This window comes from Psychrobacter sp. M9-54-1, from assembly GCF_016613355.1.
Lineage (GTDB): Bacteria > Pseudomonadota > Gammaproteobacteria > Pseudomonadales > Moraxellaceae > Psychrobacter > Psychrobacter faecalis.
On the sequence record NZ_JADGFW010000019.1, the window covers coordinates 57,672 to 115,342 of the forward strand.

Here is a 57,671-nt window from a genome sequence, read left to right on the forward strand (position 1 = left end):
TTTTAGCGATGGGCAGACGCAGGATTTGTATGGCGGTGAAAAAGTAACTACTAATAATCGCATGGAGCTGATGGGTGCGATACAAGCATTGACCCATAGTCCGCATGCGCAAACCCTTGAGATTTGGACAGACTCAAGCTATGTTAAAAAAGGCATCACCGAATGGATTGAAGGCTGGAAAAAACGCGGCTGGAAAACGGCCAGCAAAAAACCGGTGGCCAATCAAGACCTTTGGCAGCAATTAGACGCGCTTTGCCAGCAGCGCGATGTTGCTTGGCACTGGGTGAAAGGTCACGCGGGACACGCGGGCAATGAAAAAGCGGATGAGCTAGCAAATTTGGGCGTAACGTCTAGCAGTGAAGATTTGAAAACGGCTAGCTTGCAAGATGCGGCTAAAAAAAAAGATCTTCTAATGGCTGATAAAAAACAAAATCCAAGCGATGATTGGTTAAAATTTGACCCATTAGGCTTTGATATGATGGATGATGAGCTTGATGAGTCGCTATTAGATGGTCAAAATCTTACTGACGATATGGTAAATACAATAACAAATACAATGGCAAACACAGATATGTTAGTAGAAGAGAATCACAGTCCCTATAATGCTAGCGAACCCATGAGACACACCGATATGCCAGATATAAATACCAATATGGATACTGAAGTAGAAACTAAAACGGAAGCTCGCATAGACACGGACACACCGACATTCGATGGTGACACTAGCCGAGCCAATCCGCATTTTATACCCCTGCTACCCAAACCTATCCACCGCCATGAATCTGACCGCCAGCTCATTATGGATACGGAGACCACCGGTCTTGATCCCATGAAGGGCGACCGCATTATTGAGGTCGGTATCGTAGAGTTAGTCGGGCGTAAATTTACCGGCGAGAAACTGCACGTCTACATCAATCCGCAGCGCGGAATGGATGAGGAGGTGATTCGTATTCACGGAATCTCTGAAGCGTTTTTAACCGATAAACCGACCTTTGATCAAGTGGCTCAAGCGCTTTATGACTTTATGGACGGTGCCGAAATCATCGCTCATAACGCTACCTTTGATATGAACTTCTTAAATATGGAGTTTGCCAAAGTTGGCATGCACGACTTTGCCGAGCGCGTACGAGTGACCGACTCTTTGATGATGGCAAAACAGCAATATCCGGGGCAAAAAAACACCCTAGATGCTCTGGTTCGTCGCTTAAATGTCGGTAAACAAGACCGTACTTTCCACGGCGCGTTACTTGACTCGGAGATTTTGGCGGAAGTTTATCTGGCGATGACCGGCGGGCAAGTCACGCTAGCGATTGAGGAAGATACCCAAGCCGATGGCGGACATACTGCCCATGCAAACTTTGCCGATTTGGCGGCTTTATTGCTCGAGTCAAGCAGTAATGACAGCGCCAATCAAGGCTGGTATGCGTCGCTTGCGGACGATTATCCTGCGCTTAAAGATAAAATGTAATCCGTGAAGCATAAGTCATTAAAACGGTTTTTTATATGAACATAACGCCTTATACTGACCGTTAAGTAAGTAAATCTTGATTGTTATGCCGATAAGCGTTAAAACCTTATTTATAGACATTTTCAAATGCTCATCTAAACCTTTGCTATTTTCATCAGTACGTCATGGAAAAAAACAACTATGAATCCTTCTACACAAATGAAATTAACCGCCCCGACCTTGAGTGTGACTGATTTTAACCTACCATCGCTGCATTTATTGCACGATGAAATTAAGGTCATTTTAAAAGATACTGAAATTCATTTGGGCGAATTTAATGATGATGATAGCCAAGCGCCTTTATTGTTAGACTCTATTATTGTTCTAAAACAGCTGTCTTGTATTTTTCAGCTGATATCTTCGGTCGGGGCAGAAGTGCTCAATAACGCCATCGTCAATGGCTTGCAAAAACTTTATGACAGCCGTGATAATAATGATAATGCTTTGATTATGGATTTATCAGAAGCCATTATGACGCTTGATCGTTATATTGAGTTTATTTTGCTGACCGAATCGGTAGAGCCGACTTTACTCCTGCCTATCATCAATAGACTCAACGCTCATGGGCAAGCAGCACCGATCGATGCCGATTATTTTGCCGCGTTTGGTCATAGCAGCGTCATTATCGCTAATCCTGAAAACAACTTTCAACCGCTTAACGAGCTCAATCTTGATAGCGAATTATTAACTTATGCTTATCGTAGTGGACTTGGCGTTGCCTTATTAAATCAAGACGGTAAGGTAAGTGAGGATGAGCAGCAAAAGCTCGATGCGATGTCGGCAGCGTGCGCCTTGATAGCAGCAAATACCAACAGCCTGTTTTGGCAAGCAGCCACCGCTGCCGTTACGGATATTGCCAGCATTTTGCCGCTAAGCTTAAGCCAAAAACACACGCTTATTTATTTAGAGCAGCAGTTTCAAAGCTATCTGCCAGTAATGGACACGCGCTTTGCGCACTTGGTCAGCTTTGCTTGCCAGCGCGATACCAAAGAGGCACAAACGCTGCGTGAACTATATGCCGCCAATCAATTGGAAGACTCACAGCGCAAACAAATGGCGCAGTTCCTATTTGGACCCAATCGTGCTTTAACCGATACCTTAAACACCATTATTCAAGCGCAAATCAACACCATCAAAGAAAATGTCGATAGCTACGCACGCGGTGATTCTATCAACCCTGTTGATATGCAAACCTCGCAAATCACCGAGCAACTGACTGAGCTGCGTTCAGCTTTTCAGTTATTGGGTCTGGCAAATGCTGCAAACAGTCTCAATGCTGCCGCAGAAGCGGTGAAAAAATGGCGCGCGCCTACGCCAGAAGATTTTGACCATTTATTACTCGCTTTGATGCACGCAGAAAACGCCACTATCGCCATGGCAGAGATGCATACCCCTGGGGCAATCTATTTACCTTTGAATAATCCGCATATATCATTGCATCAGCTGAATACTGCCTATGATACCCTGATACAAGAAAGTCGTACGGCGATTGCCAGCGCCGAACAAGCCATCACCGATTATTTGGCTGAGCCTGAGCGCGATGTATTAAATATTCAAAATATTCCTGAAATGCTGCGCCAAGTGTCAGGTGCAGTGCGCTTTTTACAGCTGCCAACGCCCGCCAGTATGCTTAGCCAATTGGCAAGTTATTTGCAGCAGCGTATCGGCAACGGCGCCCGCTTAGATGATGGTACTTTGGCTTATATTGCTGATGTCATTATGGCCGTTGACCATCATTTAGATGGCTTTGAAAACAATCGCCCAGTCAGTAAGCAAGCGTTAGATGTTGGGCAACAAAGCTTAAGCCAACTGCTTGCGGCATAATTTTAGCGTACTAAATAAGTAGATTAGATAGCTTACTTATTTAGTTATCATCTAACTGCTTATTTTAAACAGACTCCTACCCAAACGGATAAGAGTCTGTCTTTGATTGTTTGGAAACTGAACCTATGAGCCACGCCTTTATACTTCGTGACGAGACGATTTTATGTCGTCAAACGCCTCATGGCTGGTGGCCTATGCAGGTTGAGTTACCACAGTCTGATATCGATAACCCAGCGTTAAACACTCATGACACTCATAGCACGCAGCGAGCCTATCAAGTTGGCCGAGTGACACTATTTGAAAGCCTAGCGCCGACTCATTGGCTACCTAATGATGATAGCCGTCAAAACAAAAACAGCTTGACTGCTTTTGAAAGCGAAACTGCTAATACATTTACTACTAATGCTTTTACGTCAAAAGCTACCTTAGCAATGACTTATGATTATGCGATAGCAAATCATGTTACGTTGCCTAAAATTTTAGAAAATGCTGAGTTAGAAAGTCGCGGTTTAACAAGCAATAATAAAGAAAAAAATACTTTAGGTAATGACGAGTGTGCTTTTATTGCGTATCGCCTGCTTATTACACAGCTGCCATTTGCCTTATCTGACCAACTTAGCCAAGCCATACAGTTGTTACGCTGGCAAGCAGACACGCAGTTTTGTAGTCGCTGCGCAGCTCCTGTTGTCCATGCCAACCACGGTGAGCGCGCGATGGTCTGTCCTGTTTGCCGCTTACGCCAATATCCACGCGTGCAGCCGTGTATCATCACCGCTATTACCCGACCCAATCCGCAAACGGGTACCATGCAAATTTTATTGGCGCACCATCATCGTTATGGGCAACAAAAAACTCCTCAACAAGCGCTACAATATGGTTTGATTGCCGGTTTTGTAGAGGTCGGTGAAAGTTTAGAGCATGCGGTGGTACGCGAAGTGGCAGAAGAGGTAAATATTAGTCTCAAAGACATTCGCTATGTCAGCAGTCAACCTTGGCCATTTCCGTCCAATTTGATGCTCGGCTTTCGGGCGGCGTATGCGGGTGGAGATATCGTCATACAAGAAGACGAGCTGTCACATGCCGATTTTTTTGACCTGACAAATTTACCAAAAATACCGTTTAAAGGTAGTATTGCCTATGCACTGATTGCACAAATTGCTCATGAACAAGGCATCTCGCTCTAATCGATATTTAATTTGTAAGACCAAGATGTCTTTTATTAAATATCAATGCTCTTGATAAATAACGCTATTACCCTATTTGTTCATATTAGCACTTAGTACTAATATAAAGGTTTTACATTAAATGCAAAGCACTACCAGTAACAACAGCAATCTTATCCGTCTCGCCAATTTGCCTATCTTGTTCGATAGCTTGGACCTAGAGCGCTTGCCTACCGCAACCCAAGCAAAGATTGCGCGTATTGATGCCTGCCTACCGCAAACCCAATGCGGGCTTTGTGACCATGCCGATGGCTGCTTGCCATATGCGGTGGCAATTGTTATTGATAATGAGCCTTATAATAAATGTGTGCCCGGCGGTCAGCCGGTGACCGATGCGATTGCGCGAATTATCAATCAAGATAGCAGCGATACACAACCACTTAACGCTGAGCCGTCAAAATGGCCGATAGATGCCAGCTCGCAGCGTCCAGTAGAAGTGCGCGCGGTGATTCGAGAAGATGATTGTATTGGCTGTACCAAGTGTATCCCCGCCTGCCCTGTTGACGCCATCGTCGGGACTGGCAAGCATATGCATACTATTTTTACGGACTTATGCACGGGCTGTGAGCTATGTATCGCGCCCTGCCCAGTTGATTGCATAGACTTAGTCACCGTTGAGCGTACCCAATCGACAGCTGAACGCACGCTTGAACAAGAGGATTTGCGCCAACGTTATCATACGCATTTAAAACGCGTTAGTAAGCAGCTAGCGGATAGCAGCAATAGCAAGCCGGTGGTCAGCATGGTAGAAGCCAAGCTAAATAATGCCGCCAGTCAATCGTTAAATATCAGCGAAGAAGAAGCAAAAAATACCATTGCCGCAGCTAAACTACGCAGTAAAATCAAGAAGTTAGAAAAGCAGCTGAGCGTACGGCCTAATGAGAGCAAACAGACGGAGCTTGAAGCATTACAAACTGAGCTTGCCCAACTTTAATAACCCATCTCTAATTTTGAATAACCAATGAATAAAATAATGAATAAAACAGTGCTAACAATGCCATGAGTAAAACCGTTAAACATAAAACTGCCGATACGCCGCCATCGAGGCGCATGCCCAATCGTGATGTGCGGCCGTTTTTTGAGAAACTGGCGGCGACGATTGATGAGCCAGTGACTGAGCTCAATTATAACAGCAACTTTGAGCTGCTTATCGCTGTTATCTTATCGGCGCAGGCGACCGATGTCAGCGTCAATATCGCCACCAACCAGCTTTATCCGGTTGCCAATACGCCTGAGTCTATTTTGGCATTAGGCGAAGAAGGACTGAAAGCGTATATTAAGAATATCGGTTTATATAACGCCAAAGCCAAAAACGTTATTAAAACTTGCCGTGACTTGATTGAGAAGTTTGATAGCACCGTTCCTGATAACCGTAAAGATTTAGAATCTCTAGCAGGTGTCGGGCGTAAGACGGCAAACGTGGTGTTAAATACCGCCTTTGGACAGCCGACGATGGCGGTCGATACCCATATTTTTCGCGTCGGCAATCGTACAGGACTTGCCACAGGTAAAAACGTCTTAATCGTTGAGAAAAAACTGCTCGAACGTATTCCCGATGACTTTATCGTAGATGCGCATCATTATTTGATTTTGCATGGGCGCTATACTTGTCAAGCTCGCACGCCAAAATGCGACGCGTGTCCTGTTTATGAAGAATGTATGTTTAAAGATAAAGCCAAGTTTTTAGAGCTAAAAATTGAAGTCACCGTTTAAAACCATCATTTTAAACATCATGGTCTATATGACGCTTTTCATATCCACTGAAAATCGCTCATAAAAAACGAGCCTACAGATAGCAAGCTACTTAATGGCTATAGGCGCATTGTTGAGGTTTACTTATCGTATAACAAGCGCAGCTCACTAGAGTTTTATTACGTTTCGAGTTAGAATAAGCCTATTTTTAGCCTGAGGCGCCAGATTAATCATCTCTTATATCATCAGGCAATAAACCCGTTACAGGTAAATGCTTAGTATTAATTATCATTTATGCTAACGCATGGAAACTGGCTAAGTTGAACCATATTTTTAAAACCTATTTAGTAAATACCTTTTTTACAAACGAATTTAGCAGCACCCATTTATCAAAAATTTAACGCCGAGCAATTGATTTGTTTGGTCAATATTAATTAAAGCAGCGCTCAGACGTTATGCTTTTTCCTATCTTTATTGATTCAATTAAGCGATCCCATTATGCGCGAATACAACTTATTTACCTCAGAATCTGTGAGCGAAGGTCACCCTGATAAAATGGCTGACCAAATATCAGATGCTATTCTTGATGCCATTTTACGTGAAGATTTACATGCGCGGGTGGCGTGCGAAACCTTGGTTAAAACTGGCGCGGTGATACTGGCAGGGGAAGTAACCACGACTGCCAATATCGACGTTGAGCGTATCGTCCGTGATACGGTAAATGGCATCGGCTATCATCACTCAGACTTGGGTTTTGATGGTGAGACTTGTGCCGTTATTAATATGCTCGGTAAGCAGTCGCCAGAAATCGCTCAAGGGGTCGATCGTAGCAGCCCTGAAGAACAAGGGGCTGGCGACCAAGGTTTGATGTTTGGTTATGCCAGCAATGAGACTGAAGTATTGATGCCCGCGCCTATCGAATATGCGCATCGCTTGATGGAGCGTCAATCTGAGCTGCGCCGCGCTGGTGAATTGCCTTGGTTACGTCCCGATGCCAAAGCGCAAGTGACACTCAAATACGACGGTAATAAACCGATTGCCATTGATGCCGTGGTGTTATCAACGCAGCATGATCCAAGCATCTCACAAACCGATTTGCAAGAAGCGATCATGGAATCGATTATCAAACAAGTACTGCCAGCGGACTTATTGCATGCTGGTACGCGCTATCATATCAACCCAACGGGCAAATTTGTCATTGGTGGACCTGTCGGCGATGCTGGTTTGACTGGTCGTAAAATCATCGTCGATACTTACGGCGGTATGGCGCGTCATGGTGGCGGTGCCTTTAGTGGCAAAGATCCTTCAAAAGTCGATCGCAGTGCAGCATACGCGGTGCGATACGTGGCCAAAAATATTGTCGCCGCCGGTATTGCTGATCGCTGTGAAGTACAAGTCAGCTATGCGATTGGCGTTGCTGAACCGACTTCGATTTCAATTAACACCTTTGGTACTAACAAAATCAGCAACGATGAAATCATTAGCTTGATTCGTACCCATTTTGACCTACGTCCTTATGGTATTACGCGTATGTTGAACTTATTGCAGCCGATGTACCAGCAAACAGCAACCTTTGGTCACTTCGGTCGCCAAGGTTCTGAAACTGCCTTTACGTGGGAAAAAACGGACAAAGCAGAAACTTTAAAAGCCGATGCAGGTTTATAAGACTGTTTCCATTTTTTAGATGTATTCGGTCTTTATACTTATCAATTTTAAAGACCGCTATGATATATTCAAATTTACTTACCATTCTTAGGAGTCGCTGATGTCTCAAGACAATATGCCAGACAATGCTCAAAATGACGCGCTAAACGACGCTTTAAATAATAGCCAAAATGACGAAATTGATACCGCTCTTGAAATCACTCCTGAAATGCAAGCGTTCTATCAACGTGCTGACGAAATCATTGGCGTCGCCAATAGTCAACTGGGCCCTAACGCGCACTCAGGTCAAGTTGGCGCGTCATTGCTGTATGCAGCAGCGCGTTATAGTGCGTCAGTTGCCTCGATTGGCTTTGTAAAAGGCGATGATTTTGCTAAAGAAAAAGACGATATCGTTGAGTTTTATACCAAACAATATCGCCAAATGTTAAGCGACAACTTGACTGATTACGCACAAAACTTTGATAAATATGTGCAGCTTAATAAAGAGGATAAACCTGCGCAGTAAGTTTATAAAAGCTCTAAGTTTATAAAAGCTCAGTCAAGAAACGTATAAGAATTAATATCAAAAGCCCAAGCCTTCGTAGCTTGGGTTTTTTGTTACTCTAATAATATGCTTATTAAATATCAGCGACGAATTAAAAAACGAATAGCACATTTGCTTTTTGTTTGAAACTGGCGTTTAATGCAAAAATAAATGATAAAAACGATATAAGGATATTTATTATGCGCGCGCTCTCTACTTTCAAACTTACAGTCACCATAAGCTTTATGCTAGCTTTAGCAGGTTGTAACAATATTAGTTCTAACTCAAACCCGATGCCTGATAGCACGCCCATTCAGCCGCCCGCCTCTAACACCAGTCAACCCCCAAAAGGCCTTGTAGCACAGTGTCCAACCTTTGACCCTGCAAAAACCATGTGTACAGCGCAATACGATCCGGTCTGCGTAAAAACGCAAGTCGGCTCAGTGATAAGCTATCGTACGGCGGGCAATGCTTGCTCAGCTTGTAGCACTCCTGAAGCCGTCAGCTATGTCAAAGGTGAATGTTCATAGTGACAGTGTAGCTGTAAAATTGTCGTTGTGAAAATTACCAGTTTAAAACCTATAAATGATTAAATGTCCATAAAAAATCCTAAGACAACGATGTATCTTAGGATTTTAAATGACAATTATTATATTGTGTTTTTAAGTAAAACCAACGGCAGCTAACTACATGATTGGTTTAATAAAAATGATTTTAAAGCCGATATTTTTAGAACCGCTAATAGTAGGTTCTCTTTAAATCAATCAGTGCGACTGGGATGAATTTTGCGTAGCCTCTGTGATAGCGGCAAGCAAGAAAAATTTATACCAGTTGCACGTGCTAACTCACGTATCTATTGATTTCAAACCGACTATACGCAGCTTAATTAATCACCTTTAACAATTTTAGGCGGACCTTTTAATAAGTCCTCATCGACAAACTCACTGGCCGAATTATGGTCAGCTGACTCATCGGTAATATAACGCTGCTGATTGCGATATAAGATAAGTCGGTCGCGGCTCATACCGCGCAGTAACGCATACATCATCACAAAGATGACCAACGCAAAAGGTAGACCTGCCACAATAGCCGCCGCTTGCAGGGCATCTAAACCGCCCGCTGCCAATAATATGGCGGCAATCAAACCTTGCATCAGCGCCCAAAACAAACGCTGGATTTTGGGTGGATTGGTATCACCGCCCGCCGTCAGCATATCGATGACAAAACTGGCTGAGTCTGATGAGGTCACAAACCAAAGGACAATCATCACCACAATTAATAAGGTAATCGGTTTGGTCAATGGATAATATTCAACCAGCTTAAAGATGGCACTACCGTAATCGACTTGCACTGCCGCGACCAATCCTGGGCTAACTACCTCAGGATTCATGCCTGCGAGCAGCTCCATCTGTATCGCCACACCGCCAAAAGTCGTAAACCAAAAAAACAAAATCGTCATCGGAATCAGCAGCACGCCAAATACAAACTCACGAATGGTACGTCCACGGCTGATACGCGCAATAAAAACACCGACAAATGGCGACCAGCTGACCCACCATGCCCAATAAAATATCGTCCAAGCTTTTTGCCAATCGGTATTACTATAGGCTTCGCTCCACGTCGACAACGTGACGATGTTTGCCAAGTAGTTGCCTACGTTTTCTATAAAACTGTCAAAGATATATAGCGTCGGGCCCAAAATTACCATAAACGCCAATAAAATACCGGTCAGCCCCATATTAATATCACTAAGACGTTTGATACCTTTATCAAGACCGAGCATCAGTGAACCACAAGCTAATGAGGTCACAAAAGCAATGATGATAAACTGTATCGTTAAAGTAGAGGGAATACCGAACAAGCCTTCAAGACCTGCGTTAATTTGCATAACGCCAAGACCTAAAGAGGTCACGACCCCAAACATGGTGCCAAACACGGCTAAGACATCGACCGTATGCCCCCATTTACCATAAATCCTTTGTCCAAGAATAGGATAAAGGGTTGAGCGTATCGATAACGGCAAACCACGGCGAAAGTGAAAGTACGCAAGCGACAGCGCAACAATGGTATAAATCGCCCATGCATGCAGCCCCCAATGTAAAAACGACAGATTCATCGCTTGTTTTGCCGACTCAAGGGTTTCTGCTTCCCCAAGCGGCGGTGCCATAAAATGATATAAAGGCTCAGCCGTTCCCCAATACACCAGTCCAATACCGATGCCCGCCGAAAAAAGCATCGCAATCCATGAAAATAAGCTATATTGCGGTCGCTCCGTCTGTTTGCCTAGACGTATATCACCGTAGCGACTGGCAGTCAGATAAATACAGAATACCAACGCCATATTAAACAAGATGATAAACAACCAACGGAATTTTTCGGCGATAAAAGCCTGTAAGAAGCTAAAAAGTGTTGCTGCCGTTTCAGAAAATAACGAACCAAAGATAATAAAACCGACGATTAAGACACTTGAGGTAATAAACACCGGTTTATTTACCTTTGGAAAGGGTCCAAGTTTACTTACTTTTACTTCGTTCATTGGCTAAAACCTTAAATTTAAGAAAGGCTACCTTAACAAAGTGCGCCCTAATTATCAATTTACTACAAGATAAGGGCGACTAGACTCTTTTATTAGTAATACGACTCGCAGTCTAATTAGTTATTTAAATGGCTATCGAGGTAGTAATTGCAGCAGCCTACCTTCATCGCCATCTTCTAATAACCACACCTGCCCATCGACAGTTAAGACACTACGAATTCGTTCACCCATATCATAGCGATAGCGTTCTGCAGCGCCGTTATTGTCATCAAGCGTGACCACGATAAGCGCTTTTGAGGATAAACCACTGATAAGCGCATTACCTTGCCACGCTGGAAAATCATTATATTTACCAGTCTGATAAATGCTCATCGACGACGGTGATATTACAGGCGTCCACGATATTTTTGGTGCAGCAAAATCAGGGCGCGTATCATGATCAGGGATATCCGTCCCGGAATAATTGCGTCCGTTCGAGACCACGGGCCAGCCGTAATTATTGCCTTTTTCTATCAGATTAAATTCGTCACCACCGCGCGGCCCCATTTCATGCGCCCACAACCTACCTTTATCATCGAATGCCATACCAAGTACGTTACGATGACCAATCGTCCAAAATTGGGCGGCAATGTCGCTACCATTTTGTGCAAATGGATTATCGGCTGGCACTGAACCATCGCCATGTAATCTGATAATTTTTCCCAGATTCACACTCATATCTTGGGCTGGTGTTTTTTCTTGACGCTCACCTGAGCTGATATATAAATACTGCCCGTCAGGTGAAAAAAGCAAGCGATGGCTATAATGCCTTTGTCCTTTTAGTTTCGGGGTTTGCTCCCAGATGGGCGTTATGGCTTGCCAGCGTGGCGCGTCAGTATCTAAGCCCGTTAATGTGGCTTTGATAACTTTTGCCCCAAATTTATTACTGTCGCTTCCTGTGCCCGCCTCGACATAGCTGATATAGATATTATTAGAAGTAGCAAAATCTGGTGCAAGAATGATATCGCCAAGTCCGCCCTGCCCGCCATACGCTACTTTTGGCACACCATTAACGCTTGTCTTTACACCTGTTGCCGTATCAACAATCAAAAGCTCGCCTGCTTTTTGGGTTATGAGCAGTTTGAGTGGCTGATTATGAATGCGAGGTAATGCGGTCATTGCCCAAGGTTCATCGAAGCTAGCGACCGTCTTGGTTGTAAAAGTAGGTTTTTCAGTATTGGCTAGAGACTCATTGACAGAGGCTTGCCCTTCTTTATACTCGGTCAAATCGTTATTGGTATTGACGGTGGCAGGATTGGAACATGCAGAAGCACTAAACAGCAGTGATGTCATGACTAATGATAATAGTAATGGCGTATTTGTCGATTTTTTATTGTTCATCATCCTGATGTCATCTCCCTTAAATTTTTCATATTCTTATATTGAGCTATCATTATTTATACCACAATCAAAGCGCGCAAACGGTAAATAATATGGGCGCACAAAAAAAACCCCTTACCTACCTATATAAGATATAGAGAAGTAAAGGGTTTTTAGGTTTATACCATTCAGCAAATGATATTTAACCAATGTACGTTAAAACGAACGCTTATTTTAGCTCATTCTAAGCTTATCAAAGGTTAACTCATCATCAGCGCCGACGTCGATTTTGATGATATCTCCTGGAACAAAGTCACCAGCCAGCAGTTTGAGTGACAATGGGTTCTCGATTTCTTGCTGGATAGCACGTTTGAGTGGACGCGCACCATACACAGGATCATAACCCACTGCGACCAGTTTATTCATCGCATCTGCCGACAGCTCGATATCCATCTCACGCTCTTGAATACGCTGACGTAAGCGATCCAATTGAATATCAGCAATACCTGCCATCTGCGACATGCCAAGCGGATGGAAGACCACAATCTCATCAATACGGTTGACGAATTCTGGGCGGAAATGCTGCCCGACCGATTCCATAACTTCCGCTTTGATATCCTCGTAGCTCTCACCGACCATTTCTTGGATTTTATGCGAACCCAAGTTACTGGTCATAATAATAACGGTATTTTTAAAGTCGACCACGCGGCCTTGCGAATCGGTCAAGCGACCATCGTCTAGCACTTGTAGCAAGATATTAAACACATCAGGATGCGCTTTTTCGACCTCATCAAACAATATCACGCTATAAGGCTTACGGCGTACCGCTTCGGTCAACGTACCACCCTCTTCATAACCGACATAACCTGGAGGCGCGCCCACCAAACGGCTAACGCTGTGTTTCTCCATGTACTCACTCATGTCGATACGAACAATTGCATCCTCACTATCAAACAAGAAGTTCGCCAGTGATTTGGTCAACTCCGTTTTACCAACACCCGTTGGCCCAAGGAACAAGAACGAACCTGAAGGACGATTCGGGTCGGACAAACCAGCTCGGCTACGACGCACCGCATTGGCGACAGCTTCGACAGCTTCATCTTGACCGATGACGCGCTCGTGGAGTTTTTCTTCCATCGCCAGCATTTTGTCACGCTCGCCTTGCATCATCTTGCTGACTGGAATACCAGTCGCCGCTGCCACGACCTCGGCGATTTCGTTATCCGTGACTTTATTACGTAGCAGTTTTACACCGCTATCTTCACCGCTTTGCTCTTTTTGCTCTGCCAAATCAGACTCGTGAATACGGCGCTCAAGTTGCGGAATGGTTTCATACTGCAGCTTACTCATGGTCTCGTAGTCGCCTTCACGACTGGCTTTATCATAAGCAATACGCGCTTTATCCAGCTCGTCTTTTAGCTGCTGACTGCCTTTAACGAGCGCTTTTTCTGCCTGCCAAATCTCATTAAGATCCGCGTATTCTTTTTCTAACTCTTCAATTTGGCTATCAAGTACTTTACGCTCTGCTTGCGCGCCCGCGTCTTCTTCGTTTTTGAGTACTTCACGCTGCATTTTTAACTGAATTAAACGGCTATCAAGCTTTCCGAGTGCTTCAGGTTTGCTGTCCATCTCCATACGTAGGCGACTTGCCGCTTCATCGATCAAATCAATTGCCTTATCTGGCAATTTGCGATCGGTAATATAACGATGGCTCATGCGCGCTGCCGCAATAATCGCGCTGTCTTGGATATCGACACCGTGATGCAACTCATAACGCTCTTTTAGACCACGCAAAATCGCAATGGTGTCTTCAACCGTTGGCTCATCGACCAATACTTTTTGGAATCGACGCTCAAGGGCGGCATCTTTTTCGATAAATTGACGATACTCGTCCAAGGTCGTCGCACCGACACAGTGCAGCTCACCGCGAGCAAGCGCAGGTTTTAGCATATTACCGGCATCCATCGCGCCTTCTGACTTACCAGCGCCGACCATGGTGTGTAGCTCATCAATAAATAAGATGACATTACCTTCTTGCTTGGCTAAATCACTCAGAACCGCTTTGAGACGCTCTTCAAACTCACCGCGGAATTTTGCCCCCGCAATAAGCGCGCCTAAGTCTAACGACAACACTTCTTTACGGCGTAGTCCTTCTGGCACATCGCCATTGATAATTTTTTGCGCCAAGCCTTCAACGATGGCGGTTTTACCAACACCTGGTTCACCGATGAGCACAGGGTTGTTTTTGGTACGACGCGATAGCACCTGAATGGTACGGCGAATCTCTTCGTCACGACCAATCACCGGATCAAGCTTACCAAGCTCCGCTTGCTCAGTTAGATTAATGGTATATTTATTCAGCGCATCACGCTGATCTTCGGCGTTTTGATTATTCACCGTCTCATCACCTCGCAGTTGCTCAATGACCGCTTTTAGCTTACTTGCCGTCACCCCAGCATTTTCAAATATTTTTTTGGTGTCGCCTTGCTCAGCAAGTGCCAACATTACCCATTCAGTGGCAATAAAATCATCACCCTCTTTTTGCGCTTGGCGATCGGCCAAGTTCAAAATCTTCACCGAATTTGGGTTTAGATTAACGTCACCAGTTGGCTCGCTAATTGTCGCCTGATTGTCGAGCGCTTTTGCCACGCCATTTTTTAATGCTGGAATAGACGCGCCGGCTTGCTGACAGATAGATAAGTTAGACTCATCTTGTAGCAATACGGCCAGCAAATGCACAGGGTCAATCCCAGTGTGGTCGCGACCTAGCGCCAAACTTTGGGCTTCTTGAATCGCTGATTGCAATTTTTGGGTAAATTTCTCGAATCTCATAGTGTGTCCTTTAATAATTAATAGTCGTTTGTATCTGCTAGTCGCTGCGGCTTTTTATAAGTATTAAGGTGCCGCAAGCTTTTCGTTGTTATCTATATAAGGTTTGTTGAGTAATATTTCAATGTCATTTTAACTATTGTCAATAGTATTTATTGACTTTTTGGTATCGACCTATACAGCATATATGAGCAAAAATAAAATCTGCAAAAAAAATAAAACCTTATTCATAACAATGATATAACGTTAAAGTATTAATAGGCACATTTATAAGAGATTTCAAGAGAGATTAATAAAGAAAAATTAGGAAGTCTTGAGGCTGTACGGACACAGAGAAATATATTTTAGCGGACGACTAAAACAGTTAAATGCGGGAGATTAACAAACTATTTATTCTACGATTTCGATCGGTGTGCCAATCTTTACCGCAGCAATGATTTCATCCATCTCATCATCGGTCACGGCTATACAGCCTTCCGTCCAATCACGTTGCTGGTTCAGTAGACCCAATGCACCAAAACCGTTTTTTTGCCCATGAATCATGATATCACCGCCAGCACTGACACCTCGCGATTTGGCTCGGGCTTTATCGGTAGTATTTGGATAACTTATGTGGATAGAGCGGTAATATCCAGATTTTTCATTTTTATAATCGAGTGTATAGCTGCCAACAGGGGTACGCTGGTCGCCTTGTTGTTGCTTATGTCCAATAGGATTACCACCGAGCGCAATGTGATAAGACTTAATCACTTTATCATCACTTAGTAGCTGCAGGGTACGAGCAGATTTATCGACAAAGACTTTATCAATCACAATACTTGTAGGCAAGGCTTGCTTGTTCTCTGAATTACTCTCAGCAGCAATGACACTCGTGCTAGTAATGATAGCGAGGCTAATACCCATGACAATAAATAACCAAGGTGAATATTTACTATTTATATTGAAAAAAGACATAGCTTTTGGTTCTTAAAGGTAAGCGTTCATTGATAAAATCATCTTTGATAAGATAGCAAAAGACTATGCCAAGTTTATGAAATTATACAACTAAAGCTAAGTGTTTAATAAGAACTACTGAATAATACGTCCTTAAAACCTACACCATACGAATCGCGCCATCGAGGCGAATCACTTCGCCATTTAAGTAGGCATTATCAATAATGTGCGTGACCAATTTAGCAAACTCACTAGGGTTGCCCAAACGCTTAGGATAAGGGACACCGGCCTCTAACTGCTCGCGCGCTTTTTCAGGGATAGTCTCCATCATCGGCGTGGCAAACACACCAGGAGCAATCGTCATGACGCGAATACCGTGACGTGCCAGCTCACGCGCTAGCGGTAAAGTCAGGCCAACGACGCCCGCTTTCGATGATGAATAGCTTGCTTGCCCTACTTGCCCATCAAAAGCAGCGATAGAGGCAGTATTGATAATGATGCCATTATCAGCATTCTTCTCTGCGTCGCTTTCTGTATTATTGCCGTTCGCAGCGCGCTTAGCAATACTGGCCGCGACCAAACGTGCCACGTTAAAAGAGCCAACAAGATTGATATTAACCCCGCGGCTAAAAGCATCAAGATCCGCTGGATTGTTTTCACGATCAAGCAACTTTTGTACCACAGCAACACCTGCACAGTTAATAGAACCTTGCAGACCGCCAAACTCTTTTTCAGCCAACTCAACGGCCGCTTGCACCTCATCGCCACTGGTCACATCACAACGTGCAAAGCGTACATTATCACCCAGCTCATTAACCAAAGCTTGCCCAGTTGACTCGTTCAAATCAGCAATGACGACCTTGCCGCCTTGACTCACGATAGCGCGAACCACTGACTCACCTAAACCTGATGCACCGCCTGTAACCAAAAAGCTGTGTTGTTCAATTTGCATAATTATTCCTTTAATCGAGGTTTTTACTGGTATTTTTTAAGCTAACCATAATGAATTCACTGTAAAATAGATACAGTGCGACTGGGATGAATTTTTCGTAGCCTCTGCGGTAGTAGCAAGCAAGGAAAATTTATACCAGTCGCACATAACTATTAGCGTAACGATGTTATCTTGAATGGACTATACTTTATTTTCTTAAACGGCTATCGATGTTTTCAGTACTTTATGCCGCAGACAAACTGCGCAGCAAGAAACGCTGGATTTTACCGCTTGGCGTTTTTGGTAGCTCCGACACAAATTCAACCTCACGCGGGTAAGCATGAGTTGAAAGACGTCTGCGGACCAAGTCTTGAATCTCTTTAGCAATCTCATCCGTCCCTTTAATACCTTCTTTTAACACCACATAAGACTTAATCGTATGACCGCGCACCTCATCTGGCACGCCAACGGCGGCGGATTCTGCCACTGCCTCATGCTCAAGCACGGTATTCTCCACATCTGTCGGCCCTACGCGGTAGCCTGCCGTAATGATAATGTCATCATCACGCCCCGAAAACCAATAGCTGCCATCGCTATGACGCTCGACCACATCGCCAGTCAAATAGTAATCATCCACAAAGGCGTCTTTTTCATTCCAGCTATAACCGCAGAAATAAAACGCAGGCGATTGGCTAACCACTACGGCAAGCTGTCCTTGTTCACCATCAGGCAATACTTGCATGTCATCATCCAATACGACGAGTGTGTGACCCGGTAGCGCCATGCCCATCGAACCAGTAGGACATTCATGTGCTAATGCATGGTGCGAACAGCAGGTCATGCCCGTCTCTGTTTGGCCGTATTGGTCCTTTACTTGGCAGTTTAAATACGTCTCGACCCAGTTTACGACTTCAGTATTTAAAGTTTCGCCTGCTGAATTGGCACAGCGCAGTGATAAACGGGCGCTAGCATCGTCATGTGATTTCTCAAACACACCGCTAGATTTCATCATCCGAAACGCCGTTGGCGAAGAAGCTAAATTGGTAATTTTATGGCGAACCATAAAGTCGCGGGTATTGGCAGCATCAAAGCCCGCCTCGTTAAAGTAAGTCGTGACGCCCATCAGTAAAGGCCCCGTAATCGCGTAATATAATCCATATGCCCAGCCGGGATCGGCCATATTCCAGTAGTTATCATCGGCGCGCAAGTCAATCGCATAGCGCATATACAGATAAAAAGCAGATAACGCTGATAACGGCACACTGACGCCCTTTGATTTACCGACCGTACCTGAGGTAAACATTTGCAAAAACGGCGCATCTTCATTGAGAAAAACAGCCTCTAGCGTTTGCGGCTGGGTCGCCATCATCTGAGCATAATTATCATCAGCCCATTTGCTTTCATTATCAGCTTGCGCATTATTCTTACTGCCAACCATGACCATTTTGGTTTGCTCGGCTAAGTCTTCAAATTTACTACGATTTTCAATATTGGTAAAAACCACTTTGGTATTGGCTTTATCCATGCGGTATTTAATCGAATCATAGCCAAAAGCGGTAAATAGCGGTTGATAGACTGCGCCAATCCGCCAAGTCGCTAGTACAATGATGAGTAGCTCAGGGGTACGCGGTAGCATGGTCGCTACTTGGTCGCCAACTTGTACGCCGTAGGATGTTAATAAATTGGCCACTTGCGCACTGGCTTTATCAAGCTCAGCAAAAGTCATGCGCGTCACATTACCAGCCGTATCTTCATGCACTAAGGCTAGATTATCGCCGCGCCCGTCACGCACATGACGACCACAGCAGGCCATATAAGCATTTAAACGGTCATCTAAATGCTCGCCATAGATTTCTGCCAATAACGCATTCATATCAAAATTATGATAGTAATCGTTGTAGCTCGTTGGTGTGTAGGTAGTATCTTTAGTAGAGTTTGCGGACGAATGATTGGAAGAGGTGGTGTTCATAAGCTAATCCTTTAGCAATAGAGAGTCGCTGACGATAGACGATATCAGCACTTTATTAGAAGTCAAACAGTCCTATCCTAGTCACTATTTGCTCTTATGGTTTGCGCATATAAAAATGCGTATACTCTATTAGTAACGCATTTTTATATTTATATCAATACATAACGTATCATTTTCATAAATTAATACGAGTTTTGCTAAAAAAAATTTATTGGATAGCATTTAAAAAGCCTAGCAGCGCTTTCTCTTCGCAGCTTTGATATTGTTTGGTACGGCCACGGCGCGCTTGTTTATAACACTCAAAAAACTGCCCTGCTAAAAAGCGCTCGATAATAACCGGATTGATATAAGACGCTCGGCAAACAGCAGGCGTATTGCCAAGCTCTTCTGCGACTTCTTTGACCATATCAACGACCAGCTGCTGGCGCTCATTGCTATTAGGCTCACTGGCTAATATTTCTCTGCCATTCGAGCTCTGCAGCTCATCGTATAAATAACTGGCCGCAAGGACGCTTGCCATCCAAGTACGAAAGTCCTTGGCGCTATATAAATTGCTGCTGTATGTCTTGCCCTCACTATGATGACCGCCAGTATGCGACCGTATATAGTCATTGATGTCGCTACTATCGACGACTTGCTTCTCACCATTATCATCCAAATATTTAAAAATCTGATAACCCGGCAGCTCAGAGCAGGCTTGTACAATCTCAATTAAACGCTCGTCTTGCAGTTCAATATGATGCTCTTTAGCGCTTTTACCCACAAAATCAAACGCCAAGCCATTATCCGTTTCGCTGACGTGCTTGCTGCGTAACGTACTAAGGCCATAGCTTTTATTGAGCTTGGCATAGCGGCTATTACCGATACGAATTAAAGTGGTTTCCAGCAATTTAACCACGGCGGCAAGTACATTGGCGCGTGATAGTGGCGCTGCTTCCAAGTCTTTTTCGACTTGCGCTCGCAGGTTTGGCAACGTTTCAGCAAAGCCTATCATCGCTGCAAACTTAGCATTGTCTCGCACGCGATTCCATTCGGGATGATATAGGTACTGCTTGCGCGCTTTGTCATCGCGGCCTGTCGATTGCAGATGCCCTTTATCATCTTGGCATATCCAAACCTCTGACCACATCGGCGGTATCACCAGCGCATCAAAACGCTGGCGTAACGCTTTGTCTTTCACCGTTTTGCCGGTGGCGTCTTTATAAGTAAAGCCGCGACCCCAACGCCTACGCGTAAACCCTGGCTCATCGTCGCTGACGTAGCGTAAGTTGGCCAAGCGCGCCAAATGTTCATAATCATGGCGCACATCTTGCGTGGTCGTTTGGTCATCTAGCTTTGCCATAAAAAATACTCAATTAATCAAATAGTCGTTTTAGGATAATGAATTGCGGCTATTTTTGCTGTTTGTTTGCCACAAGCAAAGTGTAATCGATGTGTAAAACACCGCTTTGAAAGGTTCTAAACAATGAGATTTTAAGCCATAATTCGCTGAACACCACAACTTAAGTCAAATAAATATAATGACAAATACTTCGATAAAAATAGCCCCGTTATTTATAGCCCCATTGTCTAAAGCGGATTACGACGCTTGGTTGAAATTGTGGCAAAATTATTTAACCTTTTATGAAACTCGTCTGCCGCCAAGTACCACAGAAAAGACATGGCGAACCTACTTGAAAGCGATGTGCCGATTTATGGCTTTGGTGCGTAGCAGGACGACAAGTTAGTAGGTATCACGCATGTGGTACTACATCCCAATACTTGGAATACGACAGAATGTTGTTACTTAGAAGATTTATACGTTAGTGATGCGGTTCGCGGGCAAGGCGTTGGACGCGCACTGATTGAACAGGTGTATGAATTTGCCAATAACAAAAACTGCAACCGTGTTTATTGGACGACGCAAGAAGACAATGCGACGGCACGCAATCTCTATGATGTAATCGCTACTCAAACGGACATGGTGCAATATCGCAAAGACTTATAACTTTGATTGGCTCTATGTTGTCAGTCTACTATCTTTAAATTTATTCAGAATAATACGCACAAAAAAACGCCAAGCATTAAGCACTTGGCGTTTTTTTACGACACAAATCCAAACTAAAAATGATTATTTACCATAAGTACATAAATAAGCACTTTCAACGTCTACTTTTACTTGAAACTTCTGGTTGGCTTCAACGGTAAATTGCTCGCCCGCATTAAAGGTTTGCCACTCATCACTTTCTGGCAGTTTTACCGTCAATGCTCCACTGACTACGCTCATGGTTTCAAATTCGCTAGTACCAAACTCATACTCGCCAATTTCCATCACGCCAACAGTAGCTGGCAGGGTTGCCGTTTGAAAGGCGATAGAAGTTACTTTATTATCAAAATAATTATTAACGCTTGGCATAATTTTCCTTAAGTCGTTTCGTTTAAAGTCTGATTAGTGATTAAAAAGTTTGATTGGGGATTAAATAGCAGCAATAGCCTCTCTATAACAGCATAGCAATTTAATAAAGAACACTCGGCTCTGTTGTTCGTAAACTCTCAAAGTCGCTCGTTTATCTTTATTAAATCGCCTTTATAATAGGCTATTGCTGTTCCTTTTATGTATAGCAGTCGATAGTATTTATGGACTAAATTTACAGCCCAGCTTTTAAGCTTGCTACGATAAATTGATCGAGGTCACCATCGAGTACCGCGCCAGTGTTAAAGGTTTCGACTCCAGTACGCAAGTCTTTGATACGCGAGTCATCGAGTACATAAGAGCGGATTTGACTGCCCCAACCGACATCAGATTTATTATCCTCGACCGCTTGCTGGCTCTCCATACGTTTTTGCATCTCAAGCTCATACAACTTGGCGCGGAGCATTTTCATCGCCGTCGCTCTGTTTCCATGTTGGCTACGCTCGTTCTGACACGTGACCACCACGCCACTTGGCTCGTGAGTAATACGCACCGCAGAATCGGTGGTGTTCACGTGCTGACCACCCGCGCCTGATGAGCGGTAAGTATCGATACGCAAATCGGCTGGATTGATATCAATTTCAACGTTGTCATCGATTTCAGGCGATACAAAAACGGCGGCAAAGGAAGTATGACGACCATTATTACTATCAAATGGTGACTTACGCACTAAGCGATGCACGCCAATTTCGGTACGTAACCAACCAAACGCATAATCACCCTTAATCTCAATCGTCGCTGACTTAATGCCAGCGACACTACCTGACGATACTTCGATAACTTCGACTTTAAAGCCATGAGATTCGGCCCAGCGCGTGTACATCCGCAGCAGCATTTCTGCCCAATCTTGCGCTTCGGTGCCACCACTACCCGACTGGATATCCAAGTAGCAATTGTTCGGATCCATCTCACCGCTAAACATCCGGCGGAACTCTAAATCCGCAACGCGTTTCTCCGCATTGTCGAGCTCTGCTTGCACATCAGCAAGCAAGGATTCGTCTTCTGCTTCTACTGCTAAATCAAGCATGGCAGCGGCATCTGCTAAAGTCGTTTCAAGCGAAACCACCACGTCGATGACGCCATCAAGCTGGCTTTTTTCTTTATTAATCTTGGTCGCGCGCTCTGGGTCGTTCCATAGCTCGGGGTTTTCCAATTCTAAATTGACTTCCTCTAAGCGTTCTTGCTTACCGTCGAAGTCAAAGATACCTCCGAAGGTCCTGTCCACGCTCAGATAAATCTTTGATACGTTCTTGATACGGATTGATTTCCATAAAGTTTCCTGTCTTTTTAAATAAATATTTTACTGATATGGCGCTATTTTAAATGAGATTGATGCTAAATAGTTGGCTAATTAATACTGCCTTTATATTAAATAGCTATAGACCAGCTAAATCGTCCAATCTTCTACTGCCCAGCGATGGGCAAGCGCGTGCGCATGTAGCGCATCATCGGGTGACACGCAGATAGCCACATCCGCCCATTCGAGTAATGGAATGTCATTTTTGGAATCTGAATAGGCATAAGTTTTATCAAAAGTGATACCCGCTAATTGCTTTTTATTAAGCCACTTGTCTAGATGGTAGATTTTACCTTCTTTAAAATTGGGCTTATCGGTTAATTTACCGGTATAACGCTCGTTTTGTATCTCAAGTGGCGTCGATAGTACATTACTCTCTTCAATACCAAAACGCTTAGCAATCGCCGACACTACAAAATCATTGGTGGCAGAAATAATCACCACGTCGTGACCCTGCTCGACGTGATGACAGAGCGCCTCCATGGCTTTTGGGCGAATATGCGGCTCGATTTCCGTCTTAATATAATCTTCGCGTAGCTCATGCAGTCTGTCCATCGGTAAGCTACTTAAAAATTGCGCGACAAATTCATTGTATTCGGTCGCATCGAGCGTACCTTCGATATAATCTTGATAAAACTTTTGATTGGCGGTGCGATATTCAGCTTCGTCAACCAGATTATGCTTGACGATATACTCGCCCCATAGGTAATCGCTATCGACATCGAGTAACGTATGGTCTAAATCAAAAAGTGCCAACTCTTTTGGAGCTTGTCCCGCTTGTGTTGCCTGCATAATGGAGCCTTGTTTTTATTAATTAAAGGAATGATTTTTTGACTATAAAATATGTTAAAAAATTATTGGATATAAAACATGCTGCGTAAATTTTTAGAAGCCTACTGTTTACCAAACATAATTATGCTAACTTATTTACTTTAATATCTCATTACCTTATCTTTAATCTGCTTGATAATAACAATAGAGAACTGTATGAAAGCGCCTGATGATAAAACTACTTTGTCCAACCGACCGCGACGTCCTGCCCGCTCCATCAGAGAAATCAGGCGACGGCAGTTAGGCAAAAGCTATCAATCGCCTTTAGAGCGTCTACTTTATGCGCTGTTAAACGCTCTGTTATATGTTTTTGGCGGCTTACTTATCGACCTTGCCATCGTTGTTATTCGCTCCATCGCCGGTATGGGCAATGGCGAGATATTCTGGCTATTCACGCCGTTTATGCTAGTTTTGGGGGCGTTAACGGGTTTTATCGTCGGTAAAAGCGCCGGCGCTGAAAGCGTCAATGCTTTAAATATCGATGATACGAGTAATAATTATTACCTTAATGACCATTCTATACGCCATGATATCTTCCGCGGACTGATTATCGGTATTATCATTTTTGCCGTTATTTGGCTTATCATGATGCTAATGGCATAAAATTCCGCTTTCTGATGCCTCAATCAGGCATCGCTATTTCTGTTAGGCCGGTTTTAAATTTCTGACAGCGCTCCGCATAATGCATAGCTGATAGCTTTAACATTGCCGCTTGCTCATCGCTTAAGGTTTTGACCACTTTTGCCGGCGCGCCCATCACCAGCGAATTATCCGGTATCTCTTTACCTTCAGTAACCAAAGCTTTGGCACCAATGATACAGTTTTTACCGATTTTGGCATTATTCAATACCACCGCGCCAATACCAATCAAGCTATTATCACCAACTTCGCAGCCATGCAGCATCGCTAAATGGCCAATGGTGACGTAATCGCCGATTTTAACCTCAATCCCTGCATCGGTATGAATGACGCTGTTTTCTTGCACATTACTATAATCACCGATATGAATGCGCTCGTTGTCACCGCGAATCACCGCGCCAAACCAGACGTTGGCTTGATGACCCAAATACACATCGCCGATGACACGTGCAGTATCAGCAACCCAACCGTTAAATGGAACTGCAAACTCTGGCGTTTTGTCTAAATATTGATAAATCATCATCCATCCTTAGTGGTTATTTTTATACAAGTTTATATATGGTAAAAAGCGTGCCACAAATAAATGTGACTTAAAGCATGATAGTTGTAAAGAAAGATAAAAACTTTATAGTATAATGCTGCCGCCAATCAATAGAGCAATTAGAATTTAGAATTTAGAATAAAGCCGTATGCCATTTATCCCTATAAAATAACTATAGAATTTTATAGAGACAATCAACGCTCACCAACCTTTTTTAGGATCGCAGTGATGATCAGCAAAAAATACGCCCCTATCATTTTATTATCGACCAGCTTGATGGCTGCCATCCCTGCCCACGCTGACAGTAGCACTACTAGTAAGGTAGGCGATGTGCTGGCCTTTGCCATTCCAGCTGCTGCTTACGGTAGCACTTATTATATGGATGATAAAGAGGGTCGTCAGCAATTTTACTATTCATTTGCGACCAACGTTGCTACGACGCAAGTCCTAAAGTCGGTGATAGACAAAGAGCGACCCAATGGCCGTGATGAGGATTCCTTCCCTTCTGGTCATACCTCGATGGCGTTTCAGGGTGCCAGCTTTATCCATAAACGCTATGGCTTAGAATACAGTATTCCTGCGTATATTGGCGCAGGTTTCGTAGCTTATAGTCGTGTTGAAGCCGATGAGCATGATGTGGCCGACGTGGTCGCAGGGGCAGCATTAGGGGTTGCCAGTAGTATGTATTTGACCAAAAGCTATTATGACGACCAATTGCATATCGCCACCAATTTAGCACCCGACTATTATGGGGTATCGGTGCATTATAATTTTTAATAGCCCTTATTTATCCCATTTGAAAGCACTAAATACAGACATTAGAAATAACAGAAGAGATAAGATGCTAGCCCTTAACGCAAAACTCTAGTATAATGCGCAAAATCTGTGCCAAAGCGAGCGGACATGATGCAAGTTACTCATTCACCCTTAGTGAATCCTGTACCTTTTCATCTATGATGTCTTCTCGCTTTTTTGTGGAAAAAATTTGGCTTCAGCCCTTTTTTTATGTGTATTTAGCAGTATTTAAATACCTCTAAAAAACCATTTTAGCGCAACATTTTTATCATAAAACATCACGGCACTCACCCATAACAGCGGAGGCAACCCTTGAATTCATCGGCAGAAATACAAGCAATTTTGGCACTAGCAGACGGTACTATTTTTCGCGGTTTGAGTATCGGTAGTCTTGGTCATCGTGTCGGTGAGGTGGTATTTAATACAGCCATGACAGGGTACCAAGAAATTCTAACTGACCCAAGTTACGCGCGCCAGCTGGTCACGCTTACCTATCCGCACATCGGCAATACTGGCACCAACGCTGAAGATGTCGAATCTGGTAATGGCCATCAAGTATGGGCTGAAGGGCTTATCATTCGTGACGCGACGATGGTCACTTCAAACTTCCGTAACTCAGAGTCATTGACGGATTATTTACAGAACCATGATACGGTCGCCATTGCTGATATCGATACCCGCCAGTTGACGCGCTTATTACGTGATAAAGGTGCACAAAACGGTTGTATCATGACCGCTTCTAATGGCGCAACGATTAGCAGCGAAGATGAGCAGCAAGCGATTAAATTGGCGCAAGAATTCGCTGGTATCGAAGGTATGGACTTGGCAAAAGAATGCTGTACACCGACAATATTTGAATGGACCGCTGGTAGCTGGGATTTATCAGACACCTTACTTAACCGTGATGTAGCTGGTAGCCATGATAGCGGTACAGGCGGCTTTTTTAAACAGCTTGGCACCCATGTTGACTCAAAATACAACGTTGTCGCCTACGATTTTGGTAGCAAAACCAATATCCTACGTATGCTCGTAGACCGCGGTTGTCATGTGACCGTTGTCCCCGCACAAACGCCTATTGCAGATGTGTTAGCAATGAATCCTGACGGTATCTTCTTATCAAATGGTCCTGGCGATCCTGCGGCTTGTGATTACGCTATCGATGCGGTCCGTCATATCATTGAAGAAACCGACATTCCAACCTTTGGTATCTGCTTAGGTCATCAGCTCATTGGTCTTGCCAGCGGTGCCAACACCATTAAGATGAAAACCGGCCATCATGGTGCCAATCATCCAGTACAAGACTTAGCCACTGGTACGGTGATGATTACCAGTCAAAACCATGGTTTTGCCGTTGATGAAGACACCTTGCCTGATAACGTTAAATCTACCCATCGCTCATTATTTGATGGTACCAACCAAGGGATTGAGCTGACCAATAAGCCGGTCTTTAGCTTCCAAGGTCACCCAGAAGCCAGCCCTGGCCCACATGATGCTGCGCCACTGTTTGATAGGTTTGCAGAGATGATGGATAAGGCTAAGGCGTAATTTAAATGAACATTACCAAAGATGAGTATACTAAGCAGTATGATGAAAAAGACGCTGTGGGTTGGGATTTTATTGATAAAGAATTAGAAAAAATATATCCCGACCAAGAACCACGTCATTATGGAACGCTTATCAAGTATGAATTTGGTGGCAATGACCCTTTAGATGGTATAAGTATTTACGATCAAAAAGAACCTATTTTTCATCGCCATATTATTTCTTACGGTATGAGTGAACTTTACTATAACTTAGGGAAGGCTGGAGAAGATTCTAGCAAATGGGGTTTTGAATTTACTTTTCGTGTTATCCCTTATTTAGATGATGAAGAGTACAACCAAGCAGAGTATGAACCAATGTGGGCTGTGTATATCATGCAACATTTAGCTCGTGATGTGTTTGAGAAAAACAGACCTTTTGAACCCTATTATTTTTTTGATGGTGGGTACATAAATGATAGTACTCAAATTAGCGGTGTAGCTTTCGTTATAGACCCCGTTCTAGGCACAATTGATACCCCACACGGTAAAATAACTTTTTTACAAACGGTTGGTTTAACTAGAAAAGAATTAGATTGGTTGTGGGAAGATTCAGTCACAACTCGCTGTGAAGAACTGATTAATAGAATGCGTGTTGATAATCCTTTGTTAATTACAGATTTAACTCGCACCAAAGAATATGTTTAGAAAGTTTTAAAAAATGAGCCAAATTATTATCTACTGATACTACCAATTTGCAACCAAGTTTACGTCTAGACATCAAACCACGTTTGAAAGCATAACCAAAAAACTTTAGTAAGATTTTTTAGCAAAAAAACCGAAAATTAACCGATGAATCTTTTTGACTTGTTTTGATACTGCTCTTGCAAAAGCTAATGGACATTCGTAATTTTTGTATTTTTTGACATCCCATATTAAAATCCCCATCCGCCAAAATAGGACTTAAAAACATTATGCCAAAACGTACCGACATAAAAAGCATTCTTATCATTGGCGCAGGCCCTATCGTCATCGGCCAAGCATGTGAGTTTGACTACTCAGGCGCGCAGGCGTGTAAAGCACTAAAAGAAGAAGGCTACCGCGTCATCTTGGTCAACTCAAACCCTGCAACCATCATGACCGACCCTGTCATGGCAGACGCGACCTATATCGAGCCGATTACCTGGCAAACGGTTGAGCAAATCATTGCTAAAGAGCGTCCTGATGCGATTCTGCCAACGATGGGCGGCCAGACGGCGCTAAACTGTGCGCTAGATTTGGACAAACACGGCGTATTGACCAAATATAATTGTGAGCTGATTGGCGCGACCAAAGATTCAATCGAGATGGCAGAAGACCGCAACTTATTTGATAAAGCCATGAAGCGTATCGGCCTTGAATGTCCACGCGCTGAAACCGCTGAAACCATGGAAGAAGCCTTTGCCACCCAAGAAAAGATGGGCTACCCATGTATCATTCGCCCGTCATTCACCATGGGCGGTTCAGGCGGCGGTATCGCCTATAACCGCGATGAGTTTATCGAGATTTGTGAGCGCGGTTTTGACTTATCACCAAACCATCAACTACTTATCGATGAGTCACTAATCGGCTGGAAAGAATATGAGATGGAAGTGGTTCGTGATAAAAACGACAACTGCATCATCATTTGTGCGATTGAGAACTTTGACCCAATGGGCGTGCATACCGGCGACTCAATCACAGTCGCCCCAGCACAAACTTTGACCGACAAAGAATACCAAATCATGCGTAATGCTTCATTAGCCGTACTGCGTGAAATCGGTGTGGAAACAGGCGGCTCAAACGTCCAGTTCGGTATCAACCCTGACACGGGTCGTATGGTCGTCATCGAGATGAACCCGCGTGTCTCACGCTCATCGGCATTGGCATCAAAAGCAACCGGCTTCCCGATTGCTAAAATCGCTGCCAAATTGGCGATTGGTTATACCCTAGATGAATTGCAAAATGACATCACAGGCGGCAAAACGCCAGCGAGCTTTGAGCCGGCGCTCGATTATGTTGTGACCAAAATACCTCGCTTTAACTTTGAGAAATTCCCACAAGCCGACAGTGTGTTATCAACCCAGATGAAATCGGTTGGTGAAGTGATGGCAATCGGTCGTAACTTCCAAGAATCAATGCAAAAAGCGCTGCGCGGCATGGAAACCGGCAATGATGGTTTTGATGAGCAAATTGACTTAGCAAAAGTTAGTATTGAGAAAGCCCGTAGCGAGATTAACAATCGCTTAACCATTCCAACGCCTGAACGCATTTATTATATTGCCGATGCTTTCCGTATCGGCATGAGTGTCGATGAAGTGTTTAATTTAACCAAAATCGATCCATGGTTCTTGGTACAAATTGAAGACATTGTCAAAACCGAAGCACAAGTTAAAGCCCTAGGCTTTGGCGGTTTAACTGAGCAAAACCTGCGTAGCTTTAAGCGTAAAGGCTTATCGGATTTACGTTTGGCAAAACTGCTTGGCGTCTCACAAAAGCAGCTACGCAAAAAACGTTGGGATTTAAACGTTTATCCTGTCTATAAACGCGTCGATACCTGTGCGGCAGAGTTTGCAACTAGCACCGCTTATATGTACTCAACGTACGATAGCGAATGTGAAGCCAATCCAACGGATAACAAGAAAATCATGGTTATCGGTGGCGGTCCTAACCGTATCGGTCAAGGTATCGAGTTTGACTATTGCTGTGTTCATGCGGCGCTTGCCATGCGCGAAGACGGCTACGAGACCATCATGGTCAACTGTAACCCTGAAACCGTTTCGACCGATTATGACACCTCTGACCGTCTGTATTTTGAGCCAATCACGCTTGAAGATGTGTTAGAGATTGTGCGTATCGAAAATCCAGACGGCGTGATTGTGCAATTTGGCGGTCAAACCCCATTAAAACTGGCGCGTGCCCTTGAAGCCGCTGGCGTCAAAATCATCGGTACCAGTCCAGATGCGATCGACCGTGCTGAAGACCGCGAACGCTTTCAGCATATGATTCAGCAATTGAACCTTGTGCAACCAACCAATGCGTTAGCGACAAGCTTAGAAGATGGTTTGGTTAAAGCCAAAGACGTTGGCTATCCGCTAGTAGTCCGCCCATCATATGTACTTGGTGGTCGCGCGATGGAAATCGTCTATAACGAAGACGAGTTAAGACATTACTTGCGCACCGCGGTTCAAGCGTCAAACGAAGCGCCTGTACTCCTTGACCGCTTCTTAGATGATGCCATCGAAGTCGATGTTGACTGTGTCTGCGACGGCACTGACGTGGTGATTGGCGGTATCATGCAGCATATCGAACAAGCTGGCGTGCACTCTGGTGACTCGGCTTGCTCATTGCCGCCTTACTCATTATCAGATGAGCTTTGCGATAAAATGCGCGCGCAAACCGTTGCGATGGCAAAAGAGCTTGGCGTCGTCGGTTTGATGAACGTTCAGTTCGCGGTAAAAGGCGAAACGGTTTACATTCTAGAGGTGAACCCACGTGCAGCCCGTACCGTACCTTTCGTATCTAAATGTATCGGTACGTCATTAGCACAAGTCGCGGCGCGCTGTATGGCTGGTACGTCATTGAAAGATCAAGGTTTTACCACTGAAATCGTCCCAGCATTTTATGCGGTCAAAGAAGCGGTATTCCCATTTGCTAAATTTCCGGGTGTTGACCCAATCTTGAGCCCCGAGATGAAATCAACTGGTGAAGTGATGGGTGTGGGTAAAACCTTTGGCGAAGCATTCTACAAAGCGGTTATCGGTAGTAATGAGCGCCTGCCAGGTCTACCAACTGAGGGCGAAACCAAAACTGTCTTTATCTCGGTGCGTGATAGCGATAAAGAACAAGTTACTCCTATCGCTCGCCAGCTTCTAGATTTTGGCTTTAACATTGTTGCCACCACTGGTACGCAAAAAGTACTGGCGGAAAACGGTATTGAATGTAAGCAAATTAACAAAGTCACCGAAGGTCGCCCACATATCGTCGATGCCTTGAAAAATGGCAAAATTGACCTTATTATCAATACTACTGAAGGCAAACAAGCGCAAGAGGATTCATTCTCTATCCGCCGCAGTGCCCTACAAGGTAAAGTATTCTACGTCACGACATTAGGCGCGGCAGATGCAGTTTGTAAATCTTATGCGATTGACCTACCGTTTGATGTGTATAAGCTACAAGATTTGCATGAACAAGCAAAGACTATCGCTTAGCACTATTGACTTGGTGGTATAATTTCAGTAGATTAAGCATCATAGTGACGTTTATTTAAAAGCGTTGGCAAAAATTATGTCTGGTTTTTATACGACTATAGTACTTAAAAAAATTGTACTTTAGAAAAATAAAGTTTTTAAAAGATAAACCTAAAAAGCATAGTGGCTGAACTGCGACTATGCTTTTTATTACGTCAGGTTAAGGCGTCTTTTCGGTAAGTGTATCCGTACTGATAGTTAATCGCTAAGTGTGCAGTTACTTACGACGCAGCCTCAACCTCATTCTTTTTATATTACATACTCATTGCAACAACACTGACACCATCTCACTATTCACTAGGAGATGGTGTGGTGTTATTGGTTTAAGGAAAAAACATGCAACGTTATCCCATGACTCCACAAGGACATGCGGCGCTAGAAGCCGAACTAAAACAGTTAAAAAGTGTCGACCGTCCACGTATTACAGCGGCCATCGCTGAGGCGCGCGAACACGGCGACTTAAAAGAAAACGCTGAATACCATGCCGCTCGCGAACAACAAGGTTTTTGCGAAGCGCGTATACGTGATATCGAAGCCAAGCTTGGCGCTGCACAGGTCATCGACCCTACTACGCTACCAAATGATGGCCGAGTGGTATTTGGCGTGAGTGTGGTCATTGAAAATATGGATACCGAAGAAGAAAAACAATACAAAATCGTTGGTGATGACGAAGCTGACTTTAAAGCTGGCAAAATCTCAGTCAACTCGCCGATTGCGCGTGGTTTGATTGGCAAGTCTGAAGGCGACGAAGTCCGTATCGAAACGCCCAAAGGCATAGTCGAGTATGAAATCATGAAAGTGATTTACGATTAATATTGGTTATTTTGTAGATAAATAGATCACCTTAAAAAAGCTTTTGATAACAAAAGCTTTTTTTGTAGATAGGTATAGTTAATTAGATATAAAAACGATACAGCGAGATAAAAAGTTGTTTTTCGCAGCATCTGTCGGCGTAGGCACAGCACGCAAGAAAAACAACTTTTCATTGAACGATTTGATAGCGACGTATCTGATTTATTTGTATTCGACTATATATTTTTAGTGCAGCTGATAGATGCAAAAAACAGTACACAACGTCATTATTAGTAGAGTATTAGTTACACAATGCAGCTTTTTTACTCAATTCGTTTTAGCGCATAATTGTTCACACATTAAGTGCTAAGCATTTGACTAAAATAATGATGGAATGATAGCAAGTGTTGGCTATCATGAGTACCTTTGCCCTCGTTATTTGACATGATTTACATGCTCATTTGACGAGGGTTTTTTCTTATATAAGCGTTGTTTTTCTCAATTTTATTTTTGAAATTTTATTTTTTTGCTACTTCATTAGCGGCTTTATTTACTGCTATTTTAAAGGAATCTATTATGACCACGCCAATCAATACGCCAGCATTTCAGGCTACGAATAAAAAAGCGCTTAAACATGCCTTCATTAAAAAAAACACTATTCCTACAGCCATATCAATGGTCTTAGCGGGTAGTTTTCTGTCGCTAGCTGCTGCCCATGCCGCACCTGAAGTAACGGTTGTACCATCTGTGAGCAGCAGTACCACAGTGGTCGAAAGTTACTCAGACGGCAAAACAGCGGTTATCACTGCGACGCCGAATGGCATAACGATGCAAGATGGCATGCCGTTTTACCGCACACAAGTGAGTACTGCGCCCCGTTATGTGGTTCGCTCAGGCGCTAATAGTGTCGTTACTCAAGGCAATGCCACGGTCACGAGCGTACCTGTGACAAACCAAGTCACTAATCAAACCAGCAGAGTTGACGTCATAGCGGTTCCAACGACCAGCGTGACCGAAGTCTTGCCTGTGACGCCGGTGACCCAGTTGCCCGTCATCAATGCACCAACGACTACTATCGTCACTAACCAACCGGCAACGACGCAAATCGTTTCTACCTCTTTAGATACTTTGCAATTGACCCCAACTTTTAGCACGCCTGGTGTGGTTAATGCTCAAACCAAAGTCATGAAGATATTAAAAAATAAAGATGGTCGTGAAGTGGCCGTACCCGCCAATCATATCGCGCCTGGCGACGTCATCGAATATCACACCACTTATACCAATACCACCGCGCAGCCTGTTACCGATATCAATGCGATGGTTTCATTGCCAAATGGCGTGCAATTAGTGTCACTAAACAGTCCGTTACCAACGCTTGCCACCATGGGCGGCGATAGCTATCAAACTATTCAGCAAGTGGGCAACACTGTGGTTGTAAAAGAAAACTATTCTGGTCTTAAGTGGAACTTGGTTGACCTAAGTCCAAATGCTGCTCAGACCGTCGTTATACGAGCTAAAGTTCAGTAGAAATTATGTTTTAAAATATTGTTATTTAATAAATCTTAAAATTAATAAAAGGTCTTGTGGGCTATTTTACTAGTCAGCAAGGCCTTTTTTATATCCGCACCTTATTCCTTAATATTCAGCCTTTTGCTATAGTGCTATTACTTCAAAACAAATATTTGGTAACTGCCTATATGTATAAACCCGTTTCTATCTATTCACTAGCTTTTATCATTTGCGGCTGTATTTTGAGTTCTATATCTTGGGCTAAAGCCGCTGAACCAACATTTAACGATAGCTTTTATATGTCGAAAATTTGTACTGCCTATATGAGTAAAGACGGTCATGAATATTGCGATGATGGTTATATACTTAAAAGCGAAACATTAAATAATGGCGAAGTGATAGAAACCGTGCTTATGGATGACATGGGTGGCTACGGCTGGAACCATACTTCGCTCAAAAGAATCGATAAAGATACTTACCATGTCTATATCGGCTGTGGTAGTCCGTGCGGCACTAATATACTATTTGGTCGTGGGGATAAAAAACAAAATTTTGACCTATACTTTGACTTTGATACAAAAAGTCAGTGTAGTGTTGAGTATAACAATGACCAAAAACTCTGGGTTGCCCGTCATTTTTTCTCTGATAAAGAGGTAGCTTTATCTTCAACTCATGGCAATAGTGAATCTGCGATTTATCCCAAGTACAATGTTGAGTTTGATAAAAAAGGACGTATTATTGTCAAAGATTACTTCTCAGAGAAAGTGGTTCAAACCTTGCCTAACCCCTGCTCCTCCAATTAAAAACATCATAAATAGCACGACAACAGTTGTCGTATAGTATTGCTATTTTAGTCACAAATACAATGACTTAAGCCTAATTTTGCTAAAATACATACCTATAAATGAATTGGTAATCTCCTATTATGGCAACCATCAATTATGAACGCCTGCAAGGTAAGCTCAATATCTTAGCAGACGCTGCTAAGTATGATGTCTCGTGCTCATCCTCCGCTGGTACGCGCAAAAACCAAGGCGGTGGCCTTGGTGATGCCTCAGCAACCGGTATTTGCCACAGCTACACCGAAGATGGTCGCTGCGTGAGCCTGCTTAAAATCTTGCTAACCAATCACTGTATATACGATTGCGCATATTGTACCTCGCGTAAAAGCAATGACACCCCGCGCGCCGCTTTTAGTGTCGAGGAAGTTGTTGATTTGACCATGCAATTTTATCGTCGTAATTATATTGAAGGGCTTTTTCTCAGCTCAGGTATCTTTAAAAGCGGCGATTATACGATGGAGCGCTTGGTCGAGGTGGCCAAGATATTGCGGACACGTGAACGCTTTAATGGCTATATTCACCTTAAGACTATTCCGGGCGCGTCAAAAGAATTGCTACTAGAAGCGGGATTGTATGCCGATCGTCTGAGCGTCAATATTGAGATTCCAACCAAATCAGGACTGGCTTTGCTCGCTCCAGAGAAGTCGCATGATGAATTAAAAGCGCCAATGGAAACGGTTAAAACTGAAATTATCACCATCAAAGAGAGCCGTAAAACCCATAAAAAAACGCCTAAATTTGTGCCAGCGGGTCAGACCAGTCAGATGATTGTTGGCGCCAGCAATGAGACCGATTTGCAAGTCATACAGCTATCGAGCCATTTTTATCAGCAATATGATTTAAAACGTGTTTATTACTCAGGTTACGTGCCGATGTTGTCCGATAGTCGTCTGCCAGCGATTGGGACGCCTGTGCCAATGATACGTGAAAACCGTCTGTATCAAGCCGATTGGCTGATGCGTTTTTATGGTTTTGGTGCGCACGAAATCGTTGAGCCTGACTCGCCGTTCTTAGATTTGGACTGTGATCCAAAGCTGGCTTGGGCAATCCGCCATCGTGAGCACTTTCCCGTTAATATACAAACCGCCACTTACGAGATGATTGTGCGCATTCCCGGTATCGGTACTAAGACCGCTAAGAAGATAGTCAAAGCGCGTAAGTTTAATCAGTTGACGCTTTATCATTTAAAAAAAATGGGCGCGGCGGTCAATCGAGCTAAGTACTTTATCGCAACAACGGGTAAAAACGAGCATTTGGCGCATTTAACCCGCGGTAATTTCCGCCAATATGTGCTGGCGCAAACGCAAACCAAATATAAAGATCAGCGCAATGGTCAATTGGCGCTGTTTTAATCAGCATGGTTTTAATTGTCACTATTTTAAATAGGAACATAAATGTCACAGCTGACACAAAGTCACGATTACATTGTCGGTCACTTAACGCCTAGTATTGTGCTTTATGAGCCCAGTTTTGAAGGTTGGCTCAGCGCCGTATTTTATGTCTATGCCAATAAGTTACAGGACGATGCATCTTTACAGTTAATTGCTCACGACTGCTATATACCATCGTTGATTGCGCAGGCAACAAGCGTAGCAATGGATACAGACAACGCCGAACGTGTACTAACCAAGCTGCATAAACTCTTAGGTCGCTCAGGTATGCGCAATATCCTCTGGGGATTTTTATCAGAAAAAGCTCATATCGGCACCACTTTATTTCAAGTAATCAAATACGCCATTGACTACCCTAGCCGCCATATTATGGAAGATTTGGGCAACCTAAATGTTTTGGAATTGGTACAAACCGTCAAATCGGTCGGCCGAGAAAAACACCGCATGGAAGCCTTTGTGCGTTTTGAGCACACCACTGACAATATCTACTTTGCCCGCGTTGAGCCTGACTTTAATGTACTGCCTTTGATTGGTGAGCATTTTCGTCAGCGTTATCAAGATCAGCATTGGGCGATTTATGATGTGGTGCGCGGCTATGGTATTTATTATGACAAAAGTAAAAGCACGCCGTCGCGCCCTGCTGCCCTGCAAACCATCACTAACCTAGATGATGCGGTACTGCGTAATCCTGCCAGCATTCATAGTAAGGACGAGCAGCGCTATCAAAAATTTTGGCAAGGGTACTTTACTAATGTCAATATCAAAGAGCGTAAAAATACGCGTCTGCATCAGCAATATCTGCCGCAGCGCTATTGGAAATATCTCAGTGAAAAGCAAGTGCTACCAAATGCTGAGCATTTACAAAAACGTCGCTAGTTTGGTAACCATACCTATTGCCAACTGCTTATTCTCAGCTAAAAAACTCTTACTCTCAGCTAAAAAAAGTATGGCAAATCTGACCTTATCTTTTTATCTTGGTGGTTGAGTTTTCGGCGCTTTTAACTGACAATAGCAGCTTGATATCCTATTTGGTGACCGACGCTATTATGAAAGTTATGCGCTTACTGTCGTCCTTAAAGCATGATGAATCCGAGCGCGGCATTTTTCATCTGGGTCGCGCTTTGGTTAAAAATGGTCATACTTCCATTATCATTGCCAGCGCCGATGAAGAAAATGACTTGGTCAAACGCCTAAAGCGCGATGGTAATATCTACCATCAGCTTTATATGAATAAGAAATCTTGGCTGTCACTGCTACAAGTCGCCCCGCTGCGCCGCCTGATTGAAAAATACGACCCTGATGTCATTCATGTGCATTCGCGCACCCCTGCATGGATATTGCATTTGGCCTTGCGCCGCGCCCGCCTCAAGCGTCGTCCCAAACTGGTCTCGACCATGTACGGTTTTTATCCGATTAATAAGTACTCACAAGCCCTGCTCGATGTCGATACCATCATCACGGTCTCTGATAGCGTCACCAATTATCTAAAAAAAGGCCTACGCCGTGAGGAGCTAGAGCCTAAAGTTATTAAGCGCATCTACCGCGGTGTCGATACGCGCCGTTATCCGTATCGACACAACCCTTCTGTGTATTGGCTGCGGCATACGTTCGCTGAATATCCTGAACTTGAACACAAAAAATGGCTGGTTTTTCCGACTATCATCGGCAATGAATATGGGCAAGAATGGCTGATTGATATCTTGGGTAATCTGCAAGAACAATTTCCCAATATTCACGTCATTATTATGGACGATGATTACCGCGAAGGTGATGTGGCGCATGAAGATTTCCGCCAGCGCAGCAATACGCTTGGACTGTCTGAGCGCATAACTTACGTCGGCAGCAAACGTAATGACATGCGCGAATGGCTGTCGGCGGCCAATATCGTCATGGCGTTGGCCAACGAGCCAGAATCGATTGGCATCAATGCCCTGCAAGCAATTCACTTAGGTACGCCAGTCATTGGCTGGGATCAAGCGGCCTTTAGCGAGATACTACAGCCACTTTATCCGCAAGGATTGGTCAAAAAATACAACGCCAAAGCGCTCTGCAAGGCAGTGCGCAACCAGCTAGAGAGTGTCACCCGTCCTGAGATGACCAATAAATTCACCATGCGTGAGATGATTGAACAAACCCTACTCGTCTATCAAGGGTTATATGACCAATCGCTTGCAGAAGAACAAGCGCAGGCGGATGCAGCGGCGATTAAAAAAATTAAGAAAAGTCTGAAACCAACGATAAAACCTTTTGATAAACCTTCTGATCGTTTAGTCAATCAAGAGCCTGCGCTACCCATTACTCTCAAAAAGGATAAAATAATAGCGCAAGATAACGCGGTTATGAAATCTGATAAAGAAGTTGTGCAACATAAAGACAGTATCACTTTAAAGGATAAAAAACTGGATACTGACTCTTTAGATAAGCACGCTTTAAAGAATGATGCGTTAGATAATAAACCGTTATAAAATGCCAATCTCGCTAACGGTTTGGTGCAAGATTATTGATTGATAAGATTGATGCTGTGAATATGTAAAGAAAGCCTAACGCTTACGCTAGGCTTTCTTTATTTTGAGCAAATCTTATTTTTATTTGGGTGGATTATCCTTTAACCATAGCTGATTAACGATTTTTAATTCGCGTAACTCCTCTGCCATGATGGATTCACTGATACCGGGATATTTCATAACAGCATAGCTATAAAGACCGATACCAAGCGCTGTCCAACCAAAGAAAATCCACCACTCGATAGCGCTCAGCGCTGACGGCATGCCCGGCATATATAAGATGAGCAAGCCAATACCCAGTACAATGGTAAACATACCGACCAATTTGCCCGCTGGCACTCTAAACGGGCGCACCATATCTGGCTCACGGTAGCGTAAGACTAAGAAAGAGATGGCGACACAGGTATAAGCAATCACGATACCAAAACCACCAGCATCGACAATCCAAACTAACATTTTGCGACCAAATAATGGCGCAAGCGTGGCTAGACCACCAATCAATAAAATGGCGTTTTTTGGCGTCTTATACTTCGGATGTAGCTTACCCAAAAATGCGGGCAACATATGGGCTTTTGACATGGCATAAAGTAAGCGACTGCCACCGATTAAAAACGCGTTCCAACTCGATAAAATGCCTAATACACCGCCAATGACTAGTAAAATACCCGCCCATTTGCCATGCCACGCATTGGTCATCGCATCAGCGGTCGCTAAGGTTGAGCCTTGTGCTTGAATGAGCGGCAAAGTGCGACCGACACTCCATGCTACGCCGACATACCACATCACCGCAATAATAATAGAGACAATCAAAAACTTACCAATATTAGGACGGGTCAGATCAATCTCTTCGGCCGCTTGCGGAATCACGTCAAAACCAACAAACATAAACGGCACCATGACAATCACCGTCATCATACCGCCGATACCACCGATAAAGGCAGGCGCTTGTACAGCGGTTGAATTCGCAGGATTGTAAATTACCGCACCAATAAACAATAACGTACCGACAAATAAAATACCGAGTACGGCTGTTTTTTGGAACCAAGCGCTGACTTCCATGCCGCGAATATTAAGCCAAGTGACGATGATTGAGCCTAGCATACCGACGCCAACCCACGTGGCATAAACGTCCCAGCCCGCTATCGTCCACAGATAGCCTTGGTTATAATTGGGAATAAAATATTCAACTACCGTCGGCAGCGCTACTGCTTCAAAAGCAACGACCGAGAAGTAACCAAATAAAATACTCCAAGAGCAAATAAAGGAAACCGTGACCCCGAGCGCTCGGTGGGTATAGGTATGCTCACCGCCGGTGACCGGCATTGATGACGCTAGCTCTGCATAGTTAACACCAATCATGATAACGGCCAGACCACCAATCATGAATGCTAACATCGCGCCCCATGTGCCCGCCGCTAAAATCCAGTCCCCTGCTAAAACGACCCAGCCCCAACCAACCATAGCACCGAATGCTAAAGCAATAATGTCAAACATGCCCAGCGATTTTTTTAGCTCAGACATAACCTACTCCTTGTCCGTGTGTCATCCGTGTCAGCCCTTTTTAACGGCACTGATACCCACTATTTTTATGTAATAGGGCGCTGCCCTTTTTTATCTTTTCCTGCCTATCGAGCGATAGGTTTAGTATTCAAAAAATGCTTAGCAGAGACAGCAACGGCGTCTTGATTTGCAAGGCGCCGTTGTAAAACCACCACTCAAAGCAGCACTGTCATTATCCTAAGCTTAAGCTTTCATTTTTTGAATTAACGCCTTGAGCGGTCAAAATACCTTTGATAATATCAAGGCCTTCTTGTAGCACTTCGTCCTCCACTGTGAGCGGCACCATCACACGAATGGCGTTGCCAAACATGCCACAAGACGCAAGCAGCAATCCTTGCTCGAAAGCTTTGGCTTTTAGGTTGGCAGTCGCCGCCGCATCAGGCTTGCCATCGTTGTCGATTAGCTCAAACGCTAACATCGCGCCTTTATGGCGAATATGACCGATGCTGCTTAGGTTCAAATCTTTTAAAAATGCTTCGATTTTGTCACCAATCTCGATACTGCGCTCAAGCAGATTTTCTTCTTCAATCACTTCCATGACAGCAAGCGCAGCCACACAAGCCAATGGGTTACCAGAATACGTACCGCCCAAACCGCCGACTTGCGGGGCGTCCATGATATCAGCGCGACCGATAACGGCAGAAATAGGATAGCCACCCGCTAAGCTTTTAGCACTGGTCATCAGATCCGGCTCAACGCCCAGTTGCTCAGACGCAAACAAAGTACCGGTACGAGCAAAACCACACTGGACTTCATCAAAAATCAGTACGATGCCATGCTCATCGCAAATCTCGCGCAAGGCTTTGGCAAACGATGGTGTCACTTGATGGAAACCGCCCTCGCCCTGTACGGGCTCAATAATCATCGCCGCCACTTCACTTGGGTCGATATCCGCTTGGAAAATCATCTCAAGGCTATGCAATGCTTGCGCTTCGGTCACGTTTAGCTCTTCTGCTGGGAATAACGCATGGAACACAGGGCCTGGCATCGGACCAAAGTTCTTTTTATATGGCAATACTTTACCCGTTAGGCTCATGCACATTAGCGTACGACCATGCCAACCACCAACGAAAGAGATGACACCCGGACGACCGGTTTTTGCACGGGCAATTTTGATACAGTTTTCAACCGCTTCTGCGCCCGTAGTCAAGAACAGGGCTTTTTTCGGACCGCTGATAGGCACTTTTTCGCAAAGCTTTTCGGCAAGCTCGACGTAGCATTCATAGTTAACCATTTGCGCGGCAGTATGGGTAAATTTGTCTAGCTGCTCGTGCACACGCTGGGTGATTTTTGGATGGCTGTGACCAGTATTCAGTACTGAGATACCGCCGACAAAGTCAATATAACGATTGCCTTCGATATCCCACACTTCTGAGTTTTTTGCTTTTTCGGCAAAAATAGGAAAGGCAATGCCAAGGCCTGTTGGCAAAACCGCTTTACGGCGCGCAAGTAATGATTGATTGGTAGTCATAAGAATATCCTTTTCTTTTTTCTTTACGTAGATGCCAATGATGGTATGGCGGTTTATAAAATAAGCCGTGGCTAAATTTGGGATTCATGCTACTGAATCCCGTTAAATGCTAGGTGAAAATCTATAAAAAACAAATGGTTAAAATATAAAACAGCTAACCATTAGCTCTAACTATTAACTAACATCAGAGCACCAATATTTGGTCACGACATATTCTTCAATGCCGTATTTTGAGCCTTCACGGCCAAAGCCTGATTGCTTGACGCCGCCAAATGGTGCGACTTCGGTAGAAATAAGACCGGTATTATGACCGATGATGCCGTACTCTAAACCTTCGGTGACGCGCCATGAGCGTGCATAACTGCCACTATAGAAGTAAGCGGCCAAACCATAAATAGTGTCGTTGGCTTGGCGAATGACGTCGGCTTCATCTTTAAAGGTAAAGATAGTAGCGATAGGACCAAATATTTCTTCATGGGCGATATCCATGTCACTGCTGATATCGGTAATCACGGTTGGGTTATAAGACAGCTCTGATGCGCCGTTGGTGCTACCGCCCGTGATAAGTGTTGCGCCTTTATCCAAAGCATCTTTGAGCAGCGCTTGCACTTTTTCCAACGCTTTTTTATTAATTAAAGGACCAATATCAACGCCTTCGTCCATACCGTTACCAACATTAAGCTCAGCGACTTTTTTTACAAAGACATCGAGGAATTTATCTTTAATGCTGTCTTGTACGTAGACACGATTAGCGCAAACACAGGTTTGACCCGCGTTACGATATTTAGAAGCGATTAAGCCTTCAGCGGCTTTTTCAAGATCGGCATCATCAAAGACGATAAATGGCGCATTGCCGCCAAGCTCTAATGACAGTTTTTTGATGGTTGGGGCACACTGTGCCATCAAGGTACGACCGACTTCGGTAGAGCCAGTAAATGACAGCTTATGAATGCGTGGATCGCCGGTTAGGATATCGCCGATGGTTGACGATTTGCCCGTGACGACTTGAATAACGCCTGCTGGAATACCGGCTTGCTCAGCCAATACCGCTAATGCCAATGCAGAAAATGGCGTTTCGGTTGCAGGTTTGATAATCATGGTACAGCCTGCTGCGAGTGCAGGTGCTGCTTTACGGGTAATCATCGCAGCTGGGAAGTTCCAAGGCGTGATTGCCGCGCAGACACCGACCGGCTGTTTTAAGATGACATGGCGCAATTGGGTTTGATTGGCAGGGATAACATCGCCATAAACGCGCTTACCTTCTTCGGCAAACCAGCGGATAAAGCTATTGGCATAACCCACTTCCCCGCGTGATTCGGTTAAAGGCTTGCCTTGCTCGGCGGTCATAATGATGGCCAAATCTTCTTTATTGGCATCGATAAGGTCAGCCCACTTTTGCAGTAGTTCCGCTCGCTCTTTAGCAGTTTTGGCCGCCCACGTGATTTGCGCCTCATGAGAAGCCGCAACCGCGTTATTGATATCATCGGTCGTCAGACTTGGTACGTTACCGATGACGTCACCGTTAAAAGGATTGCTCACGTCGATAGTCGCGGCATCACTGGCATCATGCCAGCCGTCTTTGATAAAGCACTGCTGTTTGAGTAGGTCTGGATTTGATAGTTGTAGGGTATTTGACTGTTGTGACATGTTGACACTCCTTGTCAGTGTTATTTTGCAAATAAGGTTTGCAGATTTATAGTGATAAATGAATAACTAAAAATAAAAACGACTAAAAATAAAAGGTTATGACTTAAATAATTATTGATAACTTGTTATTTGTTCAATATACTGAACATGTATTCTATATATGAGACATCATTATAAGAATGATAATCCCTTATTTGCAACCCCTATTATCAATTTTGTGCTGATTTATCATTTTATTTTGCTACTTCCTTAATTTTATCGTCTTTTATAGGTTTCTTATGAGCACCACTGCCGTTCCTGCTTTGGACAAAACTTTTCAGATTTTAGATTTAATAACTGACAGCGCCCAACCTTTAACGGCGGCGCATATTGCCAAAGCGCTTAACCTGCCGCGTAGCTCAACCCATAATATTTTGCAAAGTTTATTAGCCAAACATGTCATTTATAAAGACAGCGACAGTCGCTTTCATTTGGGCTCGTATTTGATGTATTGGGCGGGAAAATATGAGCAGCAGCAAGGCGTCATCCAGCTATTTAAAGACCTTATTGTCCAGTATCCAACCCTACTTCAACATACGGTGACGTTGTCCAAGCTCGATTTTGGTGAAGTGGTGTTTTTGGCTTGTCATGAAGCGCCTGCGCCGCTTGGCTTTACCTTTCGCGCTGGTGTGCGCGTACCGGCAGTATTCTCTGCCACTGGTAAAGCCATGCTTTCCACCTTTTCTATGGACAGCATAAAATCCATCTATGCCAGCGGCTTCCCCACGCCTATTACCCAATATGGTGTCGATAATTTTGCAGATTTATCCACCGAGCTGACGGCTATTAAAAACAGTCGTATCTCACTTGATGATGGGCAACTGCGCGAAGGTATGTATTGCTTAGGTACTTATATTCGTAACGCTTCTGGCAATGCTATTGCAGGTATGGCAGTCAGCTTTTTACAAGCAGAATATGAATCCAAGCGAGCTGAGGTCAGTGCGGTACTGATTGAATTGGCAGAGCAAATTGAGCAGCGTTTGGGTTTTAAGGACGAGCATTAAACAATTCCATCGGCTTTAAGCTTGGCGATCATCTCGCTGTCATAGCCCAAATCAGCAAGCGTATTATCGGTATGTTCGCTCAATTGCGGTGGCGGCGACCGATAAGTGACCGGTGATGCGGATAACTTAATCGGGCTGCCTAGTGCGCGAACAGGGCTGCCTTGCGCAGCAAAATCAACCACCATCTCACGCGCTTGAGTCTGCGGCATCGCCAGTGCTTCAGAGATATTATGAATCGCCCCGCTCGGGATTCCTGCTTTATCTAACACCTCTAACCAATAAGCACGCGGCTGCTTAGCGAATTGTTCGGTTAACTTATTACAAAGCAGTTCACGATTGGCAACGCGTTGTGGATTGGTCATAAAGCGTTCGTCCGTATGCCAATCAACGCCCAATACGTTACAAAGCTTGGCAAACTGACTGTCGTTACCGCAGGCTAAGATAAAGTGCGACGCGCCTTTTGCCTCGAATACTTGATAAGGCACGATATTGGGATGCTGATTGCCGAGTCTTGGCGGGACTCTATCTGATGCCAAATAATTCATACCAACGTTGGCGAGCATCGCAAGCGCACTATCAAGCAATGCCACATCGACATGTTGCCCAAGTCCGGTATTTTGACGCGCTAATAATGCCGCTTGGATACCAATGGTCAGCTGCAATCCGGCGAATAAATCGACGACTGCCACACCAACCTTATGCGGTTCGCCATCGCTTGGACCGGTGATGCTCATCAGCCCTGACAAGCCTTGAATAATATAGTCATAACCGGGACGCTTGGCATCAGGCCCTGTCTGACCAAATCCCGTCAATGAGGCGTAAATAAGGCGCGGATTGTCTTGTTTTAAACTGTCATAATCTAAGCCGTATTTTTTTAAACCACCAACTTTAAAGTTTTCAACGACGATATCGCTATCGGCGACAAGCTGTTTGATAATGGTTTGTCCGGCAGGTGTGGTGATATCGACAGTGAGGGATTTTTTATTGCGGTTAATGGTGGCGTAATAAGCAGAAGTGTCATCGCTGAATTTTGGCGGCGCCCAGTGCCGCGTTTCATCACCGATATGAGGACGCTCAACTTTGATGACTTCAGCGCCCAAATCTGCAAGTACTTGGGTACAAGAAGGACCGGCCAATACTCTCGATAAATCAAGCACCTTGATACCGTGTAATGCACCTTTTGCCATATCCGTCATAATAATCCCTTATTGTGTCGCGTATTTTTTGATTTTTTGATGATAAAATTGTTCTTCATGATTTAATGGCTAAGCAATTAAATGATGAAGAACAACTGAAAAACGTACGCTACTGTTTAAAATCTGCTTATAGGAAGCCAAACAGTAGCGCACGTAATTAGCCAATAACGCTTAATAAAACGCTTGAATACCCGTTTGTGCACGGCCTAAAATAAGCGCATGAATATCATGGGTACCTTCGTAGGTGTTGACCGCTTCTAAGTTCATGACGTGGCGGATTATGTGGAACTCATCAGAGATGCCGTTGCCGCCGTGCATGTCACGTGCCACGCGAGCGATGTCTAAGGCTTTGCCGCAGTTATTACGCTTAATGAGTGAAATCATCTCAGGCGCGGCATTGTCTTCATCCATCAGGCGACCGACACGCAGTGCCGCTTGCAAACCTAAAGCGATTTCTGTTTGCATATTGGCAAGTTTTAACTGTACAAGCTGGGTTGCAGCAAGCGGACGACCAAACTGCTTACGGTCTAGCGTATACTGACGCGCCGCTTTCCAGCAAAATTCTGCCGCACCCATCGCGCCCCATGCGATACCATAACGGGCCTTATTTAAGCAGCCAAACGGTCCTTTTAGACCACGGATATCTGGGAAAGCATGGGCCTCAGGGACAAACACCTTGTCCATAACGATTTCACCGGTAACTGAAGCACGTAGTGAAAATTTACCTTCAATCTTCGGCGCCGATAAGCCTTTCATACCTTTATCTAAAATAAAGCCGCGAATCTCATCGGCGTCGTCTTTTGCCCAAACGACAAATACATCAGCGATAGGACTGTTGGTAATCCACATCTTATTACCCGTCAGCTCATAACCGCCATCAACCGCACGCGCACGGGTCGACATCGAGGCCGGATCTGAGCCTGAATCTGGTTCCGTCAGACCAAAACAGCCGACATACTCGCCAGTGGCAAGTTTCGGTAGATACTTTTCTCTTTGCTCTTCGGTGCCATATGCCCAAATAGGATGCATAACTAAGCTCGACTGCACGCTCATCGCCGAACGATAACCTGAATCCACTGCTTCGACCTCTTTGGCAATCAGACCGTAGGCAACACTTGATAAACCGGCACAGCCATAACCGTCAATCGTCACGCCAAGCAGGCCCATCTCACCCATTTGACGCATGATATTACGATCAAAGTCCTCGTTACGATTGGCCTCTAAAATGCCAGGCATCAGCGCTTTCTGAAAAAACTGACGGGCGCTGTCTGTGACCATACGCTCTTCATCAGTCAGTTGGTTGCGTAATAAAAACGGATCTTCCCAATCGAAACTTGGACGCTTAGATGTTGCCATGTGGATCTCCTTGATGTCAGTCTTCCTGACCGACGCATCGTGATTAATAAATAAATTGACTGCACAGGTTATTGACTTACATGTGCTGCTGTGCGAAACTAAGTTTCATAATATGAATCTATTTAAGCAAAGTTTTATGACGCTGTAAACCTTTATCAAAAAAAATGAGCATAAAATGACAAAAAATGTATCGGCAGCTCTGCCACTACTCGATCGAATGACCACTATTCTTGTGCAAAGTAAGGACGATAACGATAGGCAGTTTGTCACCGCACTGGGCCGTGGACTGACTTTATTGGCAGCCTTTGAGCAGCATAAGCAGCTTAGTCATCAGCAATTGTGCCAGATGACCGCCTTGCCAAAAGCCACCATCACTCGGCTTATTCATACCTTGATGACGCTTGGATTTTTACGTATGACCGAGCACGGACAATATCAGCTGGGCAGTAGCGCGGTGCGATTAAGTGCTACCGCGTGGAGTCGACATGACATGGTGGCAACTGCTGAACCATTGCTGCGGCAATTTGCAAGTAGCAATGAAGTATCGGTGAATTTGGCCACCGAAGTCGAAGGAGAAATGCGCTATCATGCTTGCTGCCGAAGCCCTGCTCGCCTGTCAGTTAATCTGCAAGTTGGCTCAGCCGTACCTGTCGCCCGCACTGCCATTGGTCGTGCTTTTTATGCAGTAAGCTCGCCAGCGAGACAGTCGGTGATTCGTAATAATCTACAAGAGCATTTATCCAAAGAAGAGTATGACCGCGCGCAATCTGCGTTAAGCGAGGCGACGGAGCATTATGTAAAATACAGCTATACGGTATCAGATGGTGAGTTTTCTACCGATATATTGGCAGTTGCCGTTGGCGTCTTTGACATCGCAACTGGGCAGTATGCATATTCGCTCAATGCCAGTGTGCCAAGTGCTAATTGGCAAGCGGAAGAATATGCAGCGATGATTGTGCCAAAATTGCAGGTGTTGGCTGAAAGGATTGGCAGTGGGTTTTAGAAAAGCTGAGTGGATTTATTTATTTTTCAGCGCTGTATAAAGGTATTGGTAATGCGATGAGAGCACAAAATTATTTGGTGGAAGTGCTATATAATTTTCGGCAAGTGGTTTGTGTTAAAGAATGAGAAGCGCTAAACTTTAAAGCAAATATCAATAATAATAAAAGTATTGGAGTCAACCATGAAACTCGCCGAAGCCCTCCTCATCCGTAGCGATATGCAAAAAAAGCTCGCCCAAATTAAAGGGCGTATTCGTAGCAATGTTAAAGTCCAAGAAGGCGACGCGCCAAACGAAGACCCAAACGCGCTGATGATTGAAGCCAGTCAAGTCATTACTGAATTATCGGCTTTGATTGAACGTATTCACCGAACTAACGCTGTCGCTCAGACCAATGAAGGTCAATCGATGCTGACACTATTGATCGAACGTGATACCTTAGAGATGCGCCATAAGTTATTGATTGAGGCCATTGAAGCCACTGATACCGAGGTTGACCGTTATAGCCCTCGCGAGATTAAATGGCATATCATGGTTTCGGTTGCCGGTTTACAAAAGCAAGCCGACGACATCGCGATGAAACTACGCAAGATTAATATCGTCATTCAAGCCAATAACTGGCAAATTGACCTTGTTGAATAAGTATTTTTAAACCATTGATATGAGAATTTTCTGTCCGTTTTATTTATTTAACAATACTATTCGATAATAAACGGATAGACTGCCCCTTTGGAACCGACTGGGCGAGTGTCAGACCCCAAACCGCCACAGCAGGGGGTTGAAAACATACTGTAGTGGCTGCTACGCGTTGCGGGCAAACGCTTTTTTTACCATTCATGCCCTGCACCCGTCACAACTCACAAGGCACTATTTAGACCTTACTACCAGACACTGACAGTCGGTTTCAATCTTATTTTTAATGCTTTTCGTTATTGCCATTGAGTGCCTTTTCCTTATCTTCGACGCCAAATCATCAGCAGAAAATCATTTGAAATAATCAATCAGAGCCGATTACGTCTAAAAACTGTTATTTTGAGCGCAAAATTAGCACTCTGTTACCCAATTAAACCGTCGCAGTGATATCATATGTGTATGATATACGCGATAAATTTAAGCAATTAATCTATTCTTAATAACCATGTTTATGACATGGTTATTTTGTTATGGATACTTTGTTTTTTATCATCGCGTTTTTATTATTTACGTAACACTGTTGAGTATCGTTATGCCCCAATCTCGTACCAATCTAAACCCAAAACCCAAACAGGATTCTCCTTATTTAGTTGGCGTCATGTTGCGCTACAGTACTTTTGCCGCCGCGAGCCTGCTGTTTATAGCAGGGCTGTTATTGATGAATTGGTGGCTGATTATTCTTGGCGGATTGGGTGTGGGTTTGGGGATTTATGATGTCATACAGGCAAAGCATGCCATCTTAAGAAACTATCCAGTCGCTGGGCATATTCGCTATGTGCTTGAAGATTTTCGCCCTGAGATTCGTCAGTATTTATTAGAAAATGACAAAGAACAAGTGCCGTTTTCACGCCAGCAGCGCGCGCTAGTGTATCAACGAGCCAAAAACGTCAGTGATACCAATGCTTTTGGTACGCTTGATAATTTATACGCGCACGGTAAAGAATGGTTTTTGCAATCAGCGGTCAGCCAACCGTTAGAAAATAAAGACTTTCGTATTATCGTGGGCGGTGAGCGCTGTCAACAGCCGTATGATATGTCGGTATTTAATATCTCAGCGATGAGCTTTGGGAGTTTATCGGCCAATGCCATTATGGCATTAAACCAAGGCGCTAAATTGGGCGGCTTTACCCATGACACCGGCGAAGGCGCCATCAGCCCTTATCATCGTAAGTTTGGTGGCGATTTAATTTGGGAGCTGGGTACCGGTTATTTTGGCTGCCGTGATGAGCTTGGCAATTTTGACCCGCAGTCCTTTGCCGAACAGGCAACCGATCCGCAAGTAAAAATGATTGAGATTAAACTCTCGCAAGGTGCAAAACCAGGTCAAGGTGGCGTACTGCCAGCAGAAAAAATCACGCAAGAGATTGCGGATACGCGCCACGTGCCGATGGGTAAAGACTGCGTGTCGCCCTCTTCGCACAGTGCTTTTAGCACGCCGCGTGAGTTGGTAACTTTTTGGCAGCAGCTACGTGATTTATCAGGCGGTAAACCGGTCGGCTTTAAGCTGTGTGTCGGTCAGCCGTGGCAGTTTATGGCGATTGTAAAAGCTATGATAGAGATGGACAATTATCCTGACTTTATCATCATTGACGGCGCTGAAGGCGGTACAGGTGCAGCGCCCGTTGAATTTATGGACAACGTCGGTATGCCGATGGTTGAAGGCTTTATGCTCGTGCATAATACTTTGGTTGGTGCAGGTATTCGCGATAAGATTAAGCTTGGCGTTAGTGGTAAAATCGTCTCAGGCTTTGATATTGCGCGTATGATTGCGTTGGGTGCTGACTGGTGTAACTCGGCGCGCGGCTTTATGTTTGCCGTTGGTTGTATCCAATCGCGCTCATGTCATACCAACACTTGCCCGACTGGCGTTGCTACCCAAGACCCGTATCGCCAAAAAGCTCTTGATGTACCAAGTAAAGCTGAGCGCGTGGCAAGTTTTCATAAAAATACGCTAAAATCACTTGCCAGTATCGTTGGTGCGGTTGGTCTTCAGCATCCAAGCCAATTACAGCCGTATCATATCGCCCGCCGTTTAGACGATGGCCAGATTAAGCTGTTATCAAAGTTTTTTTACTTTGCCGACCAAGGCGCCCTGCTTGAGGAAAATGCTCGCGCCGACGTCTTTAACCAAATGTGGGTGATGGCAAATCCTGATAGCTTCCTTGCCAATAACGATGCGCTGATTGCTTATAACAAAGACTCGCGTGATAAAGGTAAAGAAACCAATGCCCCAACCACCCAGCACCCCGATGATTCGGTAGATCTCATCGATGGTGGTCTGTTAATTGGTAACGTCAATAATACTTTCCGCGAAATTCCGCCATTAGACGATTAAGGATTATGGCGTTTTTTAGACCATCTAACGTTATCCTATAAAAAGATAAGTCATCGATGCCAAGTTCTATATTTAGGTTCCCTTACTCATTGTTGGCGGCAGCGCTGGTTGCATTAAGCATCAGCGCTTGCCAGCCAGCAGAAGATAATAACCATGACGCGATAAGTAGTGATGGCAAAAATTGGTCATGTCAGGCGCAAAACACGCCCTTTGCCTATAGCGTTTGCCGTATTGATGCAAAGGCGCTGACCGACACGCGTTATTCATTACAGCTATTTTGGCAACAGAGCGATAGCAATGCTGATAACAACCAGCCGCTACTGACTTTTGATGCTTTATTAGCATCGCTACCTTCTAACCAAACCCTTAACTTTGCCATGAATGCTGGCATGTATAATGAAAATTATGCGCCGATTGGCTATACGGTTATCGAAGGTAGGGAGCTGCGCGCATTAAATATTAAAGAAGGCGGCGGCAACTTTCATCTGTTGCCCAACGGCGTCATGTGGTGGGATAAATCTGGCAAAGTACAGATTACCGAAAGCAAAGTGCTAGATGATCAGCTCAAAAGTGGTAAAGCACAACCTTGGTATGCGACGCAATCGGGTCCTATGTTAGTCATCAATAATGAGATTCACCCGCAGTTTAAGTCTGACAGCACCTCGCTTAAGCTACGTAATGGCGCCGGTGTTTGCAGTGATGGCAGCATACAATTTGTCAATAGCGAGGCGCCGGTGAGTTTTTATCAATTTGCCGCGCTGTTTAAAGATGAATTAAGCTGCCCAAATGCCTTATTTTTAGATGGCGGTATCGCTTCGGCACTCTACGCACCAAGCATTGATAAGCACGATAAAAAAGAGATGGGCGTGATGATTGGGCTGATAGAAACGAAAAATTAGAAACAAAGAATTAGCAAAGCAAGAGTCAAAACAGAAATTAGAAATTAGAAATTAGAAATGAAAAAATAGCCGCTATATTTTATAACGGCTATTTTTATGCGTATTTACAAAATAAATAAAGTAAATGATTCTTACACCTGTCCCTTAGCGCGCTAGATAATTGGTCATCTCTTCCACACCATGCAAGGTCATCGGATACATTTTATTGTCGAAGAGCTTTTTAATCTCAACGATGGTTTGAGTGTAATTCCAATACGCAGGATTTTCAGGATTGAGCCAAGCGACTTTATCAAAATGCGCCAGTACCCGTTTTAGCCAAACAATGCCCGCCTCATTATTCATATATTCGACACTACCGCCAACCGTCATCAGCTCATACGGCGACATCGACGCATCGCCGACAAATATCACCCGATATTCGCGACCATAGGTATTGAGCAGCTCATAAGTCGGCATCGGAGCGCTGTGGCGACGATTATTGTCTTTCCAAACATAATCATATAAGCAGTTATGAAAGTAAAAAAACTCTAAGGTTTTAAACTCGTTTTTGGCCGCAGAAAACAACTTTTCCAATGCTTCGACGTGAACATCCATACTGCCCCCAACATCAAATAGCATCAGCACTTTGACACGGTTGCGGCGCTCAGCTTGCATATGAATATCGAGCACACCTTTTTTTGCCGTACGCTTAATGGTTTCGTGAATATCTAGCTCATCGGCGCTGCCGGTACGTGCAAATTGGCGCAAGTTACGCAGTGCCATTTGGATTTGGCGCGTGCCAAGCTGATTGTCATCATCGAGATTGCGATATTTACGCTGCTCCCACACTTTGGCAGCGCTGCGTTTACGTGACTCACCGCCGACGCGCACGCCTTCTGGATGGTCGCCATAAGCACCAAATGGTGACGTACCGCCAGTGCCGACCCATTTACTGCCACCTTGATGACGCTCTTTTTGCTCTTTAAGACGCTCTTCTAGCGCTTTCATCAACTCCTCTAATGAGCCGTATTTTTTTAGCAAGCGCCGCTGCTCTTCGGTCAGATTTTTTGGATCAAGCTTTAAATCTAGCCATTCTTTCGGAATATCCGTCAACTTTGCAAGCAGCTCATCCATATCAAGACTATCGACGCCCTCAAAATAATCTGCCATAGCACGGTCAAATTTATCAAAGTGACGCTCGTCTTTGACCATACAAAGCCGAATCAGTCGATACATATCCTCGCGACTGGCAAAAGTAGATAGCTCTGGGTTTTCAGGATGCGGCTGCATCGTCAGCCCTTGATCTAAGGCCGCGTTTAGGTCAAGCAGCTCACGCGTACTGACCGGCACGCCGTAGGTACGCAGGGTATAGAACAATTTGATAAACATAAAAGTCGCATCACTTATTGGCTGATAGAGTTACGAGTTGGACTGCTTCATTAGCGTCAATTATGACAAACGAGCTATCGCTTAACGACGCATCATATTGGCAAAACGCTGCAATAAACTCACATCGGCTTCGTTTTTCAGCAGCGCGCCATATAGCGGCGGAATAGACTTTTCCCCGCGTAAGTTTTCTTCCAGCTCCTTTTGTGCCATATCATCAGCGAGCAATAACGTTAACCAATCGACCAATTCTGAGGTTGATGGTGGCTTTTTAAGTCCTTGGATGTTACGCAGTTTATAAAAAATATCGAGCGCATCATTGACGAGTTTTTCTTGGATATTCGGGAAATGCACCTCAATGATTCGGCGCATGGTATCTTCTTCTGGGAAATCGATATAATGGAAGAAACAGCGGCGCAAAAACGCATCTGGCAGCTCTTTTTCATTATTTGAGGTGATGATAACCACCGGACGCTGCTCAGCAGTGATGGTCTCGCCCGTTTCATAAACGTAGAAAGACATTTTATCGAGCTCATGCAGTAAGTCGTTTGGAAACTCGATATCGGCTTTATCAATCTCATCAATCAATAACACACTGCGCTCACTGCTCGTAAAGGCTTCCCACAGTTTACCAGGCTTGATATAGTTGCCAATCTCATACACCTTGTCGTCGCCTAATTGCGAATCACGCAAGCGCGATACGGCATCGTACTCATACAGCCCTTGCTCAGCTTTAGTGGTCGATTTAATGTGCCAAGTAATCAGCGGCATCCCTAAACTCTCCGCCACTTCTTCAGCCAGTAACGTTTTACCCGTACCCGGCTCGCCCTTAATAAGTAGCGGCTTTTGTAACGTCATTGCCGCATTAACGGCCAGCTGCAAATCATCGGTAGCAATGTAGTTTTGCGTACCGGTAAAGCTTTTTTTCGTTTTATCAGTCGTGCTCATAATACATTCTCAGTTATTAGAAAAAGTTATTAAAATCAGTTATTGTTATCCGTTAAATATAGTAGAAAGCTTAGAGAAAGTCGTTAGCAGATACCTAATTATTTAGATTAGCACAGTGCCATTAATTGCCAAAGTACTCATGCGTTCGTAGTTATCATTGACTGGCTGTACAGCCGATAAATGAGTATAAAAAAAGACACGCAGGGTGTCTTTTGTCTAATAAATATCTACAGCAAAAAGCTTTATTACTCATATCTATTATTTGCGGTCTTTTTTTAAGCTAACCTCAGCTTTAGGCTTACTTAATTCATTCTTAGCCAATTCAGATTTAGACGACAATGCTGAATGATCAAACGACTCTGATAAACCCGCATCGTCTGCTAAATAATTACCAGTAGTCAATTGGGCAGTCGCTTGCGCATCATCCGCCGTACGGCTGCGAGCTTTATCCAAGCTGGACTCAAACGCGCCGCGAATCAGTTGCCAGACAAAACCCACAAACAAGCCCACGACCAACACCACTAAAATCGGCAGCATATTGGCTATCGCGCCAGCCGTATCTTTCATCATAATCGCATAAACGACACTGATACTCGCCGGCGCAATCACACTAGGATCACCAAGCGCCGTACCAGGTGCGAGCAAGACGGCGAACAACATCATCCAGCTCATACCACCAAGCGGGCGCGGCAAAATACGAGCAACCAACAACCAGAGTATCAAAACGATAATCACGCCGCCAAGATACGCATACATAGGTAAGTCTGCGGGCGGCACATCTTTGACCAGTTGCCCCCACCAAATCGTAATCTCACCGAGGATATCACTGATAGCGCCTATCGGTAAGCTGTCTATAATGCTTTTTAACCAATCCATGCGTGTTTCTTTACCTGCGTTTATTACCTGCGGCGCGTAAGGCGTCAAGCGGTATAGGGTAAGTTTTGTCAGACTAAAAATTCGACAAAACACATAATCATCAACTGCACTTAATGATGCGTATTTGATAGCGATTAGTTTATCACGACTTGCTAGCAAAATGCATAAGCGCAAATGTTTCGTCGCTTTTTTGATGCATTTAAGCCAAGTTTCTTAATTTTAAAAAAAGTCTCTTAATTTCAGAACCTCTATCAATCGTAGATATTATCCTGCGCTTCACGAGCGCGTAGCTCAGCTTGACGGCGCATGACATCTTGCGGCGGCAACTGCACAAAATACCCTTGCGACTTTAGTTTTGTCAGCACTTCTTCTTTGTCAACGCGCGCCAATTTTGGCGTGCTCGCCAAGTCTAAATGCATGACAAACTGACTACGCCCTAAGCTTGCCCGAAACTCTTTTGGCAGTACACCAAGCCAGTCTTTAATCTCATCGGTATCATCAGGATAATCAGGGCGAGCAATGTAAACATACATATCGTCGTGTTTGGGAAATTTATAAATATCGCAATGCATAAAAACAACCTATCAGAAACTATCGCCATAGATTAGCATATTTGCGGCTGCAATCAGTAGTCGCTTTACGTTTTGCTATGGTAAATCACTGTAAAGTCCGCTAATTTAATGACCTTTTACACATGCTATTTATTCATAAATTTGTCAGCGCTGCTGCTAAAAATTTGTTTTTAACAACATTATCGACTTTAATGCGGCAGACGGCTTGTAAAAACAGCCTGAACCTTTCATAATAAAAACGTTTTTCAGGAGAGAGTCTTGGGCATTATATTAAGTGCGCTTATATTTACGAGCTGCGCTAATCACTGCTTGATGACCACCGAAGGCGCATACACCCTGCCAATCGCTCAGGTAAAAGGACTGAAAAACATATGTCATGACTGTTTTACTGCTATCACAACTGCATAGCATTCCAAAACATAAGGCATAACAAATCTGGAGAGCGGTAAGGACGGACGACGCCTTACCCACCGAAGGGGAGAAAATGCGACATCATTTGCTTGGACTTTTTAAGGCTTTTGCTTTAAAAAATCACAATGATGGTTCGTGTTGAAAATCTCAGGTTACAGGACAGATAGGGCTTTTGCTTAAACCGACGTTTGGCGTCTGTTTGGCTGATTGTTCTATTTTTTTGTACGGCCCTTGGTTGCACTGCTTGCGCCCTGCAAGATTGCTACTCACTACTATGATACTGCACATCGCTCATTACTCTACCGAGTACGACTGATGTACACATAAGGATTTGTTATGACCGACACTCACAATACCAGTTCTCACAATACCAGCGCTTCCGCCCCTAAACGCACGCCCCTTTACCAGTCGCACCTTGATAGTGACGGCAAACTGGTGGATTTCTCTGGTTGGGAATTGCCAATCCATTATGGTTCACAAATCGAAGAACATGAAGCTGTGCGTACCGATGCCGGTATGTTTGATGTCTCGCATATGGTGGTTGTTGATGTTAAAGGCTCGGATGCCAAAGCATGGTTGCAAAAGCTCCTTGCCAATGATGTCGATAAATTAAAAACCGTCGGTAAAGCACTTTATTCTCCAATGCTCAATGAGCAAGGCGGTATCATTGACGATTTAATCGTTTATCTGATGAATGAAGACGCCACCGAATATCGTATCGTGTCAAATGCGGCTACCCGCGATAAAGACATGGCACAATTTGAAAAAGTTGCCGAAGGTTTTGAGGTTGCTTTAACGGAACGTGATGACTTGGCTATGCTCGCGGTCCAAGGCCCGAATGCCGTTGCAAAACTGGCAGAAGTCAAACCAAGTTGGGCAGATACATTGGCTGCCCTTAAGCCTTTCGTTGGTGCTGATTTAACCGATACCGAAGGCAAAGATTGGTTTGTGGCGCGCACTGGCTATACAGGCGAAGACGGCGTTGAAGTGATCATGCATGGCGATGATGCACCAGCATTTTTTGAGCAATTAAAAGCCAATGGCGTCAAACCTGCTGGTCTTGGCGCGCGTGATACCTTGCGTATGGAAGCGGGCATGAACTTGTATGGTCATGATATGAATGAAGAAACCAGCCCTTACGAGTGCAACATGGGCTGGACACTGGCGCTAAAAGACGAGCGCGACTTTATCGGCCGTGAAGCCTTAGTAAATAAGCGTCAACAAGCGAAAGATGACAACAGTGCCATGAAGCAAGTCGGTTTGCTATTGACGACGCGTGGTGTGTTGCGTGAAGGCATGACCGTGACCATCAATCAAGGCACAGATAATGAACAAACGGGTCTTATTACCAGTGGCACTTTCTCCCCTAGCCTAAAAAATTCGATTGCTATTGCCCGTGTCCCTGCCAGCTTATCAGATGACGATAGCGTGCAGGTCGATTTGCGCGGCAAGGGTAAATTCGTCGACGTCCGCGTTGTCAAGCTGCCCTTTGTGCGTAATGGCAAGCAGCAATTTGACTGATATCCTTGTCACCTTTTATTATGAGCGTCCCTTGTTTTTATTAACCATTCTCTATCATTTAGGAGAGAGACCATGAGCAACATCCCAGCAGAACTAAAATACATCGCTAGCCACGAGTGGCTGCGCCTAGAAGACGACGGTACGATTACAGTTGGTATCACTGACCATGCTCAAGACTTGCTCGGTGACGTGGTGTTTGTTGAATTACCAGACGTTGGCGATATCATCGCGGTTGATGACGAAATCTCTGTGGTTGAGTCTGTAAAGGCGGCCTCTGACGTTTACGCGCCTATTTCAGGCGAAGTGGTTGCCATCAACGAAGCATTAGAAGATGATCCAGAAATCATCAACTCTGACCCATACGGCGAAGGTTGGTTCTTTAAAATGAAGCCTGACAATATCGCTG

Annotated in this window: 48 protein-coding genes and 2 riboswitches (2 of these 50 cut by a window edge); of the genes, 27 read left to right on the forward strand and 21 right to left on the reverse strand. The window is 44.3% G+C overall.

The window, feature by feature from the left end:
• The 8 genes from dnaQ to IQ457_RS08350 form a co-directional block, all read left to right on the forward strand.
• Positions 1-1,468: the 3' portion of a DNA polymerase III subunit epsilon gene (dnaQ, locus tag IQ457_RS08315; RefSeq protein WP_200662794.1), read on the forward strand. The gene continues 137 nt to the left of window position 1, outside the view; 1,468 of the gene's 1,605 nt are visible here — the last part of the coding sequence; the start codon falls outside the window, past its left edge; its stop codon occupies positions 1,466-1,468.
• A 180-nt stretch (positions 1,469-1,648) separates the two neighbouring features.
• Positions 1,649-3,331 carry a hypothetical protein gene (locus IQ457_RS08320; protein ID WP_191691361.1) on the forward strand — a complete coding sequence of 561 codons (1,683 nt, stop codon included), beginning with the start codon at positions 1,649-1,651 and terminating at the stop codon, positions 3,329-3,331.
• Between the two features lie 125 nt (positions 3,332-3,456).
• Positions 3,457-4,515 carry an NAD(+) diphosphatase gene (gene nudC, locus IQ457_RS08325; protein WP_191691363.1) on the forward strand — a complete coding sequence of 353 codons (1,059 nt, stop codon included), beginning with the start codon at positions 3,457-3,459 and terminating at the stop codon, positions 4,513-4,515.
• 121 nt (positions 4,516-4,636) lie between these two features.
• Positions 4,637-5,488: an RnfABCDGE type electron transport complex subunit B gene (locus IQ457_RS08330; protein ID WP_200662795.1), complete on the forward strand. Its 852-nt coding sequence runs from the start codon at positions 4,637-4,639 to the stop codon at positions 5,486-5,488.
• Between the two features lie 65 nt (positions 5,489-5,553).
• Entirely contained in the window at positions 5,554-6,267 is a 714-nt protein-coding gene (nth, locus tag IQ457_RS08335; RefSeq protein ID WP_200662796.1) for an endonuclease III, read from the forward strand.
• Positions 6,268-6,744: 477 nt separating this feature from the next.
• Positions 6,745-7,911 (forward strand): methionine adenosyltransferase, encoded by a 1,167-nt coding sequence (metK, locus tag IQ457_RS08340; RefSeq protein WP_200662797.1) that lies wholly within the window; start codon positions 6,745-6,747, stop codon positions 7,909-7,911.
• Between the two features lie 208 nt (positions 7,912-8,119).
• Positions 8,120-8,416 carry a DUF3144 domain-containing protein gene (locus tag IQ457_RS08345; RefSeq protein WP_102077162.1) on the forward strand — a complete coding sequence of 99 codons (297 nt, stop codon included), beginning with the start codon at positions 8,120-8,122 and terminating at the stop codon, positions 8,414-8,416.
• Between the two features lie 218 nt (positions 8,417-8,634).
• Positions 8,635-8,964 (forward strand): hypothetical protein, encoded by a 330-nt coding sequence (locus IQ457_RS08350; RefSeq protein WP_200662798.1) that lies wholly within the window; start codon positions 8,635-8,637, stop codon positions 8,962-8,964.
• 356 nt (positions 8,965-9,320) lie between these two features.
• Here IQ457_RS08350 and IQ457_RS08355 read toward each other — a convergent pair whose 3' ends face one another.
• The 7 genes from IQ457_RS08355 to IQ457_RS08385 form a co-directional block, all read right to left on the reverse strand.
• The gene (locus IQ457_RS08355) at positions 9,321-10,970 is read right to left on the reverse strand and encodes a BCCT family transporter (protein ID WP_200662799.1); all 1,650 of its coding nucleotides are present in this window, start codon (positions 10,968-10,970) and stop codon (positions 9,321-9,323) included.
• Between the two features lie 132 nt (positions 10,971-11,102).
• The gene (locus IQ457_RS08360; RefSeq protein WP_200662800.1) at positions 11,103-12,353 is read right to left on the reverse strand and encodes a PQQ-dependent sugar dehydrogenase; all 1,251 of its coding nucleotides are present in this window, start codon (positions 12,351-12,353) and stop codon (positions 11,103-11,105) included.
• A 210-nt stretch (positions 12,354-12,563) separates the two neighbouring features.
• A complete protein-coding gene (gene clpB, locus IQ457_RS08365) occupies positions 12,564-15,161 on the reverse strand; it encodes an ATP-dependent chaperone ClpB (RefSeq protein WP_200662801.1) in 2,598 nt (865 codons plus the stop codon).
• A gap of 387 nt (positions 15,162-15,548) precedes the next feature.
• Entirely contained in the window at positions 15,549-16,112 is a 564-nt protein-coding gene (locus IQ457_RS08370) for a L,D-transpeptidase family protein (protein WP_200662802.1), read from the reverse strand.
• A 139-nt stretch (positions 16,113-16,251) separates the two neighbouring features.
• The gene (locus IQ457_RS08375; protein ID WP_200662803.1) at positions 16,252-17,043 is read right to left on the reverse strand and encodes an SDR family NAD(P)-dependent oxidoreductase; all 792 of its coding nucleotides are present in this window, start codon (positions 17,041-17,043) and stop codon (positions 16,252-16,254) included.
• A gap of 223 nt (positions 17,044-17,266) precedes the next feature.
• Positions 17,267-18,991, reverse strand: coding sequence for an AMP-binding protein (locus IQ457_RS08380; protein ID WP_200662804.1), 1,725 nt, complete (start codon positions 18,989-18,991; stop codon positions 17,267-17,269).
• 208 nt (positions 18,992-19,199) lie between these two features.
• On the reverse strand, positions 19,200-20,333 hold the full coding sequence (locus IQ457_RS08385) for a DNA topoisomerase IB (protein ID WP_200662805.1): 1,134 nt from the start codon (positions 20,331-20,333) through the stop codon (positions 19,200-19,202).
• Between the two features lie 399 nt (positions 20,334-20,732).
• On the opposite strand from IQ457_RS08385, the gene IQ457_RS13585 reads away from it, so the two are divergent.
• The gene (locus tag IQ457_RS13585) at positions 20,733-20,978 is read left to right on the forward strand and encodes a GNAT family N-acetyltransferase (protein WP_342343311.1); all 246 of its coding nucleotides are present in this window, start codon (positions 20,733-20,735) and stop codon (positions 20,976-20,978) included.
• Positions 20,979-21,101: 123 nt separating this feature from the next.
• Here the strand turns inward: IQ457_RS13585 and ppnP are convergent, their stop codons facing one another.
• The 3 genes from ppnP to IQ457_RS08405 all read right to left on the reverse strand — a co-directional run bounded on the left by ppnP (position 21,102) and on the right by IQ457_RS08405 (position 23,532).
• Positions 21,102-21,386, reverse strand: a complete 285-nt coding sequence (gene ppnP / locus IQ457_RS08395) for a pyrimidine/purine nucleoside phosphorylase (RefSeq protein ID WP_193031601.1) — start codon at positions 21,384-21,386, stop codon at positions 21,102-21,104.
• 232 nt (positions 21,387-21,618) lie between these two features.
• Positions 21,619-22,714, reverse strand: a protein-coding gene (gene prfB / locus IQ457_RS08400; RefSeq protein WP_144297087.1) for a peptide chain release factor 2 whose coding sequence is annotated in 2 segments (ribosomal slippage) — positions 21,619-22,641 and positions 22,643-22,714 — 1,095 coding nt in all. Because the reading frame shifts where the segments join, the coding sequence is not laid out codon by codon here.
• A gap of 116 nt (positions 22,715-22,830) precedes the next feature.
• Positions 22,831-23,532 (reverse strand): HAD family hydrolase, encoded by a 702-nt coding sequence (locus IQ457_RS08405; RefSeq protein ID WP_198328058.1) that lies wholly within the window; start codon positions 23,530-23,532, stop codon positions 22,831-22,833.
• 195 nt (positions 23,533-23,727) lie between these two features.
• Here IQ457_RS08405 and IQ457_RS08410 point away from each other — a divergent pair, with 195 nt between their 5' ends.
• Positions 23,728-24,174: a hypothetical protein gene (locus tag IQ457_RS08410; RefSeq protein ID WP_200662806.1), complete on the forward strand. Its 447-nt coding sequence runs from the start codon at positions 23,728-23,730 to the stop codon at positions 24,172-24,174.
• Between the two features lie 19 nt (positions 24,175-24,193).
• Here the strand turns inward: IQ457_RS08410 and IQ457_RS08415 are convergent, their stop codons facing one another.
• Positions 24,194-24,730, reverse strand: coding sequence for a gamma carbonic anhydrase family protein (locus IQ457_RS08415; protein ID WP_191691413.1), 537 nt, complete (start codon positions 24,728-24,730; stop codon positions 24,194-24,196).
• Between the two features lie 249 nt (positions 24,731-24,979).
• Here IQ457_RS08415 and IQ457_RS08420 point away from each other — a divergent pair, with 249 nt between their 5' ends.
• The 10 genes from IQ457_RS08420 (at position 24,980) to IQ457_RS08465 (ending at position 38,333) form a co-directional block, all read left to right on the forward strand.
• Positions 24,980-25,528 (forward strand): phosphatase PAP2 family protein, encoded by a 549-nt coding sequence (locus IQ457_RS08420; RefSeq protein ID WP_200662807.1) that lies wholly within the window; start codon positions 24,980-24,982, stop codon positions 25,526-25,528.
• Positions 25,529-25,858: 330 nt separating this feature from the next.
• Positions 25,859-27,091 (forward strand): glutamine-hydrolyzing carbamoyl-phosphate synthase small subunit, encoded by a 1,233-nt coding sequence (gene carA / locus IQ457_RS08425; protein ID WP_200662808.1) that lies wholly within the window; start codon positions 25,859-25,861, stop codon positions 27,089-27,091.
• 5 nt (positions 27,092-27,096) lie between these two features.
• Positions 27,097-27,774 (forward strand): suppressor of fused domain protein, encoded by a 678-nt coding sequence (locus IQ457_RS08430; RefSeq protein WP_200662809.1) that lies wholly within the window; start codon positions 27,097-27,099, stop codon positions 27,772-27,774.
• A 266-nt stretch (positions 27,775-28,040) separates the two neighbouring features.
• Positions 28,041-31,295, forward strand: coding sequence for a carbamoyl-phosphate synthase large subunit (carB, locus tag IQ457_RS08435; protein ID WP_200662810.1), 3,255 nt, complete (start codon positions 28,041-28,043; stop codon positions 31,293-31,295).
• Between the two features lie 375 nt (positions 31,296-31,670).
• Complete coding sequence (gene greA / locus IQ457_RS08440) at positions 31,671-32,147, forward strand: transcription elongation factor GreA (RefSeq protein ID WP_144297093.1); 477 nt, start codon at positions 31,671-31,673, stop codon at positions 32,145-32,147.
• Between the two features lie 555 nt (positions 32,148-32,702).
• Positions 32,703-33,653 (forward strand): hypothetical protein, encoded by a 951-nt coding sequence (locus IQ457_RS08445; RefSeq protein ID WP_242465393.1) that lies wholly within the window; start codon positions 32,703-32,705, stop codon positions 33,651-33,653.
• Positions 33,654-33,709: 56 nt separating this feature from the next.
• Complete coding sequence (locus IQ457_RS08450; protein ID WP_200662811.1) at positions 33,710-34,438, forward strand: hypothetical protein; 729 nt, start codon at positions 33,710-33,712, stop codon at positions 34,436-34,438.
• A 122-nt stretch (positions 34,439-34,560) separates the two neighbouring features.
• A complete protein-coding gene (locus tag IQ457_RS08455; protein WP_200662812.1) occupies positions 34,561-35,829 on the forward strand; it encodes a putative DNA modification/repair radical SAM protein in 1,269 nt (422 codons plus the stop codon).
• A 42-nt stretch (positions 35,830-35,871) separates the two neighbouring features.
• The gene (locus IQ457_RS08460) at positions 35,872-36,744 is read left to right on the forward strand and encodes a TIGR03915 family putative DNA repair protein (RefSeq protein WP_200662813.1); all 873 of its coding nucleotides are present in this window, start codon (positions 35,872-35,874) and stop codon (positions 36,742-36,744) included.
• Between the two features lie 170 nt (positions 36,745-36,914).
• Entirely contained in the window at positions 36,915-38,333 is a 1,419-nt protein-coding gene (locus IQ457_RS08465; RefSeq protein ID WP_242465394.1) for a glycosyltransferase, read from the forward strand.
• Positions 38,334-38,453: 120 nt separating this feature from the next.
• Here the strand turns inward: IQ457_RS08465 and IQ457_RS08470 are convergent, their stop codons facing one another.
• The 3 genes from IQ457_RS08470 to IQ457_RS08480 all read right to left on the reverse strand — a co-directional run bounded on the left by IQ457_RS08470 (position 38,454) and on the right by IQ457_RS08480 (position 43,050).
• Positions 38,454-39,893, reverse strand: coding sequence for an APC family permease (locus IQ457_RS08470; RefSeq protein ID WP_102077156.1), 1,440 nt, complete (start codon positions 39,891-39,893; stop codon positions 38,454-38,456).
• 211 nt (positions 39,894-40,104) lie between these two features.
• Positions 40,105-41,403, reverse strand: a complete 1,299-nt coding sequence (gabT, locus tag IQ457_RS08475) for a 4-aminobutyrate--2-oxoglutarate transaminase (RefSeq protein WP_200662814.1) — start codon at positions 41,401-41,403, stop codon at positions 40,105-40,107.
• Positions 41,404-41,577: 174 nt separating this feature from the next.
• A complete protein-coding gene (locus IQ457_RS08480) occupies positions 41,578-43,050 on the reverse strand; it encodes an NAD-dependent succinate-semialdehyde dehydrogenase (RefSeq protein WP_200662815.1) in 1,473 nt (490 codons plus the stop codon).
• A 278-nt stretch (positions 43,051-43,328) separates the two neighbouring features.
• Between IQ457_RS08480 and IQ457_RS08485 the strand changes: the two genes are divergently transcribed.
• Complete coding sequence (locus IQ457_RS08485; RefSeq protein WP_200662816.1) at positions 43,329-44,093, forward strand: IclR family transcriptional regulator; 765 nt, start codon at positions 43,329-43,331, stop codon at positions 44,091-44,093.
• Here the strand turns inward: IQ457_RS08485 and IQ457_RS08490 are convergent.
• Positions 44,090-45,289 carry a CaiB/BaiF CoA transferase family protein gene (locus tag IQ457_RS08490; protein WP_200662817.1) on the reverse strand — a complete coding sequence of 400 codons (1,200 nt, stop codon included), beginning with the start codon at positions 45,287-45,289 and terminating at the stop codon, positions 44,090-44,092. The genes IQ457_RS08485 and IQ457_RS08490 overlap by 4 nt on opposite strands.
• Positions 45,290-45,460: 171 nt before the next feature.
• Complete coding sequence (locus tag IQ457_RS08495) at positions 45,461-46,645, reverse strand: acyl-CoA dehydrogenase (protein ID WP_200662818.1); 1,185 nt, start codon at positions 46,643-46,645, stop codon at positions 45,461-45,463.
• Positions 46,646-46,820: 175 nt separating this feature from the next.
• Between IQ457_RS08495 and IQ457_RS08500 the strand changes: the two genes are divergently transcribed.
• Positions 46,821-47,648, forward strand: a complete 828-nt coding sequence (locus tag IQ457_RS08500) for an IclR family transcriptional regulator (protein WP_200662819.1) — start codon at positions 46,821-46,823, stop codon at positions 47,646-47,648.
• Positions 47,649-47,828: 180 nt separating this feature from the next.
• Entirely contained in the window at positions 47,829-48,287 is a 459-nt protein-coding gene (locus IQ457_RS08505) for a DIP1984 family protein (RefSeq protein WP_102076625.1), read from the forward strand.
• A 43-nt stretch (positions 48,288-48,330) separates the two neighbouring features.
• On the opposite strand, the gene IQ457_RS08510 is transcribed toward IQ457_RS08505, so the two are convergent.
• On the reverse strand, positions 48,331-48,483 hold the full coding sequence (locus IQ457_RS08510) for a hypothetical protein (RefSeq protein WP_190295508.1): 153 nt from the start codon (positions 48,481-48,483) through the stop codon (positions 48,331-48,333).
• Between the two features lie 387 nt (positions 48,484-48,870).
• Here IQ457_RS08510 and IQ457_RS08515 point away from each other — a divergent pair, with 387 nt between their 5' ends.
• Both IQ457_RS08515 and IQ457_RS08520 read left to right on the forward strand, forming a co-directional pair.
• A complete protein-coding gene (locus IQ457_RS08515) occupies positions 48,871-50,673 on the forward strand; it encodes an FMN-binding glutamate synthase family protein (RefSeq protein WP_200662820.1) in 1,803 nt (600 codons plus the stop codon).
• A gap of 56 nt (positions 50,674-50,729) precedes the next feature.
• Entirely contained in the window at positions 50,730-51,572 is an 843-nt protein-coding gene (locus tag IQ457_RS08520) for a phosphodiester glycosidase family protein (RefSeq protein ID WP_200662821.1), read from the forward strand.
• Positions 51,573-51,716: 144 nt separating this feature from the next.
• Here the strand turns inward: IQ457_RS08520 and IQ457_RS08525 are convergent, their stop codons facing one another.
• The 4 genes from IQ457_RS08525 to IQ457_RS08540 all read right to left on the reverse strand — a co-directional run bounded on the left by IQ457_RS08525 (position 51,717) and on the right by IQ457_RS08540 (position 55,333).
• The gene (locus IQ457_RS08525; protein ID WP_200662822.1) at positions 51,717-52,940 is read right to left on the reverse strand and encodes a vWA domain-containing protein; all 1,224 of its coding nucleotides are present in this window, start codon (positions 52,938-52,940) and stop codon (positions 51,717-51,719) included.
• 81 nt (positions 52,941-53,021) lie between these two features.
• Positions 53,022-53,885 carry an AAA family ATPase gene (locus IQ457_RS08530; protein ID WP_200662823.1) on the reverse strand — a complete coding sequence of 288 codons (864 nt, stop codon included), beginning with the start codon at positions 53,883-53,885 and terminating at the stop codon, positions 53,022-53,024.
• Between the two features lie 258 nt (positions 53,886-54,143).
• Complete coding sequence (locus IQ457_RS08535; protein WP_200662824.1) at positions 54,144-54,761, reverse strand: hypothetical protein; 618 nt, start codon at positions 54,759-54,761, stop codon at positions 54,144-54,146.
• 251 nt (positions 54,762-55,012) lie between these two features.
• Positions 55,013-55,333 carry a YcgL domain-containing protein gene (locus IQ457_RS08540; RefSeq protein ID WP_102076631.1) on the reverse strand — a complete coding sequence of 107 codons (321 nt, stop codon included), beginning with the start codon at positions 55,331-55,333 and terminating at the stop codon, positions 55,013-55,015.
• A 236-nt stretch (positions 55,334-55,569) separates the two neighbouring features.
• A riboswitch (glycine riboswitch) is annotated at positions 55,570-55,706 on the forward strand.
• A 52-nt stretch (positions 55,707-55,758) separates the two neighbouring features.
• Positions 55,759-55,917: riboswitch (glycine riboswitch) on the forward strand.
• A gap of 163 nt (positions 55,918-56,080) precedes the next feature.
• Between IQ457_RS08540 and gcvT the strand changes: the two genes are divergently transcribed.
• Positions 56,081-57,265 (forward strand): glycine cleavage system aminomethyltransferase GcvT, encoded by a 1,185-nt coding sequence (gene gcvT / locus IQ457_RS08545; protein ID WP_200662825.1) that lies wholly within the window; start codon positions 56,081-56,083, stop codon positions 57,263-57,265.
• A gap of 72 nt (positions 57,266-57,337) precedes the next feature.
• Positions 57,338-57,671, forward strand: partial view of a glycine cleavage system protein GcvH gene (gene gcvH, locus IQ457_RS08550; protein ID WP_068404068.1) — the 5' portion only. Its footprint extends 47 nt past the window's final position; 334 of the gene's 381 nt are visible here — the first part of the coding sequence; its start codon is at positions 57,338-57,340; its stop codon lies off the right edge, out of view.

Bases quoted from the DNA above. Each gene is read 5' to 3' on its own strand.
- IQ457_RS08320 (WP_191691361.1), top strand. From the start codon at position 1,649: ATGAATCCTTCTACACAAATGAAATTAACCGCCCCGACCTTGAGTGTG.
- nudC (WP_191691363.1), top strand. From the start codon at position 3,457: ATGAGCCACGCCTTTATACTTCGTGACGAGACGATTTTATGTCGTCAA.
- IQ457_RS08330 (WP_200662795.1), top strand. From the start codon at position 4,637: ATGCAAAGCACTACCAGTAACAACAGCAATCTTATCCGTCTCGCCAAT.
- nth (WP_200662796.1), top strand. From the start codon at position 5,554: ATGAGTAAAACCGTTAAACATAAAACTGCCGATACGCCGCCATCGAGG.
- metK (WP_200662797.1), top strand. From the start codon at position 6,745: ATGCGCGAATACAACTTATTTACCTCAGAATCTGTGAGCGAAGGTCAC.
- IQ457_RS08345 (WP_102077162.1), top strand. From the start codon at position 8,120: ATGCAAGCGTTCTATCAACGTGCTGACGAAATCATTGGCGTCGCCAAT.
- IQ457_RS08350 (WP_200662798.1), top strand. From the start codon at position 8,635: ATGCGCGCGCTCTCTACTTTCAAACTTACAGTCACCATAAGCTTTATG.
- IQ457_RS08355 (WP_200662799.1), bottom strand. From the start codon at position 10,970: ATGAACGAAGTAAAAGTAAGTAAACTTGGACCCTTTCCAAAGGTAAAT.
- IQ457_RS08360 (WP_200662800.1), bottom strand. From the start codon at position 12,353: ATGATGAACAATAAAAAATCGACAAATACGCCATTACTATTATCATTA.
- clpB (WP_200662801.1), bottom strand. From the start codon at position 15,161: ATGAGATTCGAGAAATTTACCCAAAAATTGCAATCAGCGATTCAAGAA.
- IQ457_RS08370 (WP_200662802.1), bottom strand. From the start codon at position 16,112: ATGTCTTTTTTCAATATAAATAGTAAATATTCACCTTGGTTATTTATT.
- IQ457_RS08375 (WP_200662803.1), bottom strand. From the start codon at position 17,043: ATGCAAATTGAACAACACAGCTTTTTGGTTACAGGCGGTGCATCAGGT.
- IQ457_RS08380 (WP_200662804.1), bottom strand. From the start codon at position 18,991: ATGAACACCACCTCTTCCAATCATTCGTCCGCAAACTCTACTAAAGAT.
- IQ457_RS08385 (WP_200662805.1), bottom strand. From the start codon at position 20,333: ATGGCAAAGCTAGATGACCAAACGACCACGCAAGATGTGCGCCATGAT.
- ppnP (WP_193031601.1), bottom strand. From the start codon at position 21,386: ATGCCAAGCGTTAATAATTATTTTGATAATAAAGTAACTTCTATCGCC.
- IQ457_RS08405 (WP_198328058.1), bottom strand. From the start codon at position 23,532: ATGCAGGCAACACAAGCGGGACAAGCTCCAAAAGAGTTGGCACTTTTT.
- IQ457_RS08410 (WP_200662806.1), top strand. From the start codon at position 23,728: ATGAAAGCGCCTGATGATAAAACTACTTTGTCCAACCGACCGCGACGT.
- IQ457_RS08415 (WP_191691413.1), bottom strand. From the start codon at position 24,730: ATGATTTATCAATATTTAGACAAAACGCCAGAGTTTGCAGTTCCATTT.
- IQ457_RS08420 (WP_200662807.1), top strand. From the start codon at position 24,980: ATGATCAGCAAAAAATACGCCCCTATCATTTTATTATCGACCAGCTTG.
- IQ457_RS08430 (WP_200662809.1), top strand. From the start codon at position 27,097: ATGAACATTACCAAAGATGAGTATACTAAGCAGTATGATGAAAAAGAC.
- carB (WP_200662810.1), top strand. From the start codon at position 28,041: ATGCCAAAACGTACCGACATAAAAAGCATTCTTATCATTGGCGCAGGC.
- greA (WP_144297093.1), top strand. From the start codon at position 31,671: ATGCAACGTTATCCCATGACTCCACAAGGACATGCGGCGCTAGAAGCC.
- IQ457_RS08445 (WP_242465393.1), top strand. From the start codon at position 32,703: ATGACCACGCCAATCAATACGCCAGCATTTCAGGCTACGAATAAAAAA.
- IQ457_RS08455 (WP_200662812.1), top strand. From the start codon at position 34,561: ATGGCAACCATCAATTATGAACGCCTGCAAGGTAAGCTCAATATCTTA.
- IQ457_RS08460 (WP_200662813.1), top strand. From the start codon at position 35,872: ATGTCACAGCTGACACAAAGTCACGATTACATTGTCGGTCACTTAACG.
- IQ457_RS08465 (WP_242465394.1), top strand. From the start codon at position 36,915: ATGAAAGTTATGCGCTTACTGTCGTCCTTAAAGCATGATGAATCCGAG.
- IQ457_RS08470 (WP_102077156.1), bottom strand. From the start codon at position 39,893: ATGTCTGAGCTAAAAAAATCGCTGGGCATGTTTGACATTATTGCTTTA.
- gabT (WP_200662814.1), bottom strand. From the start codon at position 41,403: ATGACTACCAATCAATCATTACTTGCGCGCCGTAAAGCGGTTTTGCCA.
- IQ457_RS08480 (WP_200662815.1), bottom strand. From the start codon at position 43,050: ATGTCACAACAGTCAAATACCCTACAACTATCAAATCCAGACCTACTC.
- IQ457_RS08485 (WP_200662816.1), top strand. From the start codon at position 43,329: ATGAGCACCACTGCCGTTCCTGCTTTGGACAAAACTTTTCAGATTTTA.
- IQ457_RS08490 (WP_200662817.1), bottom strand. From the start codon at position 45,289: ATGACGGATATGGCAAAAGGTGCATTACACGGTATCAAGGTGCTTGAT.
- IQ457_RS08495 (WP_200662818.1), bottom strand. From the start codon at position 46,645: ATGGCAACATCTAAGCGTCCAAGTTTCGATTGGGAAGATCCGTTTTTA.
- IQ457_RS08500 (WP_200662819.1), top strand. From the start codon at position 46,821: ATGACAAAAAATGTATCGGCAGCTCTGCCACTACTCGATCGAATGACC.
- IQ457_RS08505 (WP_102076625.1), top strand. From the start codon at position 47,829: ATGAAACTCGCCGAAGCCCTCCTCATCCGTAGCGATATGCAAAAAAAG.
- IQ457_RS08510 (WP_190295508.1), bottom strand. From the start codon at position 48,483: ATGAATGGTAAAAAAAGCGTTTGCCCGCAACGCGTAGCAGCCACTACA.
- IQ457_RS08515 (WP_200662820.1), top strand. From the start codon at position 48,871: ATGCCCCAATCTCGTACCAATCTAAACCCAAAACCCAAACAGGATTCT.
- IQ457_RS08520 (WP_200662821.1), top strand. From the start codon at position 50,730: ATGCCAAGTTCTATATTTAGGTTCCCTTACTCATTGTTGGCGGCAGCG.
- IQ457_RS08525 (WP_200662822.1), bottom strand. From the start codon at position 52,940: ATGTTTATCAAATTGTTCTATACCCTGCGTACCTACGGCGTGCCGGTC.
- IQ457_RS08530 (WP_200662823.1), bottom strand. From the start codon at position 53,885: ATGAGCACGACTGATAAAACGAAAAAAAGCTTTACCGGTACGCAAAAC.
- IQ457_RS08535 (WP_200662824.1), bottom strand. From the start codon at position 54,761: ATGGATTGGTTAAAAAGCATTATAGACAGCTTACCGATAGGCGCTATC.
- IQ457_RS08540 (WP_102076631.1), bottom strand. From the start codon at position 55,333: ATGCATTGCGATATTTATAAATTTCCCAAACACGACGATATGTATGTT.
- gcvT (WP_200662825.1), top strand. From the start codon at position 56,081: ATGACCGACACTCACAATACCAGTTCTCACAATACCAGCGCTTCCGCC.